Consider the following 56607-nt stretch of genomic DNA (forward strand, 5'->3'; position numbering starts at 1 on the left):
GTCGAGCAGCTGCGCGCCCTGCACGGGGCGGGCCGACTGCCGCAGCTGGCGTCCGCCGAGATCGTCCTCGTCATCGACGGGTTCGGCGCGCTGCGCGACGACTTCGACGAGCTGGACGACGCCGTCGCGGACATCCTCAAGCGGGGCGGCGGCTACGGCATCCACGTCGTCGCCGGGATGCTCCGGTGGAACGACGTGCGCATCGCGATCCAGTCCAACTTCGGCACCCGCGTGGAGCTGCGGCTCAACGACCCGGGTGAGTCGAGCGTCGACCGCAAGCTGGCCGAGACCCTCTCCCCCGACGAGCCGGGCCGCGTCCTCACCGACGGCAAGCTCTTCGCCCAGGTCGCCCTGCCTCGCACGGACGGGGTCGCGGAGACGGCGGAGCTGGGCGCGGTCCTGGAGCGCGCCGCGCGCACGGTCCGGGCCACCTGGCACGGCGAGGTCGCCCAGCCGGTACGGGTGCTGCCGCACCTGCTCGAACCGCACCTGCTGCCCGGCCGGGCGGCGGAGCCGGAGCGGGTGCCGCTGGGCCTGGACCAGTCGGCCCTGGCGCCCGTGCTGCTGGACCTGTTCGGCCACGACCAGCACCTGCTGGTGCTCGGGGACAGCGAGTGCGGCAAGTCGAATTTGCTGCGTGCGGTCGCCCAGGGTCTCACCGACCGCTACGGCGAGGACGACCTCGTCTTCGCGGTGATGGACCCCCGGCGCTCGCTGCGCGGGGTGGTCCCGGAGGAGCTGAACGGCGGTTACGCGTACAACTCCAAGCTCTGCATGGGCCTTTCGGCCGCCATCGCCTCCGAACTGGAGAAGCGGCTGCCGGACGAGAACGCCCGGCTGGAGGACCTGGAGCCGGGCAGCTGGGGCCAGGGCCCGCGCATCGTGGTCCTGGTGGACGACTACGACGTGCTGACGACGGCGGGCCAGTCGCCGCTGGCCGCGTTCCTCCCGTACATCCCGTCCGCCGTGGACATCGGCCTGCACTTCGTCCTGTCGCGGCGCGTGGCGGGGGCGGCGCGGGGAATGTACGAGCCGGTGGTGCAGAGCCTGCGGGAGTCGGGGGCCTCGGCGCTGGTGATGTCCGGCGACCGCAGCGAGGGCCAGCTCTTCCCCGGCGTGTACGCGGCCCAACAGGCGCCGGGCCGGGGAGTTTTCATCCAGCGGGGTCGCCCGAACCGGCTGACGCAGACGGTGTACGTACCGCGCTGACATGCCGCTTCGCAAAGCAGGGCCGACGGGAGCACCGGGTCACTTGCCCGGTGACCGTGACGATATGGCCGATTGCAGATTGCAGTAGCGACGCGCGGGTTGATAGACATAATGCTGGGACGGATACATCCGTTCGGGGTTTCGACGCATAGGGGGAAGCCGATGAAGTTCGACATGGGGTCCACGGTCCTGTCGACGCTGCTCAAGCACTCGCAGGGCTCCAGCACCGATCTGGGCACGCTGATCCGGCAGTTGATCGCCGCGGCGGAGCCGCTGGAGGGCAAGTTCAACGGCGCGGGCAAGATCGCGTTCGACGACTTCAAGAACCGCTCCGACGAGATCACGGCGGCGCTCAACGCCTCGCTCTCCGGCATCCTGGGCGGCCAGCAGGGCATGGACGCGGCCTTCGGCTCGGGCGAGCAGGAGCAGGGCGAGAACGCGCGCACGCAGATGGCTTCGGCCAACTTCGACGCGGCCCGCTTCGGCGGCCGCTGATCCGGCGCGACCGGCACTTTCGACGTATCCGTACATCCTGACGGGGAGACAAGAGTTATGGCGGGACACGGCGGCAACACGGACCGGCGCTCGTACGACACCGGAGCATCGACCGAGGTGCAGGGCAACCTCCAGACGGTGATCGCCCAGCTCGAACTGGTCATCACGGCCCGCGACGGCCAGGTCAAGGCCGCGATGAGCGACTTCGCGGCGGACGGCGTGGCAGACGAGTACCACGGCAAGGAACTCCGCTGGCAGGCGACCTCCCAGGAGGTCAAGAACATCATCCACCTCCTGCGCTCCACGCTGGAGAAGAACGACGGCACCGCCCACCAGACCCTGGCCCGTGCGAAGGCGGCGGTCGACAACATCGGCTGACGCTACGACTCCGGGGGGGGCGGCCGGTGACGGCTTGGGACATCAGACCGCAGGGCGTACAGGGGCAGTTGAGGCTCGTCGGCGGCCACGCCGGCGAACTGGCGAAGGCACAGGACGCGATGCTGGCGGCCCTGGAGAAGGCGGCCCGGGCGGCGGGCACGGCGGTGCCCGGCACGATGGCCCGCGAGACACCGCTGCAAGGACCGGTCGCTCCGGGGCAGCCGCACCTCACGGCACCGACGCTGGGGCCGGTCGCCGCCGCCCTGGGCGAGTACCTGAGCGGCCGGCAGCCGCAGCTGGCCGCGATGGCGGAGCGCATCGAGGCGGCGGTCCTGGGCGCGGTCACGGCGACGAGCGAATACGTCGAGGGTGACCTGGACAACGCCAAGCGGGCCCAGGACGCGGCCAGGGCCCTCCGCCTCGACGTGCTGAAGGACATCGGGGAGGGCAGGTGAGCGCCGACGAGCCGATACCCCTCGAAGGCATCCCGGTCTTCACCGGCGACCTGGCCCTGCTCGACGTCCAGGTGTCCGCGCTGACCAAGGGCGGCGAGGCCATCGAGACATCCGCCGGCGATGTGCACAGCAGCTTCGGCGGCCTCCAGGCGTTCTACCGGGCGCCCGAGGCGGACCAGCTGTTCGCCACGACCCGGCCGGTGGCGGACCGCGGGATCTCCCTCAGGTCGGATCTGGCCACGATCACCTCCGCGCTGAGCACGTACTCCCAGGACGCCGAACCGCTGATCGAGAAGCTGAAGCAGCTCAAGCGGGACGCCGGGGCCTTCCGGGTGAAGATCGCCGCGGACGACAAGTGGCGCGAGGACGGCGACCTCGTCGACGAGAACAACCGGCGGCGCGACGAGATCGCGGAGACCTGGGCGGCCTTCCAGGCGGTGGAACGGGCCTGCTACAACAAGATCGTCGCCCTGGTGGACGGCGCGCCCCTGAAGGCCGACGACGGTTCGGGCAAGGCCCACACCTACGGCTACGACGCCGAGGCGCTGAAGCACGCGGAGGGTCTGCCCTGGGGTGACCCGGTCCAGGAGTCCAAGCCCCGGTGGCAGCTCCACGAACACGCCTGGGACTTCGCCAAGGGCTTCTTCGTCGACGGCGTCTGGGGCACGATCAAGGGCCTGGGCACCCTGGTCGGCACCGACGGCTGGGACTCCGCCAAGCAGGCGTGGTCGGGCCTGGGGAAGCTCGCCACGGGCCTGGCGATCTCCGGCACACCGCTGGCCGGCCTGTACTGGGGCCTGCCGGACGACAAACTCCCCTCCTCCCTGCGTGAGTCCCGCACCGCGATGAAGGAGACCGGCAAGGCGCTGCTGGCCTGGGACCAATGGAGCGAGAACCCGTCCCGGGCGCTGGGCGCGCTGTCGTTCAACGTCGTCACGACGGTGTTCACCGGCGGTACGGGCGGCGCGGCCTCCGGCGCCGGAAAGGCGGCCGTCGCGGCGAAGGCCCTGTCCACGGCGGGCAAGGTGGGCCGGGTCGTGGACCCGATGACGTACGTCTTCAAGGGCGCGGGCATGGGCCTGACGAATCGGCGACGGCCTGGCGGCGCTCAAGGGCCTGGGGCAGCTCGACATACCCACCCTCCCCGAGGGCGCGCTCACGCTCCCGGAGGGTGCGTTCAAGCTCCCCGACGGCACCCTGCACCTGCCGGAGGGCGCGGCGGTCCCGGAGGGCGCGTTCGAGGTCCCGGCCGACTCCTACAAGCTTCCGGACGGCGCGGAGATCCCCCCGGGAGCGCTGGACCTGGGCGACGGCGTGGTCCGCCTCCCGGAGGGCGTACAGCCCCCCGCGGGCTCCCTCCGCATCCCCGAGGGTGCGCTCAAACTCCCCGAGGGCACGACGGCCCTGCCGGAGAACGTGCTCAGGGGCACGGACGAGGCCGGCAACACGGTCTACCTGGACGGCCACGGCAACCTCCTGCGCGAGGACGGCACCCTCCTCCAACACCACTCGGCGGCCCACCAGGAGGGCTGGGGGGCGCGGGCGTCGGTCCCGGAGGAGGCGCTGGTCACTGCCCACGTCGGGGAGCACGTGCCGGACGGCCATGCGCCCGGCCCCGGGCCGGGTTCCCACCCGAGTCACCATGTCTCCACCGGCAGCCACATCGATGGCACCGCTGGGCTCGGTGACGAGCAGACCGGCAGCCATGGTGCCGAACGCCGCAGCCACGGTGATGGCCACGGCGGAGGAGGGGGACAGAGCACCGGCGGCCACGACGGATCGACCGGTCCTGGTGGCTGGCACGGGTCGGCAGACGATTCCGGCCCGTTCGTGCGAGGCGGCGAGACCGAGCAAAGGATTCGTGACCGGTTGCGCCGCTCGACAGTCAAACCCGGCGATCTCGAAAACGCCCTGATCAACTTGTCACGAGACCCCGCCGGAGGGGAGATCGCCGATATCATCGCTTCGGGAAAGCTCAAGGACGCCAAGAACTTCGGCCAAGTAGTATCCACTCTGAGCCACGTCAGCAAGATGCCCGGGAGTATCGAACAAATCCGCCTGGCCAACCGTCTTTACGAGAGCGGTGTGCACGATATCTCGTTCGAGATAAAAGGTGGAATTGAAATAGCGCCCGGCCGGACAACAGGAAAAGGCACGGACTTGGATGTGATGGCCCGAGACGCGAACGGACGCATTCACGGGTACCAGTTCAAGGATGTCCAGAACCCGAAGAAGGTCATCCAAAAGGTATTTGACAACATGCAACAACTAAAATTGTCCGGCGCCGATTTCAAGACCTTCGTTGTCGACGCCAAGGGAACGTTGGCCGAGCACGAAGCCCTTCGAACGCAGCAGCGCCTCGCCGAAGCATACGGAAAATTCGATGTCCAGTTCATCATCAGACTGGAGGACGGGGTCCTGACCATCCCTCCGAGCGGGACGTTCACGCCGGAGGGAACACTGTGATCACCAGCACTCCCGTAGCCCGCTGGACATGGGGACGCGACAGTCGCCCCGGGGAGGAAATCGCCGCATGTTTCCATGACCTGACCACCGCGTGGTCCGTCCTGGTCGGGCACCGACTGGTAACTGGAAATCCCCACATCTCCGTATCCGTCTCCGAAGCCGGCCGATCGAACAGTTACCTGTTCAAGGAGAGTTTTGAGATAGGAGCACTCCGTTCCGACACCGGACAAAGGCTCACCACGCGGGTCAAGGAATACCTGCCCCCAGGGGAGATCGGGTCTGTTTACGCCAGCCTGCAGTGCCCCGGCGTGGTCGTCGACGGCGTCCATGAAATTCACGAAGAGAAGTTGTTCCTGGTCGGAAGCTCGGCTTTCCTCGACTACGTGAGCACCGAGCTCGCGACGTTCTCCGATGCATGGATGCCGTACGACCTCAAAGGTCGCGCGCAGCCGAGTAGCCATGCGGCCAACGCCGGCCGATTGTCGGCCGCCCTGCAAAGCCTGTCCGAAGAACTGAGCTCGGAGACCGACCCGGACGACCCGACCTACTTCGGCCGTCCGACCGAGACGGGGGTCGAAAACTTCCTCCAGGAGGACGGAAGACCGACCGATGTGTGGTCCAGCTTCGAAATCCCCTACCGTTACAGCGACTTCACCCACGCTCCCGGCTTCGGTCGCATCGGCTACCAGCGCACAGCGGAAGGCGAAGTCGCATACGTACCCGTGCTCGGTGAACACGGACTGCTGGGATACCTCTGGGCCTCCGACGCCGAGCACGCGGCGAGTTTCGAGCCGCGAGACGTCGGTGACGACGAGACGTACCGTACCGGCCTCCGTTGGCTGGACCACCTGCGCGCGGCCCACGACCAGGGGCTCGCACCCTCCGAAGCCCTGCGGCAACTCACCGCCCGCCTCGCGGAGGGGCACCACACCCCCGGCCACATGCGCCTCGATGCCCTCCGGGAACTGGCCGCCCGTCGCCCGTAGGGCCCCGCCCCCGCGTGCTCAGCATCACCCTGGACAGCCCCATGACCGCCGGGTAACTTTTAACCATGGCTGAGCAAGCGCTTAGCCATGCCCCAGATGACGTAGAAGACGTAGAAGTCGCAGCCACCAGGGAGGCACCCCGTGCGCCGTACGGTATTCAACGAGGACCACGAGGCGTTCCGGGAGACCATCCGGGCCTTCATCGCGGCCGAGGTCGTGCCCGTGTACGAGGAGTGGTTCGCCGCCGGGCAGGCGCCGCGCGAGTTCTACAAGCAGCTCGGTGAGCTGGGCGTCTTCGGGATCAACGTCGACGAGGAGTACGACGGCGCGGGCATCGACTCGCACAAGTACGAGGCGATCATCTACGAGGAGACCACCCGGGCCGGCGTCTCCTTCGGCGGCTCCGGCGTGCACACGCTGCTCGGGCTGCCGTACATCAAGATGCTCGCCACCGACGAGCAGAAGAAGCGCTGGCTGCCGAAGTTCGTCTCCGGCGAGGAGATGTGGGCCCTCGCGATGACCGAGCCGGGCACCGGGTCGGACGTGGCGGGCATGAAGACCACGGCGAAGCTCTCCGAGGACGGCACGCACTACGTCCTCAACGGCGCCAAGACGTTCATCACCGGTGGCGTCCACGCCGACCGCGTCATCGTCTGCGCCCGCACCTCCGCGCCGCGCGAGGACGACCGCCGCTTCGGCATCTCGCTGTTCGCCGTGGACACCAAGTCCGAGGGCTACTCCGTCGGCCGCAAGCTCGACAAGCTGGGCCTGAAGGTCTCCGACACCGCCGAGCTGGCGTTCGTGGACGTCAAGGTGCCGGCCGAGGACCTGCTCGGCGAGGAGAACAAGGGCTTCGGCTACCTCGGCACCAACCTGGCCTCCGAGCGCTGGGGCATCGCCTTCGCCGCGTACGCCCAGGCCGCCGCCGCCGTGCGGTTCGCCAAGGAGTACGTCCAGGAGCGCACCGTCTTCGGCAAGACCGTCGCCTCGTTCCAGAACACCAAGTTCGAGCTGGCCGCCTGCCAGGCCGAGGTGGACGCGGCCCAGGCCGTCGCCGACCGCGCGCTGGAGGCGCTGGACGCCGGTGAGCTGACCGCCGCCGAGGCCGCCTCCGCGAAGCTGTTCTGCACCGAGGTCGCCCACCGCGTGATCGACCGCTGCCTCCAGCTGCACGGCGGCTACGGCTTCATGAACGAGTACCCGATCGCCCGCCTGTACGCGGACAACCGCGTCAACCGCATCTACGGCGGCACCAGCGAGGTCATGAAGTCGATCATCGCCAAGTCCATGGGCCTGTAGGGACCGCGTCCACACATCCATGAGCACCGCACTCGATTCCCTGCTCGATCTGCTCGACCTGGAGCGGATCGAGCAGGACATCTTCCGGGGCGCCAGCCGCTCGGCGGTCGTGCCCCGGGTCTTCGGCGGACAGGTCGCGGCCCAGGCGCTCGTCGCCGCGGGCCGCACCGTCCCCGCCGACCTTCCCCAAGCTCTCGGCTCCGCTCGAGCAGGGGAGGCCCCACTCGCCCACTCGCTGCACGCGTACTTCCTGCGCATGGGCGACCCGGGCGCGCCGATCGTCTACACCGTGGACCGCATCCGCGACGGCCGCTCCTTCACCACCCGGAGGGTCGTCGCCGTCCAGCACGGACAGCCGATCTTCCACCTCTCCGCGTCCTTCCAGACGTACGAGGAGGGCCTGGAGCACCAGGCGGCCATGCCGTCCGCGCCGGACCCGGAGACGCTGCCCACGGCCGCCGAGATGCTGCCCCGCTACGCCGGCCGGTTCAGCGAACCGGGCATGGTGGACCGGCTGATCGAGGCGCGGGCCGCCGTCGATCTGCGGTACGTGGACGCGCCGCCGTTCGGCACGGTCGGCGTACCCCGGGAGCCCCGGTCGCAGGTGTGGTTCCGTACGCACGGCAAGCTGGCCGACGATCCGCTGCTGCACGTCTGCATGGCGACGTACGTCTCCGACATGACGCTGCTCGACTCCGTGCTCCTCGCCCACGGGCGCGGCGGCTGGGCGGTCGGGGACGTCGTCGGCGCCAGCCTGGACCACGCGATGTGGTTCCACCGGCCGTTCCGGGCCGACGAGTGGCTGCTGTACGACCAGGAGTCGCCGTCCTCGTCCGGCGGGCGCGGCCTCGGCCAGGCCCGCATCTACACCCAGGACGGCCGCCTCGCGATCACCGTCATCCAGGAGGGTGTGGTCCGGGTTCCCCGGTGACCGGCCCCCGGCCGCGCGTCGGACATGAGCGGGCCGCGCGCGGACATACTCACCGGCATGACTGACGCGAAAAGCAGTGGCGGGGGGTCCACGTTCACGGTCGTCGTCGCGGCGCTGGCCAATCTCGGCATCGCCGTGGCGAAGGCGGTCGCCGGGCTGATCAGCGGGTCGAGCGCGATGCTCTCCGAGGCGGCCCACTCCGTCGCCGACACCGTCACCGAGGTCCTGCTGCTCACCGCGCTCAAACGCAGCGAGAAGCCCGCCGACGAGGACCACCCGCTGGGGTACGGCCCCGAGCGGTACATCTGGGCGCTGCTGGCCTCCGTCGCGACCTTCGTCGGCGGCGCGGTCTTCTCGATCTACGACGGGGTGCACACCCTGCTCGCGGGCGAGGACCTGGGTTCCCCGCTGATCTCGTACCTCGTGCTCGTCGTCGCCTTCCTGCTGGAGGGCTTCTCGCTGCGGACCGGGCTCAAGCAGGTCCGCCAGGAGGCCGAGGAGCTGGGCGCGCCCGCCCGGCACTACTTCCGGCGCACCCCGGACACCGCCGTCAAGGCCGTCGTGATGGAGGACTCGGCGGCCCTGCTCGGCCTGCTGCTCGCGGCGGGCGGGCTGCTCGGCGGCCAGCTGACCGGGTCCGGGGTGTGGGACGGCATCGCCTCGCTGCTGATCGGGGCGCTGCTGGTGTACGTGGCGTGGGTGCTCGGCCGGTCCAACGTCCAGCTGCTGATCGGGCGGCCGGTGTCGCGGCCCATGCGGGACGGCATCCGGGAGGAGCTGCTCGGCGTGGACCACCTCATCTCCGTACTGGAGCTGACCACGCTCATCCAGGGACCGGACGAGATCCTGGTCGCCGCGAAGGTCGACTTCCGGGACACCGTCAGCGCCGAAGAGGTCGAAACGGCGTGCGAGCAGGCCGAGCGCCGGCTGCGGCAGCGGTACGCGTCCATCAAACGGGTGTACCTGGACCCCACCTCGGGGCGTGAGGCGCGCCGCCGGGCGCGGGCGGCGGAGGAGGAGGGGCCCTGAAGCCTCAGAGCAGCCCCGCCGCGTCCAGCAGGTAGTCCGTCATCGGGTCGTAGAAGCGCGGGTCCAGGACGTGGTCGTCCAGCGGGACCGCCACCTGGAGGGTGCCCTCGGACTCGCCGAGGAACAGCGCGGGGTCGTTGCAGTCCGCGTACCCGATGGCGTCCAGGCCGCGCTGCGCGGCGCATCCGGCCCAGCCGTGGTCGGCGACGACCAGGTCGGGCAGCGGGCGGCCCTCGCGTTCCAGGCCGTCGAGGACAGCGGCCATCGGGGCCGGGGAGTGGGTGTGCCAGAGCGTCGCGCCGCGCTCCTGGACGGCGACGTCGGCGAACTGGAAGACCATGCCCTCGTCGGCCATGAGGCCGCCCGGGATGCGTACGATCTCGCAGCCTGCCGCCCGCAGCGCCTGCGCGGTCTGGCGGTGGACGTCGAGCAGGCCGCCGGGGTGGCCGGTGGCGAAGAGGACCCGCTCGGCGCCCTCGACGGCCTTGCGGAGCCGGGCGGCGGCCCGCTCCAGCGCGTCCACCGTCAGCTCGGGGTCGATGGTGTCCTGCCCGAACCGGTGCTCCGGATCGTCGTTGACCCCGCACCGCTCGGCCATCACGGCCAGCACGTCCTGCTCGTCGCGCCACCGGTCGCCCAGCTCCAGGCCCAGCCAGTAGTGCCGGTCCCCGTTGGCCAGGCTGCGGTAGTGGGCCAGGTTGTTGTCGCGCGGGGTGGCGACGTCCCCCGCGATGCGCGTACGGACGAGGTGTTCGACGAGGGCGGCGCGGCTGGGTATCGGCATGGGGCCATTGTGCCGTGACGCGTGCCCGGCGTCCCGGGCGTCCGGGGGCCGGTCAGTCCCCGGTGGCCTCCTGCCGCTCCCCCGCCGCCGCGAACGCGCCCCGGGCCAGCCGGTGCAGCAGCGCGGCGGTCTCCGCGCGCCCCGGCAGCGCACCGGGGCTCGGGGTCTGTCCGGAGGCCCCCCGCGGCGTCGTGGCGCCTGGCACCGCCGCCTCCGGCGTTGTCGTCGGTCGCCGACGCTCCGCGTCGGCTCCCTCCTCCGCCTTGGATTCGACGGCACCGGACGCCACTCCTTCTCCCGCGCTGGGCCTCCGGACAGACCCCAGGTGCGGGGTCGAGTTCAGCAGGCCGAAGACGGCGTGGACGGCGGCGCGGGCCTCGTGTTCGGGCAGGTCCGGGTAGAGGTCGCGGACGACAGCGACCCAGACCTCGACGTACTGCCGCTGGAGCCGGCGCACCCGCTTGCGGTCGGTGTCCCGCAGGCGGTCCAGCTCCCGGTCGTGCAGGGTGATCAGGGGGCGGTCGTCGAGGGCGAAGTCGATGTGGCCCTCGATGAGCGCGTCCAGCAGGGCCTCGGGCGACCCGTCGCCGGAGGCGGCGTCCTCGGAGACCCGGAGCTCGCCGCCGGCCAGCAGCCGTTCGCTGATGCCGACGAGGAGTTCGGCGAGCATCGCGTCCTTGCCGGGGAAGTGCCGGTAGAGGCCGGGACCGCTGATGCCGACGGCGGCCCCTATCTCGTCGACGCCGACACCGTGGAAACCGCGCTCGGCGAAGAGCCGGGCGGCCTCCCGGAGGATCTGCTCGCGGCGGGTGGGGGCCGCGACGCGGGCGGCGGCATGGGTGCTCATGAGCAGCCATTCTAGACAGGCGGGTTAGCGCTCGTTAACCTGTGATCACGTTAACGCTCATTAACACGGCGGCGTTGGCGACCGATCGGAACGGCGCGGTACGGGCAAGGGGGCTCGACACGATGCAGCAGGCACCGGTGCTGACGAGCGCGGCGGATCCCGCCTCGGCGGCCTGGCAGGCCAACGAGGCGGCGCACCACGCGCTCGCCGACGAGCTGCGCAAGCGGCTCGCCACGGCCAGGCTCGGCGGAGGTGAGAGGGCCCGCGCCCGGCATGTGGCGCGCGGCAAGCTGCTGCCCAGGGAGCGGGTGGACACCCTGCTCGACCCGGGCTCGCCCTTCCTGGAGCTGGCCCCGCTGGCGGCCGAGGGGCTCTACGGAGGCGCCGCCCCGGCAGCCGGGGTGATCGCCGGCATCGGCCGGGTCAGCGGCCGGGAGTGCGTGGTCGTCGCCAACGACGCGACGGTCAAGGGCGGCACGTACTACCCGATGACCGTGAAGAAGCACCTGCGGGCCCAGGAGGTGGCGCTGGAGAACCGTCTCCCCTGCCTCTACCTGGTGGACTCGGGCGGCGCCTTCCTGCCGATGCAGGACGAGGTCTTCCCGGACCGCGAGCACTTCGGCCGGATCTTCTACAACCAGGCCCGGATGTCGGGCGCCGGCGTCCCGCAGATCGCGGCGGTCCTCGGCTCCTGCACGGCGGGCGGGGCGTACGTCCCGGCGATGAGCGACGAGGCCGTCATCGTCCGGAACCAGGGCACGATCTTCCTGGGCGGCCCGCCGCTGGTGAAGGCCGCCACCGGCGAGGTGGTCACGGCCGAGGAGCTGGGCGGCGGCGAGGTGCACTCCCGTACGTCGGGCGTCACCGACCACCTCGCCGAGGACGACGCGCACGCGCTGCGGATCGTGCGGAACATCGTGGCGACGCTGCCGGACCGGGGCGCGCTGCCCTGGTCGGTGCGGCCGGTCGAGGAGCCGAAGGTGGACCCGGCCGGGCTCTACGGCGCGGTCCCGGTCGACTCGCGTACGCCGTACGACGTGCGCGAGGTGATCGCCCGGGTGGTCGACGGCTCGCGGTTCGCCGAGTTCAAGGCGGAGTACGGCACCACGCTGATCACCGGCTTCGCGCACATCCACGGCCACCCGGTCGGGATCGTCGCCAACAACGGCATCCTGTTCTCCGAGTCCGCGCAGAAGGGCGCGCACTTCATCGAGCTGTGCGACCAGCGCGGCATCCCGCTGGTCTTCCTGCAGAACATCTCGGGCTTCATGGTCGGCCGCGACTACGAGGCCGGCGGCATCGCCAAGCACGGCGCGAAGATGGTCACCGCCGTCGCCTGCACCCGGGTGCCGAAGCTGACCGTGGTCGTCGGCGGGTCCTACGGCGCGGGCAACTACTCCATGTGCGGCCGGGCCTACAGCCCCCGGTTCCTGTGGATGTGGCCCAACGCCAAGATCTCCGTCATGGGCGGCGAGCAGGCCGCGTCCGTCCTCGCCACGGTCAAGCGCGACCAGCTGGGCGACGAGTGGAGCGCCGAGGACGAGGAAGCCTTCAAGGCCCCGATCCGCGAGCAGTACGAGACCCAGGGCAACGCGTACTACGCCACCGCCCGGCTCTGGGACGACGGGGTGATCGACCCGCTGGAGACCCGGCAGGTGCTGGGGCTCGCCCTGACCGCGTGCGCCAACGCGCCCTTGGGCGACGCCGGCTTCGGCGTCTTCCGGATGTGAGGAAGAGATGACGATGTTCGACACCGTCCTCGTCGCCAACCGCGGCGAGATCGCGGTCCGGGTCATCCGGACCCTGCGCGAGCTGGGCGTCCGCTCGGTCGCCGTCTTCAGCGACGCGGACGCCGACGCGCGGCACGTACGGGAAGCCGATACGGCGGTACGGATCGGCCCCGCGCCCGCCTCCGAGAGCTATCTGAGCGCCGACCGCCTCCTGGAGGCCGCCCGCCGCACCGGCGCGCAGGCGGTCCACCCCGGCTACGGCTTCCTCGCGGAGAACGCGGCGTTCGCCCGGGCCTGCACGGAGGCGGGGCTCGTCTTCATCGGGCCGCCCGCCGCCGCGATCTCGCTGATGGGCGACAAGATCCGGGCCAAGGAGACGGTCGCCGCGGCGGGCGTCCCCGTCGTCCCCGGCTCCTCCGGGAGCGGGCTGAGCGACGCCGAGCTGGCCCAGGCGGCGGCCGGGATCGGCATGCCCGTGCTGCTGAAGCCCTCGGCGGGCGGCGGCGGCAAGGGCATGCGGCTGGTCCGGGACGCGGCGCTGCTCGCGGACGAGATCGCGGCGGCCCGGCGCGAGGCCCGCGCCTCCTTCGGCGACGACACACTCCTGGTGGAGCGGTGGATCGACCGGCCGCGCCACATCGAGATCCAGGTCCTGGCCGACGCGCACGGCACCGTGGTGCACCTGGGCGAGCGCGAGTGCTCGCTCCAGCGCCGCCACCAGAAGATCATCGAGGAGGCCCCCTCCGTCCTGCTGGACGAGGCGACCCGGGCCGCGATGGGCGAGGCGGCCGTCCAGGCGGCCCGCTCCTGCGGATACGTCGGCGCGGGCACGGTGGAGTTCATCGTCCCGGGCGGCGACCCGTCCTCGTACTACTTCATGGAGATGAACACCCGCCTCCAGGTCGAGCACCCGGTGACCGAGCTGATCACCGGGCTCGACCTGGTGGAGTGGCAGCTGCGCGTCGCCGCCGGGGAGCCACTGCCGTACGGGCAGGACGCCATCACGCTCACCGGGCACGCCGTGGAGGCCCGGGTCTGCGCCGAGGACCCGGCCCGCGGCTTCCTGCCCTCCGGCGGCACCGTGCTCGCGCTGCACGAGCCGCAGGGCGGCGGGGTCCGCACCGACTCGGGGCTCGCCGAGGGCGGCGAGGTCGGCAGCCTGTACGACCCCATGCTGTCCAAGGTCATCGCGTACGGCCCCGACCGGGCGACCGCCCTGCGCCGGCTGCGGGTGGCCCTCGCGGACACCGTCGTCCTCGGCGTCCCGGTCAACGCGGGCTTCCTGCGCCGGCTGCTGGCCCACCCGGCCGTGGTGGCGGGCGAGCTGGACACGGGCCTGGTGGAGCGCGAGGTGGCCGCGCTGGTCCCGGAGGGCGTGCCGGAGGAGGTGTACGCGGCGGCCGCGCTCCTGCGGCAGCACACCGCGTCCGCCGCCGCCCGCCCCGCTCCCGGCGCCTGGGCCGACCCGTTCTCGGCCGGGAACGGCTGGCGGCTCGGCGGCTCCCCGGCCCGGACGGTGCTCGACTTCCACATCCCGGGCCACGATCCGGTCCAGGTGGGCCTGCGGCCGTGCGGCGGCGGGGACACGGAGCTGACGTTCGGCCATGTCGGCGAGGGCGCGAGCCCGCCCGCCCCGGAATCGGGCTCCTGCGGACCGCTGGGACCGCTGCCCGGTACGGCGGAGAAGGCCAGGACACTGTCGGCCGGTGACGGCCGGATCGCGTTCGAACTCGCCGGGGTGACCCACGTGTTCGCGTACGCGGTCTCCGCGGAGGGGCACTGGCTCGGCCGGGACGGCGACAGCTGGCACGTCCGGGACCACGACCCGGTCGAGGCGTCGCTGACCGGCGCCGCCCGTTCCGGCGCGGACACGCTCGCCGCGCCCATGCCCGGGACGGTGACCGTGGTGAAGGTGGCCGTCGGGGACGAGGTCGCCGCCGGACAGAGCCTGCTGGTGGTGGAGGCGATGAAGATGGAGCACGTCATCTCCGCGCCGCACGCCGGCACCGTGACCGAACTCGACGTGACCGCCGGGTCCACGGTGGCCATGGACCAGGTGCTCGCCGTGGTCGTGCCGGCCGCCGGTGCCGGGGAGGACGCATGACCGCCACCGCCCGCGCCCTGCCGATGACCGTGCCCGCCGAAGGGCTGCCCGCCCGGGTCCGCATCCACGAGGTCGGCGCCCGTGACGGCCTGCAGAACGAGAAGGAGGTCGTCCCGACCGAGGTGAAGGCGGAGTTCATCCGCCGGCTCGCGGTCGCCGGGCTGACCACCATCGAGGCCACCAGCTTCGTGCACCCCAAGTGGGTGCCCCAGCTCGCCGACGCCGAGCAGCTGTTCCCGATGCTCGGCGACATCGCGGACGTCGGCGACGTGGCGCTGCCGGTCCTCGTGCCGAACGAGCGGGGGCTCGACCGGGCCCTGGCACTCGGGGCTCGCGGGATCGCGGTGTTCGGCTCCGCGACGGAGACCTTCGCCGCGCGCAACCTCAACCGCACGGTGGACGAGTCGCTGGCGATGTTCGCGCCGGTGGTGGCCCGGGCCAAGGCGGAGGCGGTGCATGTGCGCGGCTATCTGTCGATGTGCTTCGGCGACCCCTGGGAGGGGGCCGTGCCGGTCGCCCAGGTCGTCCGGGTCGCGAAGGCGCTGATGGACCTCGGCTGCGACGAGCTGTCACTCGGCGACACCATCGGCGTCGCCACCCCCGGCCACGTGACCGCGCTGCTGACCGGGCTGAACGAGGCCGGGGTGGCCACCGACGTAATCGGGGTGCACTTCCACGACACGTACGGGCAGGCCCTGTCCAACACCCTCGCCGCGCTCCGGCACGGCGTGTCCACGGTGGACGCGTCGGCCGGCGGCCTCGGCGGCTGCCCGTACGCGAAGAGCGCGACCGGAAACCTCGCCACCGAGGATCTCGTGTGGATGCTCGACGGCCTCGGTATCGAAACCGGGGTCGACCTCGACGAGCTCACCGCCACCAGCGTGTGGCTCGCCGGCCACCTGGGCCGACCCAGCCCTTCCCGCACCGTCCGCGCCCTGTCCCACAAGGAGCAGTGATTCCCCGATGTCCCTGGACCACCGGCTGACCGCCGAGCACGAGGAACTCCGACGCACCGTCGAGGAGTTCGCCCATGACGTCGTCGCCCCGAAGATCGGCGACTTCTACGAGCGGCACGAGTTCCCGTACGAGATCGTGCGCGAGATGGGGCGGATGGGCCTGTTCGGGCTGCCGTTCCCGGAGGAGTACGGCGGGATGGGCGGCGACTACCTCGCGCTCGGCATCGCCCTGGAGGAGCTGGCCCGCGTCGACTCCTCGGTCGCGATCACACTGGAGGCGGGCGTCTCGCTGGGCGCGATGCCGGTCTACCGCTTCGGCACGGAGGAGCAGAAGCGGCGGTGGCTGCCGAGGCTCTGCTCGGGCGAGGCGCTGGGCGCGTTCGGCCTGACCGAGCCGGACGGCGGTTCGGACGCGGGCGGCACCCGGACGACTGCCGTGCGCGACGAGGCCGCGGGCGAGTGGGTGATCAACGGCTCCAAGTGCTTCATCACCAACTCCGGTACGGACATCACGGAGTTGGTGACGGTCACGGCGGTGACCGGCCGCAAGGAGAACGGCGCCCCGCTGATCTCCTCGATCATCGTCCCCTCCGGCACCCCCGGCTTCACGGTGGCCGCCCCCTACTCCAAGGTCGGCTGGAACGCCTCGGACACCCGTGAGCTGTCCTTCGCCGACGTGCGCGTGCCGCTGGAGAACCTGCTCGGCGAGGAGGGCCGCGGCTACGCGCAGTTCCTGCGCATCCTGGACGAGGGCCGCATCGCCATCGCGGCGCTCTCGACGGGCCTGGCGCAGGGCTGCGTGGACGAGTCGGTGAAGTACGCCGCCGAGCGGCACGCCTTCGGGAAGCCGATCGGCGCCAACCAGGCCATCCAGTTCAAGATCGCGGACATGGAGATGCGGGCGCACATGGCCCGCATCGGCTGGCGGGACGCGGCGTCCCGGCTGCTGGCCGAGGAGCCGTTCAAGAAGGAGGCGGCCATCGCCAAGCTGTACTCCTCGACGGTGGCCGTGGACAACGCCCGCGAGGCGACCCAGATCCACGGCGGCTACGGCTTCATGAACGAGTACCCGGTGGCCCGCATGTGGCGCGACTCCAAGATCCTGGAGATCGGCGAGGGCACCAGCGAGGTCCAGCGCATGCTGATCGCCCGCGAGCTGGGGCTGCAGGCCTGACCGCGTGGCACCGCTGCTCGTACCGGCCGGGGCCCCGCTGGACACATCCTGAGGTTAGGCTAACCTTCCCTCGAACGTGTCACCGGCCGGTCCCCGGCTCGTACGAAAGCGGATTCCGTCATGCGCACTGCCCGAGCGTCCCGTCCCACCCGCCGCGGCCTGCTGGCCATGGGCGGCGCCGTCGGTCTCGGCGCCGCGCTCGCGGCCTGCGGCGGCGGCGACTCGAAGGACTCGGCCGGCTCGGGCTCCAAGAGCGCCGGCTCCGGGCCGTGGAAGTTCAAGGACGACCGGGGCCGGGTCGCCGAGGCGAAGTCCGTCCCGAAGAACATCGTCGCCTTCACCGGCGTCGCCGCCGCCCTCCACGACTACGGCGTCGAGGTCAAGGCGGTCTTCGGGCCGACCAGGGCCAAGGACGGCAAGCCGGACGTGCAGGCCGGCGACCTGGACATCGGCAAGGTCGAGATCCTGGGCAACGTCTGGGGCGAGTTCAACGTCGAGAAGTACGCCGAGCTCGGCCCGGAGCTGCTGGTGACGGCGATGTGGGAGAAGGACGCCCTCTGGTACGTGCCGGACCAGTCCAAGGACAAGATCCTGAAGCTGGCCCCGAGCGTCGCCCTGTGGGCCGCCGAGACCACCATCCCGAAGGCGATCCAGCGCCATGAGGACCTGGCGGCCTCACTCGGCGCCGATGTGAGGTCCGCGAAGGTCACCGCCGCGAAGACGCGGTTCGAGAAGGCGGCGGCCCGGCTGCGCGCCGCCGCGAAGTCGAAGCCGGAGATCAAAGTCATGGTCGGCTCGGCCAGCCAGGACCTGTTCTACGTCTCGCTCGCCAAGATGTCCGCCGACACCCTGTACTTCCAGGAGCTGGGCGTGAGGTTCGTGGAGCCGAAGGTGAACGCGGCCGGCTTCTTCGAGGAGCTGAGCTGGGAGAACGTCGACAAGTACGGCGCCGACGTGATCATGATGGACAACCGCTCCTCGGCCCTCCAGCCCGAGGCGCTGACCTCCAAGCCGACCTGGGCGCAGCTGCCGGCGGTCAAGGCGGGCCAGGTCATCCCGCGTACCACCGAGCCGATCTACAGCTACGACAAGTGCGCGCCGATCCTGGAGGACCTGGCGAAGGCCATCGAGAACGCCAGGAAGGTCGCCTGACGCGACCGTTCACCGCCCCGCCGGCCGGAGACCCGGCCGGCGGGGCGGTGCCGTCTCACTTGCCGCCGGTCTCCGAAGCGGGCCACGGGACCTGGGGCGAGCGGTAGTAGTCGATGCCCTGGGCGGTGAACCGCTCCCCGAGCGCCGCCAGCCGCAGCTTGTACGTGTCCCAGTCGTGCGTCGACGCCGGTGACCAGGCCAGCTCGGCGGCGCCGGGCAGCCTCGGGAAGGCCATCGCGTCGATGTCGTCGCTGTCGGTCAGGGTCTCGGCCCAGATCGGCGCCTCCACCCCGAGCACGGAGCTCTCCGGGGCGCCGGCGAGATACGTCCCCGGGTCCCAGTCGTAACTGCGCTGGACCTCGACCGTGCCGGCCCACTTGAGGCCCAGCACGGTCTCATCGGTGTACTTCATGTCGAGGTACACGCGGTCCGCCGGCGACAGCACCAGCTTCGTGCCGTTCTTCGCGGCGTCCGCCACCTGCTGCCGGTCGGCGGCGCTGGTCTTGTCGTAGCCCCAGTACTGGGCGACGGCGCCCTTCACCGGGTGGGCGCCGGTCAGCTGGTGCCAGCCCATCACGGTCTTGCCGTACTTCCCGACGATCGCCTGGGCCCGGTCCATGATCTCCACGTAGTCCTCGCGGGTGGTGGAGTGCGCCTCGTCGCCGCCGATGTGGAAATAGCGGCCGGGCGTGAGCGCGGCCACCTCGCCGATGACGTCGTCGATGAAGTCGTACGTGACGTCCTTGCCGGCGCACAGCGTGCTGAAGCCGACCTTGATGCCGGTGTAGAGCGGCGGCGCGACGCCGTCGCAGTTCAGCTCGGCGTACGAGGCGAGCGCGGCGTTGGTGTGGCTCGGCATGTCGATCTCGGGGATCACCTCCAGATAGCGGGAGGCGGCGTACCGCACGATCTCCTTGTACTGCTCCTTGGTGTAGTAACCGCCGGGCCCGCCGCCGACCTCGGTGGAGCCGCCGTACGTGGCCAGCCTCGGCCAGGAGTCGACGGCGATGCGCCAGCCCTGGTCGTCGGAGAGGTGGATGTGGAAGGTGTTGATCTTGTACTGGGCGACCTGGTCGATGTAGCGCTTGACCTCGTCCACCGAGAAGAAGTGGCGCGCGACGTCGAGCATCGCGCCCCGGTAGGCGTAGCGCGGGGTGTCGGTGATGGAGCCGCCGGCGACCCGCCAGGGGCCCTTCTGGCGGGTGTCGCGCTCCACTCGGGCCGGAAGCAGCTGGCGCAGCGTCTGGACGCCGTGGAAGAGCCCGGCGGGCTGCCTGGCGGTGATGGTGACGTTGTGGCGCCCGGAGGTGAGCGTGTAGCCCTCGGCGCCCAGCTCCCCGGCGCGGGGGTCGAGCCTGAGCCGGATGCCGTCGGCGCCGTCCTTGGCGGTGACCGGCAGCGCGAACCCGGTGGAGGGGCGCAGCAGGCCCGCCAGGTAGTCGCCGGTCCTCCGGACCTCGCCGGAGGCGCCGAGGGCCCGGATCCTGGTGGAGCCGTTGAGCAGGTAGGGCTCGCCGCCGGGTCTGACCGAGGCGGGGGCGGGCACCACCTGGCCGAGCGGCCTGGGCGCCCACGCCAGCGCCGTCGTGCCCGCGGCGGACGCCTGTGGGACGGCGCACGCGCTGGAGACACCGGCCGCCGCGACGAGAAGCAGCGAGCCGAGGAGCCGGGGAAGAGTACGGGGAAGAGCACTGCGGCCTACCGTGTGCAGTCTCACAAGCCGGGTCCCTTTCTGGGGGTCACTCTGCTGGGTCTCCTGACCTTTCTCCGTCGCCATGCGTACCGCGCGTCTCACGGGTGGTCAAGGTGTAGACCACTTACCGGCGTTGGTCACCCAGGCGCCCTGATGGGCTTTTGCACGCAATGTGCGCATTCACCCCTTCGGCTCCGACCAGCGCCGCCCCACCCCTCCCCCGCACCTGCGGGCCGCCCGCACGAAATCCACCCAAGCCAGAAAAACGGGGCCACTACCGCCTTCCCCTGCCCGATATCGGGCAGGATTGTTGCGCTCGGCCCCCTTCCGCCGCAGTATCGACGGGTGCTCGAACGCCTCTCGTCGTACGACGACCTCATTGACCACGTGGTGCGCAGCACCACGCTGCCCCGCGGCGAAGCCGCCCGGGTGATCCTCGACGTGCTGGCGTACTTCGACGAGACGACCGAGGTGTTCGTCCGCCGCCGCCACCGCGAACTGCAGGCCGGCGGCCTGGTGAACACGGAGATCTTCGAGCGGATCGCGGCCGAACTGCCGCACCGCGCGGTCGCGCCGCCGGAGCTCTCGCTCCGTCAGCTGCGCCGCATCGTCTACGGCTGAGACCGCCTCACGGCCGGGCACCCCTTACTTGTTCGTCGATGGAGGGCAGAACGCTCTATGTGCGGAATCGTCGGTTACATCGGAAAGCGTGACGTGGCACCGCTGCTGCTGGAGGGCCTGCAGCGGCTCGAGTACCGGGGGTACGACTCCGCCGGGATCGTGATCACCGGGAAGCCCGCGGCCGGGAAGCCCGCCACGCTGAAGTCGGTCAAGGCCAAGGGCCGGGTCCGCGAGCTGGAGTCCCGGGTCCCCAAGCGCTTCGCCGGCACGACCGGCATCGCCCACACCCGCTGGGCGACCCACGGCGCCCCCAGCGACGAGAACGCCCACCCGCACCTGGACGCCGAGGGCAAGGTCGCCGTCGTCCACAACGGGATCATCGACAACGCCGCCGAGCTGCGCGCCCGGCTGACCGCCGAGGGCGTCGTCTTCCTCTCCGAGACCGACACCGAGGTGCTGGTCCACCTGATCGCCCGCTCGGACGCCGGGACCCTGGAGGAGAAGGTCCGCGAGGCCCTGCGCTCCGTCGAGGGCACCTACGGCATCGCCGTCCTGCACGCCGACTTCAACGACCGCATCGTGGTCGCCCGCAACGGCTCCCCGGTCGTCCTCGGCATCGGCGAGAAGGAGATGTTCGTCGCCTCCGACGTCGCCGCCCTGGTCGCCCACACCCGCCAGGTCGTCACCCTGGACGACGGCGAGATGGCCACCCTGAAGGCCGACGACTTCCGTACGTACACCACGGAGGGCTCGACCACGACGGCCACGCCGACCACCGTGGAGTGGGAGGCCGAGTCGTACGACATGGGCGGCCACGACACGTACATGCACAAGGAGATCTCGGAGCAGGCGGACGCCGTCGACCGGGTGCTGCGCGGCCGGATCGACGACCGGTTCTCCACGGTGCACCTGGGCGGCCTCAACCTGGACGCCCGCGAGGCGCGCGGGGTCCGCCGGATCAAGATCCTGGGCTGCGGCACCTCGTACCACGCGGGCCAGATCGGCGCCCAGCTGATCGAGGAGCTGGCCCGCATCCCCGCGGACGCCGAGCCCGCCTCCGAGTTCCGCTACCGCAACCCGGTCGTGGACCCCGACACGCTGTACGTCGCGGTCTCGCAGTCCGGTGAGACCTACGACGTGCTGGCCGCCGTCCAGGAGCTGAAGCGCAAGGGCGCCCGGGTCCTCGGTGTGGTCAACGTGGTGGGCTCGGCGATCGCCCGCGAGGCGGACGGCGGCACGTACGTGCACGCGGGCCCCGAGGTGTGCGTGGTCTCCACCAAGTGCTTCACCAACACCGTGGTCGCCTTCGCGCTGCTCGCCCTGCACCTGGGCCGCATCCGGGACCTGTCGGTCGCCGACGGCAAGCGGATCATCGAGGGCCTGCGCAGGCTGCCCGCCCAGATCAGCGAGATCCTGGAGGGCGAGGACGAGATCAAGAAGCTGGCCGCCGAGTACGCGGACGCGAAGTCGATGATGTTCATCGGCCGGGTGCGCGGCTACCCCGTGGCCCGCGAGGCCTCGCTGAAGCTCAAGGAGGTCTCGTACATCCACGCCGAGGCGTACCCCGCCTCCGAGCTGAAGCACGGCCCGCTCGCTCTGATCGAGCCCGCGATGCCGACCGTGGCGATCGTGCCGGACGACGACCTGCTGGAGAAGAACCGCGCCGCCATGGAGGAGATCAAGGCCCGCAGCGGCCGCATCCTCGCCGTGGCCCACCAGGTCCAGGAGAAGGCCGACCACACCATCGTCGTGCCGAAGAACGAGAACGAGCTGGACCCGATCCTCATGGGCATCCCGCTCCAGCTCTTCGCGTACCACACGGCACTGGCCATGGGCCGGGACATCGACAAGCCCCGCAACCTGGCCAAGTCGGTCACCGTCGAGTAGTCACGTCGCGTAGGCGGACGGCCCCGCGGTCGGTGACCGCGGGGCCGTCCGCCTACGGACCGGAATCAGCCCGGGAGCGGCCGGGAAAGACCCATGGGGCGTTTTCCACAGGCGAGTTGGCGCCACGGCGGCCGCGGGCTACGGGATGACCACGACCGGGCGCTGGGCGCGGCGGGCCAGCCGGCCGGCCACCGAGCCGAAGATCTTGCCCACCAGGCCATGGGTGGAGCCCACCACGATGGCGTCCGCCGAGTACTCCCGGCCGACCTCCTCCAGCTCGTGGCAGATGTCCCCGCCGCGCTCCACGAGCACCCAGGGCACCTCGGCGAGGTAGTCCGCGCAGGCGAGCTCCAGGCCCAGGACCTCGGTGCGGTGGTCCGGCACGTCGACGAAGACGGGGGGCTCGCAGCCCGCCCAGACCGTGGTCGGCAGCCGGTTGGCGACATGGACGATGATCAGACCGGAGCCCGTCCTGCGGGACATTCCGATCGCATAGGCGAGGGCCCGCTCGCTGGACGTCGAGCCGTCGAAGCCGACGACGACCCCATGCCGGAAGGCGGGATCGCACGGACGGCGCGCTTGTTCGGCCGCCAGCGGGTCCGACAAGGGGTCGGCTACCTGCTTGCGGTCCGCGGGTTCGGGGATTTCGTGACCGGCCATCGGTGTCTCGGCGAAGAGAGTCCTCGTGAGGAGAGCGACGTGGGAAGGTGCGTCAGCGGGCGGTGTCGTGGTGTCCGGGAATCATCTTCCCAACCCCTTACCCCCAAGGGTACGGCCCCACTCCTCCATTGCCCGCCCCGCGCACGGCGGCGTGCGGCGTTTTCCGGAGCATGCCCGAGACCGGGCCCCGATGGCAATGCCGGTTGCCCTCTACACAGACGTACCGGCCACCGCCCCGGCCCCGTGCGGCGCCCGGCGGAACCGCCCCGGAGGGGCTCGCGAGGACGGTCCGGGGGCGTCGCCCGCCAGGAGCGGAACCCACCCTTCCGGGGGAGTCGGCCGGCTCGCGGGGTCCGTCCGGAACCCATCGCACGATCCGCTCCCGGGGCGGCCGTCAGAGCGGTATTCGGCTGCCCGCCCGGACCGGCCCCCGGCCGGGCGCGCCGGCCCGCCGGCCCCTGCGAGGGGGCGCGCGGAGGCGGACGAGCGCCCTGGGTTGTGCGCCGGTAGAACGACTGATTCCCGCACACGCGACCGTACATTTTCAGCCAACTTCAGGGACCGGTCGATTCCTTGTCGAAATGGCCGATCAACCCCCTTGCCACCAGGCAGGAAGAGACCGACCGGTACGCTTCCGCCCAATGGGGACGGGCCATGAACGCCGGACGCACTTCCCTGTACGAGCCGCGGGTGAAACGCTTCGTGATCGAACGCTTCCCGCCAGGTTGCCTTGTCGACAATGAGCCGGTTGGTGAACTTGTCACGACGGCACCACGGGACGCAGTAGATTCGATCTTGGGCGTCGAAGGCCGGGGACTCGTGCACGACCGAGGGGACATGTGCAGGTGCGACAGGCCCGTAAGGACCAGGAAGACGCGAACACCGAGGGGGGCTTAGCGTCATGAGCCAGGACTCCGCCACCGCAACGGAGGCTGTAAGGAAGCTGGGCGGAAGACGACGCCGGGAAGTCGTCGCCGTCCTGCTCTTCAGCGGTGGCCCCATCTTCGAGAGCTCCATCCCGCTGTCGGTGTTCGGAATCGACCGCCAGGACGCGGGAGTTCCGCGCTACCGGTTGCTCGTGTGCGGCGGCGAAGAGGGACCGCTGCGCACCACCGGCGGACTCGAACTGACCGCGCCCTACGGGCTGGAGGCGATCAGCAGGGCCGGCACCGTCGTGGTGCCCGCCTGGCGCTCGATCACCTCTCCGCCGCCCGTGGAGGCGCTGGACGCGCTGCGCCGCGCCCATGAGGAGGGCGCCCGCATCGTCGGCCTGTGCACGGGGGCCTTCGTGCTCGCCGCCGCCGGGCTGCTGGACGGCCGCCCGGCCACCACCCACTGGATGTACGCACCGACGCTGGCCAAGCGCTATCCGTCGGTGCACGTCGACCCACGCGAACTGTTCGTGGACGACGGGGACGTGCTGACCTCCGCCGGGACGGCGGCCGGCATCGACCTGTGTCTGCACATAGTCCGCTCGGACCACGGCACGGAGGCCGCCGGGGCACTCGCCCGCCGGCTCGTCGTGCCGCCCCGGCGCAGTGGCGGTCAGGAGCGCTACCTCGACAGGTCTTTACCCGAAGAGATCGGCTCCGACCCGCTCGCCGAGGTCGTCGCCTGGGCGCTGGAGCATCTGCACGAGCAGTTCGACGTGGAGACGCTGGCCGCGCGTGCCTACATGAGCCGGCGGACCTTCGACCGGAGGTTCCGCTCGCTGACGGGCAGCGCGCCGCTCCAGTGGCTGATCACCCAGCGGGTGCTGCAGGCGCAGCGCCTCCTCGAGACGTCGGACTACTCGGTGGACGAGGTCGCGGGCCGCTGCGGCTTCCGCTCGCCGGTCGCGCTGCGCGGGCACTTCCGCCGCCAGCTCGGCTCCTCCCCCGCCGCGTACCGGGCCGCCTACCGGGCCCGCCGTCCGCAGGGCGCGGTGCCGGAGCCGGTCGTGGTGACGGAGGTGGCGGTACCCGTCCAGGGCGCCTCCCAGAGCCGCCGTACCGCCGTTCCCGGTCCGTCCGGCGCCGCACCCGTGGCGCTGGACGCGAAGGCGGGCACCGACGTCTTCGCCGGGGGACGCCCGGCCCTGCCCGGGCAGCGGAGCGCCCCGTAGGGTGGGGCCCATGAACGACCGCATGGTGTGGATCGACTGCGAGATGACCGGGCTCTCGTTGGCGGAGGACGCACTCATCGAGGTGGCCGCGCTGGTCACCGACTCGGAGCTGAACGTGCTCGGCGAAGGGGTGGACATCGTGATCCGCCCGCCGGACGCGGCGCTGGAGACCATGCCCGAGGTGGTGCGGCAGATGCACACCGCCTCGGGCCTCCTCGACGAGCTGGCCGGCGGCACCACGCTGGCCGACGCCGAGGAGCAGGTCCTCGCCTACGTGCGCGAGCACGTGAAGGAGCCCGGCAAGGCGCCCCTGTGCGGGAACTCGGTCGGCACCGACCGCGGCTTCCTGTCCCGGGACATGCCCCTCCTCGAGGGCTACCTCCACTACCGGATCGTGGACGTCTCCTCCATCAAGGAGCTGTCCCGCCGCTGGTACCCGAGGGCGTACTTCAACAGCCCGGAGAAGAACGGCAACCACCGGGCGCTCGCCGACATCCGCGACTCGATCACGGAGCTGCGGTACTACCGCGAGGCGGTCTTCGTCCCGCAGCCCGGCCCGGACTCCGAGCAGGCGAAGGCGGCGGCCGCACGGGTCTCGCAGCCCCGCGCCTGAAGGCGCTGGTCACGGCCCTCCCGGGGGCCGCGACCCCCCGCCGGGAAATGAGTGCGCGAGCACCCTCCCGGACCCTGTACACTTTTTCTCGGCCGGTCGGAAACGCCCGGGCGTGGTGGGTATAGCTCAGATGGTAGAGCACCTGGTTGTGGTCCAGGATGTCGCGGGTTCGAGTCCCGTTACTCACCCTCTCAGGGAAGCCCCTGATCTGCGGAAGCGCGGGTCAGGGGCTTCTTTTCGTGCCCGGGTCGGGCGTGGCGCTCCAGCCGCTCCGCCGAGGCGACGAACGCCGACCAGGCGGCCGGGGTGAAGGTTAGGGCCGGAAGGGTCGGGGCCTTGGAGTCGCGCAGACGCGCTCCCGGGGCGGGGCCGGGGAGCAGCGCCACCTCGACGCAGTCGGGACCCGCCGAGTCGCAGTAGCTGGACCTGGTCCAGTGCAGGGGCATGGTTCGTTCCTCCGCTCGTCGCGCGGCGTCGCTCACACGGCGCCGTAGCCGTCCGGCCGGGTGATCGGAAGCGCCGAGACCCCCAGGTCCCGGCGCATCGCCTGCCGGACCTCGTACAGGCCCTCCGAGGCGCGCTCCAGCCGTTCCCTGACGTCCTCCAGGGACTCGTCGGCCGCCTCCCCACGCTCGTGCCGGCCGAGCAGGGCGTGGATGCGGTGCAGCTGGTGCACGACACCTCCCGCGACGGTCAGCACGTCGTCGCTGATCACCATCTGCGCCTCGGCGTAGACGTCGCGCAGGCCCTGGCGGGTCTCCTCGCGCTCCCGGCCCTGTCCGGGGCGCGCCTCCCCGGCGGCGAGGGCGAAGTAGTCCTTGGACAGGACGGAGTGGAACTGGCGCAGGCGCTGGTTGAACACCGCGTAGGAGGCCCGCCGTGCGGCCAGGGCCTCGCGGCGTTCGTCCGCCAGCAACTCCTCCCGCCGCAGCCGCTCCGCACGGTCGAGCTCCACCGTCTTGGCCCGCAGGGCGCCGCGGTGCGCCATCACGCCGGACACCAGGGTGCCCGCCACCCCCACCACGGCGACGATCAGAGCGGTCAGAGAAGGGTCCACGCCTCCGAAGCTACGCGAAGTGCGCGCCGGGCAGACCGGGTTGCGGCACTTCGGCCTCACGAGGAGTCGCGGACCACCAGCTCGGTCGGCAGCACGATCTGCGCCCGGTCGGCGTTCTCGCCGGCGATCATGTCGAGCAGAACACTTGTCATCGCGCGGCCCATCTCCTCGATCGGCTGGCGCACGCTGGTGAGGGCCGGGTCCATGTGGCGGGCCACGGCCGAGTCGTCGAAGCCGATGAGGGCGACGTCGTCCGGGATGCGGCGGCCGGCCTCGCGCAGGACCTGGCGGGCGCCGGCGGCCATCACGTCGGACGCGGCGAAGACCGCGTCCACGTCGGGGCGGCGGGCGAGCAGGTCGCGCATCGCCTGGGCGCCGCCCTCCTCGGTGAAGTCGGCGGGGGCGATCAGCCGCTCGTCGGGCTCCAGGCCCGCGTCGTGAACGGCCTGGCGGTAGCCGTCCAGGCGGCTCTGGGAGGCGTAGACGTCGAGCCGGCCGGTGATCGTGGCGATGGAGCGGCGGCCACGCGAGGCAAGGTGCTCCACGGCGCCCCGGGCGCCCTCGAAGTTGTCCGAGTCGACGGAGGACAGGGACTCGGCGGCGGATCTGCGGCCGTTCATCACGGCGGGCATGCCGAGCTGTTCCAGCAGGTCGGGCAGCGGGTCGTCGGCGTGCACGGAGACCAGCAGCACGCCGTCCACGCGGTGCGCGGTGAGGTACTGCGCGAGCCGGCGGCGCTCGCGGTCGCTGCCGACGAGGGTGAGCAGCAGCTGCATCTCCGTATCGGCGAGGGCGGCGCCGACCCCGCGCACGATGTCGGAGAAGTACGGCTCCGCGAAGAAGCGGCTCTCCGACTCGGGCACGACGAGCGCGACGGCGTCCGTACGGTTGCCGGCCAGCGCGCGGGCCGCGCGGTTGGGTACGTAACCCAGCTCGGCGACGGCGGCCTCGACCGCCTCCCTGGTGTGAGCGCTGACCCGGGGCGATCCGTTGATGACGCGCGAGGCCGTGCCCCGCCCGACTCCCGCCCGCGCCGCGACCTCTTCGAGCGTGGGCCGGCCCCCGCTCCGTACTCGCGCTGCCGTCATGGCTGCCTCCCGTTCGCGGTCAATTTCTCACAGTCGGATAACCAAACCAAGTCCTGGTGTTGGTTCCCTTGACACTCTGCGGGACCGGTCGGCCGCTCCCCCGCTCCCGCTATGGGAGCGCTCCCACTCTACGCGCGTGGTCAAGCGGAACGCACAGGCCGGGCGGGCGAATGGCCGAGACCCGGCACGGGTGCCGGGTCTCGGGGGAGGCAGCGGTACGGACAGGGCGTACCGGCGGGGATCAGGCCAGGTCCTCCAGCGGCGGGAGGGCGTGGCGGCGGATCACGTCGGCGTACCAGTGGGCGCTGGCCTTCGGGATGCGGCGCTGGGTGGCGTAGTCCACGTACACCGCGCCGAACCGCTTCGAATAGCCGTACGCCCACTCGAAGTTGTCCATCAGGGACCAGAGGAAGTAGCCGCGTACGTCCGCGCCGTCGGCGACCGCGCGCTGGACGGCGTCGAGGTGGCCGTGCAGGTAGGCGATGCGCTCGGGGTCCTGGACCCGGCCCTCGGGCGAGACGTAGTCGTCGAAGGCGGCGCCGTTCTCGGTGACCATCAGCGGGATGCCGGGGTGGTCGCGGGTGACGTCCATGAGCAGGTTGTAGAGCCCGTTGGGATCGATCGACCAGTTCATGGCGGTGGTCGGCTTGCCGTCGGCGAGGTGGAAGGCGACGTGCTCCGAGCCGGGCCACGGGGAGTAGTCGCTCGCGCCGTGGCCGTCGTTGCGGGTGTCGCCGGAGCCCTCGGCGGGCGTGGAGACCAGGGTCGGCGTGTAGTAGTTGATGCCGAGGACGTCGACCGGGCGCGCGATGGCCTCCAGGTCGCCGTCCTGCACCAGCTTCGACCAGTCCACCACGTGCGCGGTGTCCGCGAGCAGGTCCTCCGGGTAGGCGCCGTGCAGCATCGGGCCGGTGAAGACCCGGTTGCCGACCGCGTCGATGCGGCGGGCGGCGTCCACGTCCTCGGGGCTCTGGGTCAGCGGGCGGACCTGGTGGAGATTGAGGGTGACCGAGGTCTGCGCGGTAGCGGGGAGTTGACCGCGCAGAACCTCGATCGCCCGGCCATGGGCGAGGTTGAGGTGGTGGGCCGCCCGCAGGGCGGAGGCGGCCTCGGTACGGCCGGGGGCGTGCACCCCGGAACCGTAGCCGAGGAAGGCCGAGCACCACGGCTCGTTGAAGGTGGTCCACGTGCCGACGCGGTCGCCGAGGGCGCCGGCCATGATCGCCGCGTAGTCCGCGAACCGCTCGGCGGTCGCGCGCTCCGGCCAGCCGCCCGCGTCCTCCAGCTCCTGGGGCAGGTCCCAGTGGTAGAGGGTGGCGACGGGCTTGATGCCGGCCTCCAGCAGCTCGTCGACCAGCTTGCGGTAGAAGTCGAGCCCGCGCTCGACGGCGGGGCCGCGGCCGGTGGGCTGGACGCGGGACCAGGAGATGGAGAAGCGGTACGCCTTCAGCCCCAGCTGCTTCATCAGCGCCACGTCGTCGCGGTAGCGGTGGTAGTGGTCGGCGGCGATGTCACCGGTGTCGCCGTTGCGCACCTTGCCGGGGGTGCGGCTGAAGGTGTCCCAGATGGACGGCGTGCGCCCGTCCTCGGCGGCGGCACCCTCGACCTGGTAGGCGGCGGTGGCCGCTCCCCAGACGAAGCCCGTCGGGAACGTGGTGGTGGCCTCGGGCACCGGCTTCGGGGCGATGTCAGGTCGTACGGCAGTCATGCGGGAGCGCTCCCAGGGGTGTGAAGGACAGGGGCGTTGACGGGGTGGGGCTACGGGGCCGTACGGTCCGCGGGGCGGGCGGGGACCGTACGGCTCCGTGACGGAGGAGCGGCGAGCGGGTGGTCAGCCCTTGACGGCGCCGGACATGATGCCGCCGACGATCTGCTTGCCGAAGATCACGAACACCACGAGCAGCGGCAGGGTGCTGATCAGCGCGCCGGCCATCACGATGCTCGTGTCGGGGGTGTACGAGGCGCTGAGCTGGCCGAGCGCCACCTGCAGGGTGGGGTTCTCCTGGCTCAGGGCGAGGTAGGGCCAGAAGAAGTCGTTCCACGCCTGGACGAAGGTGAGCATGCCGAGCACCATCATCGCGGGGCGGGCCACCGGCAGGACCACGCTCAGCACGATGCGGAAGTTGTTCGCGCCGTCGATCTTGGCGGCCTCGATCAGCTCGTAGGGCATCGCCTCGCTCAGGTACTGGCGCATGAAGAACACACCGAAGGCGCTGACCAGGGTCGGGAAGATGACCGCTTCCAGGTCCCCGCCCCAGCCGATGTCCGACATCATCATGAACAGCGGGACGACGCTGAGCTGCGGCGGGATCGTCAGGGTCAGGATGACCCCGGTCATCAGGACGTTCCGGCCGCGGAAGCGCATCTTGGCGAAGGCGTAGCCGGCCAGGGTGCAGAAGAAGAGCGTCGCCAGGGTGATGCAGCCGGACACGATGACGCTGTTGACGATCGCCTTGCCCAGGTGGGCCTGGTTCCACGCGGCGTCGAGGTTGTGGAAGAGGCGGTCGCCCGGCAGGAACGGCGGGGTGGTGGCCAGCACTTCGTCCTGGGTGTGGGACGCGGCCACGAGGGTCCAGTACAGCGGGAGCAGCGAGCCGATGCCGACGACGGCCAGGGCGATGTAGGCGAACGGGCCGCCCTTCAGCTGCTGTCCGGCACCGGGCTTGAAGCGGCTCGCACGCTTCGGTGCGCGGTGGGCGGAACGCGCCGGGAGGCCGGGCTCCGAGACTTTGGTGGGGCTGGTCATGGTCATTGGATTCTGCTCCCGGTCAGACCGCGGATTTGCGTACGAAGCGGCCGATGAGCCAGTTGACCGCGGCGATGATCAGCAGGAGGGCGAGCATCGCCCAGGCCACTGCGGCGGCCGGACCGAGGTGCCCGAGGTTCCAGCCGTAGTTGTAGAGGTAGACGCTGAGGGTCTCGTACTGATTCTCGTTGCCGCCGGTCTGGCCGAGGGTGCCGCCTTCGAGCAGCAGGGGCTCACCGAACAGCTGCATCGATCCGATGGTCGAGATGACGATCGTGAAGAGGATCGTGGGCCGCAGCGACGGGATGGTCACCTTGCGGAACTGCTGCCAGCGCGAGGCGCCGTCCAGCGAGGCCGCCTCGTACAGGTCCGACGGCACGGCCTGCATCGCGGCCAGGTAGATCAGGGTGTTGTAGCCGGTCCAGCGCCAGATCACGATGACCGAGATGGCGATCTTGGACGTCCAGTGGCCGTTGGCCCAGTTGGTGTCGCCGAGGCCGACGAAGTGCAGCGCCCAGTTGAGCAGACCGCCGTCGGCCCGGAAGACCAGGGCGAAGACGAGGGCCGCGGAGGCCACGGAGGTGGCGTACGGGGTCAGGATGATGGTGCGCCAGAAGGTGCTGGCCCGCAGCTTGTAGTTGAGCAGGTGGGCCAGGCCGAGCGCCACGAGCAGCTGCGGGACCGTCGACATCACACCGATCAGGAAGGTGTTGCTGACGGCCGTCCAGAACTCGGCGTCGTGCAGGATCTTGTCGAAGTTCTCCCAGCCGACCCACTCCATCTGGTCCATGCCGGTCATCTCGACCCGGTGCAGGGCGATCCAGCCGGTGTAGATCAGCGGGTAGAGCCCGAAGGCGCCGAAGACGAGGAAGAACGGGGCTATGTAGGCATACGGCGACGCCTTGTCGTCGAACCGCCAGAGCCGGCTGCGCCAGTTCTGCCGGCGGGCGTTCACCGGTTTGTGCTGGGAGCCGCGGGGTGGCGGCGCGTATGCGTCCCGGGCGGGAGTCGAGGTGGCCACGAGCGGGAGTCCTTCCCTGGATTTGCTTGAGTTACCCGGGTACGGGGATGGCTGGGCCGTTACGCCGCACCCCTCAGGAACACGCGGGTGCGGGCGGCCCGGAGAGGGCCGCCCGCGCCGGGCGGGTCCGGCGGATCAGGCCGGACACGCCCTGGCGAACGTCAGCCGATGACCTTGTCGATCGACTTGGTCGCGGCCTCCCACGCGTCGTCGGGCTTGGTGCCGCGCTGCTCCATGTTGTTGATCTGGGTCGAGATGGTGTCCTTGATGGCCGCGTCCTTCGGGCCGAGGATCGTCTCGGGGATCGACTTGGCCTCATCGGCGTAGATCTGGCCGATCGGGGCGTCGTTGAAGTACGGCAGGGTGGCGTTCTTCACGTCCGGCAGGTCGTACGCGCCCTTGTTGGACGGGAAGGAGCCGATCGCCTTGAAGACGGCGGCCTGCTGCTCGGGGGCGGTCAGCCACTTGACGAGCTTGGTGGCCTCGTCGACGTTCTTGCCGGCCTTCGGGACACCGAGGAAGGAGCCGCCCCAGTTGGCCGCGGTGGTGCCGGGGGCGGTGGTGATGTCCCACTTGCCCTTGTTCGCGTCACCGGCGTTCACGGAGATCTGACCGGCCATCCAGGCGGGGCAGGCCACGGTGGCCATGGTGCTCTTGCGGAGCGCGGCCTTCCACGGGTCGCTGAACTGGGCGAGGCCCTGGGTCAGCTTCTTGTCCGCGGCCTCGGCGGCCAGGTTCCAGCCCTGCTGGACGCTGGGGCTCTCCTTGTAGATCGGCTTGCCGCTCTCGTCGTAGTACTGCTTCGCGTTGGAGCTGACGACGGCGTTGAACATGGCGCTGGCGGAGTCCATGAAGTACGTGCCCGCGGGCGCCTTCTTCTTGTACTCCTCACCGAGCTTGAGGTAGTCCTCCCAGCCACCGGCTATCTTGGCGGCGACCTCCTTGCGGTCGGTCGGCAGACCGGCCTTCTTGAACAGCTCGGTGTTGTAGCAGAGCGACATCGGGCCGATGTCGGTACCCGCGCCGATCACCTTGCCGTCGGCCGTGGTGGCCTGCTTCTCCTTCCACGACACGAACTCGTTGACGTCGATGACCTTGCTCAGGTCGGCGAACTGGTCCGCCTTGGTGTCGACGAGCTCCTTGATGCGGCCGACCTCGAGACCCTGGACGTCGGCGAGGCCGCTGCCCGAGTTCAGCTGCTGGAGCAGCTTGGGGTAGTAGACCTTCTCATCGGCGGTGGTGTCTTCCTTCACCGTGATGTTCGGGTGCAGCTCGTGGTACTTGGCGAAAAGACCGGCTTCCTTGTAACCGAACTGGCCGTAGTCGGCGACGGTCAGCGTGATCTTCCCGTTCTCGCCGGAGGACTCGTTCGAGTCGGAATCGTCGCTGCTGCAGCCGGTCAGCAGCAGCGCCGAAGCGGTCAGGCCCGTGGTGGCCAGGACCGCGACTCTGCGGCTCCGGCCGGCGACGGTGCGGGTGATACGCATTCCACTACTCCTTGTTCCAGGGTGGGACTGGTTCACTGCGTGGCATACGCGCTGGTGAGTGCGGGTGCCGAATGGTTTTGGGGGGAGTACACGGGCAGTGCCGTTCACGCGAGAAATCCTCGTGTGATGTGGGAGCGCTCCCATGCGTCGATGTCGGAAGATTGCTGCCTACGGGGGGTGGGTGTCAAGAGTTGAAGACGCTTCCGTTGCGCGAGCGTGTCCTGCAAGTCACGAGACCGTGTCCGGCCGAGGGCTTGCCAAAGCGGTCCGGCGCGTTGCGGCGCGCGACGGGTTTTCGAATTCCCGCAGGTAGAGGCCGGGTTGACAGTGGATCTTGATCGGGCCCCCCGGCAAAACCAGCCGGTGCGCCGGTTTTCCGGCATCCCCCGGAAACGCACCTCCACGGACCCGGCGGTCCCGGAGAGGCCCGCCGGGAAGTGAACGGGGCGCGGCACGGAGGGGGCGCCGATGCGGACTCACGCGTTCTTTGCCCGAAGCCGGGGTCCGAATGGTGGCCGGAGGGCGGCCTCCGGCCCGGACCGCGCCGGAGGCGCCGGTGGGTGGCTCCCCGCGGGGTCGGTGACCCGCCCGGGGCGGCCCGCGCCGGACCGACCGGGAGCGGTGCTCCGCCCGGACGCGTCGGGGGGGGGCGCGGGTGGTGCGCATCGGGACGCGGGGCGGGGAAGTGGGGCGCCGAAGCCGCAGGAGCGGGCATGCCGAGTGTCCCGTGCGCTGTTAATTTGCGGCTTATGTACCCAATGACCACTCGCGCTCACCGGGGCGGTGAGGCCGGATGGGAGTCGTGCGCGACCACCCCGAACTAGCCCTCTTCCTCTGCCTCGCCCTCGGGTACTTCGTGGGCAAGCTGCGCGTCGGCCCGATCACGCTCGGCGGCATCTGCGGCACGCTGATCGTCTCGCTGCTGATCGGCACCCGGCACGTCACCGTGAACGACGACGTCAAGACGGTGTTCTTCGCGCTGTTCATCTTCTCGCTCGGCTACCTCGCCGGACCGCAGTTCTTCGCCAACCTGAACCGGCACAGCCTCCGCTTCCTCGTCCTCTGCCTGATCGAGCTGGTCTGTGTGCTCGGCATCGCCTTCGGGCTCGCCAAGGCCTTCGACCTCGATGTGGGGACCGCCTCGGGCATCCTGGCCGGCGCGGCGACGGAGTCCGCCGTGGTCGGTACGGCCACCGAGGCCATCGGCAAGCTCGACGGGCTGACGTCCTCCCAGATCACCCAGTACCAGGGACACGTCGCCACCGCGTACACCGTCTGCTATCTCTTCGGCCTGGTCACGATCGTGCTGTACACCAGCCAGATCATGCCGATGCTGTTGCGCATCAACCTCGCGGACGCCTCGCGCGAGCTGTGGGAGAAGATGCGCGGCGGCACCCGCGGGCTGGAGTCGGACGAACGCGAGGCACTGCCCGGCACGGTCGGCCGTACGTATCTGGTGACCCTGGCCGACGGGCTGAGGATCGGCGAGCTGAACGCCGTCCGGTCCGGCCGCGTCACCGTCGAGGGCGTCAAGCGGGGCAGCGTGCTCCTGGAACCGTCCCCCGAACTGAAGCTGACGCTGAGCGACCTGGTCCAGGTGGTCGGCCGACGCTCCCGGATCATCGAGGCCGGCCGCGAGATCGGCCCGGAGACACCCTCCGTGCCCGGTCTCGACGTCCCGCTGGCGACCCGGCAGGTCGCGGTGACCGAGAAGGCCACGGCGGGCTCCTCCATCGCCCGGTTGGAGCATGACCACCCCGAATTCCTCCGGGACGGCGTGTACGTCACCGACGTGCTGCGCAACGACCAGCACCTGCCCGCCTCCGCCGAGACCACCGTGCAGCGCGGTGACGTCCTGACCCTGGTCGGTGCGCGCTCCGGCCTGGACAAGCTGGTCGCGAGAATCGGCGCGGTCGTGAAGAACGACGCCACGGACTTCATCTACCTGGGTCTCGGCATCGTGGCGGGCTCGCTGCTGGGCCAGATCGTCGTGCGCTTCGGTGACATCCCGATGTCGCTCGGCACCGGCGGCGGCTGCCTGGTCTCGGGGCTGCTCTTCGGCTGGTTCCGCTCCCGGAAGCAGACCTTCGGAGCCTTTCCCCCGCAGGCCGCCAACACGCTCAAGGACCTGGGGCTCGCCGTCTTCATCGCCTGCACCGGTCTGACCGCGGGACCGCAGGCGTGGCCGCTGCTGAAGGAGTACGGCGCGCTGCTGCCCTTCGCGGGGATCGCCATGGTGCTCATCCCGGCGTCGATCTCGCTGATCGTCGGCCTGAAGCTGCTCCGCATCGAGAAGCCCATGCTGATCGGTGCCATCGCCGGCCAGCAGTGCTCGACCCCCGCGATCACCTCCATCACCCAGGTGGCGCAGAGCTCTGTACCGCTGCTCGGCTACACGATCACGTACGCGCTCTCGAACTTCCTGCTGCCCCTCACCGGGCCCATCCTGGTCGGCGTTCTGGGGGCCGGATGACCGACTTCCTGAACCGGAACATCTTCACGCCCCATCCCGAGCTGCTGGTGTTCCTGGTCGTCGCGCTGGGCTTCCTGCTCGGCAGGATCCGCTACAGGTCGATCGCGCTCGGCGCGGTGACCGGCTGCCTGATCGCCGGTCTGGTGCTGGGCGCCCGGCTCGGGGTGCAGATCAACGGCACGGTGAAGGACCTGTTCTTCATCATGTTCCTGTTCGCGCTGGGCTACCGCGTCGGTCCGCAGTTCTTCCGCGGGCTGCGCAAGGACGGGCTGCCGCAGGTCGTCAACGCGGTCGTGGTCTGTGTGAGCGGACTGCTGATCTCCTGGCTCTTCGCCGTGGTCCTCGGCTACGGTCCCGGCCTCGGCGCCGGCATGATGAGCGGGGCGCTCACCCAGTCGGCGGCCATCGGTGTGGCCCAGGACGCCATCGGAACCCTGCCCGGCCTCTCCTCCGCGCAGGTGAAGTCGGAGCAGAACCTCGTCGCGGTCGGTTACGCGGTCACCTATCCGCTCGGCACGATCCTGTGCGCGATGCTGCTGGCCAACGTGCTTCCCCGGCTCTACCGCCGGGACCTGGCGAAGGAGAGCGCTGAGCTCGCCGCCGAGCTCGACGCCCCGGACGAGGACCCGGACGCCGGCCGGGGCTACTACGAGACGGTGCTGCGCGCGTACCGCGTCGAACGTCCCGACCTCGCCGGCCGCAGCATCGCCGTGTGGGGCGCCGTCATCGTCCTCCTCAACCACTGACCAGCGGGAGCCAGCCATGCCCAAGGACACCCTCGGCCGCGCGCAGATCAAGGCGTACGCCCAGCTCAGCCCGTTCGAGCTGAAGGACAAGTTCATCAGCATCGCCCAGTCGGAACAGGGCGACAAGCCCGGCCAGAAGGGGAAGTCGACCCGCGTCATGCTGAACGCCGGCCGCGGCAACCCGAACTGGGTGGCGACCGGCCCCCGGGAGGCGTACCACGCGCTGGGCTACTTCGCGATCGAGGAGTCCCGGCGGGTCTGGACGGCCGACAACCTGGGCGGGATGCCGGAGGAGGCCGGCTGCGCCGAGCGCTTCGCGCGCTTCGCGCGTACGCATCCGGGGCTGCCCGGCGTCGAATTGCTGAAGGCGTGCGTCGACCTGGCGGTCAAACGGTTCGGCTTCGTGCCCGACGCCTTCGTCCACGAGTTGGCGGACTCCTCGATCGGCGACAACTACCCGGTCCCCGGGCGCATCCTGCCGCACGTCGAGCAGATCGTGCGCGGGTACATGTCCGACGAGATGTTCGACCACCGGCCGCCGGAGGGGCAGCACCTCAGCCTGTTCGCGACCGAGGGCGGCACCGCCGCGATGTGCTACATCTTCGACTCCCTGCTGAAGAACGGCATCCTGCGCAAGGGCGACCGGATCGCCCTCATGGTGCCGGTGTTCACCCCGTACCTGGAGATCCCCGAGCTGGACACGTACGGCTTCGATGTCGTGCACGTCGAGGCGAACCTGTTCACCGAGACCGGGGTGCGGCAGTGGCGCTACCCGCCGGAGGAGGTCGCCAAGCTGGCCGACCCCTCGGTCCGGATGGTCTGCTGCGTCAACCCCAGCAACCCGCCCTCGCTCGCCCTCTCCACGCGCGTCGCGGAGCAGATCGCACAGATCGTGGCCGAGCGGAACCCGAATCTGATCATCGTGACGGACGACGTCTACGGGACCTTCGTCGAGGGCTTCCGCTCGCTCGCCGCCGAACTGCCGCGCAACTCCCTGCTGGTGTACTCCTACTCCAAGCACTACGGCGCCACCGGCTGGCGGCTCGGTGTCATCGGGCTGCACGACGACAACGTCATCGACGACATGCTCGCCGCCCGGAGCGCCGAGGAGAAGGCGCGGCTGGACAGGCGGTACCGGTCGCTCACCCTCGAACCGGAGCGGATGCGGTTCATCGACCGGCTGGTCGCGGACTCCCGGCAGGTGGCGCTCAACCACACGGCCGGCCTCTCGCTGCCGCAGCAGGTGATGATGACCCTGTTCTCGTTGTTCGACATGCTCGACGAGGGTCAGGAGTACAAGGCCCGCATCCGCGGCATCGTGCGGCAGCGCCTCGAACTGCTGCTTGAGGGCGCGCACATGAAGATCTCCGAGGACCCGAAGCGGGCCGCGTACTACATCGAGCTGGACCTGCTGGCGGAGGCGCAACGCACGCTGGGCAAGGAGTTCGCCGACTACCTGGAGGCGAACTACGAGCCTGTGGACCCGCTGTTCCGGCTGGCCGGGCAAACCTCCGTGGTGCTGCTGAACGGTGGGGGCTTCGAGGGCCCGCAGTGGTCGGTCCGAGTCTCCCTGGCCAACCTGGACGACCTGGACTATCTGAAGATCGGGCACCATCTGCGGGTCATCTTCGACGAGTACGCGCAGGAGTGGCGGGATTCCTCGGGGGCGGCCACCGCGTGAGGGCGAGCGCCCCGGTCACGCCCCGCGCAACCGGGACAGCGTCGCTTCCAACTCCTCCTGGGCCGCGCGCGCCGCCGCCTCCGGGTCGCCCGCGACGATGGCCGTGACCAGGGCGTGGTGGCCCGTGTGGCCGTGCCGGGGGTCCTGGCGGCGCAGGCCCAGGAGGTCCACGAGGTCGATGAGGCCCTGGCGGAGGGCCGGGACGAACTCGGCGAACAGGTCGGTGAGGACCGGGTTGTGCGCGGCGGCCACGACCGCCCGGTGCACCGCGATGTCCGCGTCCACGAAGTCCGCGTCGTCGACGCCCGCGCCCGCCTCCAGCCGGGCGGTGAGCGCCGCGTCGAGGGCGGTCAGGTCCTCGTCGGTGCGGCGGCGGGCGGCGAGGCGGGCGGCCTGGACCTCGATGAGCATGCGGACCTCGTAGACGTCGGTGACCGACGCCCTGCGCAGCCGTACCGGCCAGTCCTCCGTGACGTGGTCGGCGACGACGAAGACACCGGCGCCCTGCCGGGACTGGAGGAGGCCGAGCGTCGCGAGCGTACGGACCGCCTCGCGGACCGTGGAGCGGCCCACTCCCAGCTCGCGGGCGAGGGTGGTCTCGCCCGGGAGCTTCGTGCCGACCGGCCAGTGCCCCCCGGTGATCTGCGCGCGCAGATGGCTGGTCGCCTGTTCTACGAGAGGGCTGGGGCGGAGGGGGCCGAGCGGGGACACGTCGTTCACCTGTCAGGTTGTCTGAGGGGTTGCGTTTTGGTTACTGTACCGCCCATGACGTACCGCGGTCTCCTCCTTCTCGGCTGCCGCGGCGGGGCCTGAAGCGATCGGCACCCCGCCGCGGGGTGCCGTGCTGGGCCGGTCGCATCCGGCGATGCGAGAAGAGACACCGTTCATGCCCGAGTCCATGTCCGCGGCCACGTCCGACGCCCGGTCCCCGATGCACAGCTTCCCCACCATCTGCACGCCGCGCGGCCCGGTCCCCCAGGCGGCGCCCCACTGGAACCGGCAACGCTCCAGCTCCATGCCGTCGCACCGCTACCGCTCCGCGTACGACCGGGTCGCGGTCCCGCTGACCGGGCGGAGCTGGCCGCAGGCCCGTATCGAGCGCGCCCCGCTGTGGGTCCCGGTCGACCTGCGGGACGGCAACCAGGCGCTGGCGGAACCGATGGACACCCCGCGCAAGCGGCGGATGTTCGACCTGCTGGTCGCGATGGGGTTCAAGGAGATCGAGGTCGGCTACCCGTCCGCGAGCCGCACCGACTTCGACTTCGTACGCCACCTGGCGACCAGCGGGGCCGTCCCGGACGATGTCACCGTGGTCGTCTTCACCCCCGCCAGGGCCGACCTGATCGACCGCACCTTCGAGTCCGTGGCCGGCCTGGCCCGTGTCGTCGTCCACCTCTACATCGCGACCGCCCCCGTCTGGCGCGAGGTGGTCCTGGGCCGCGACCGGGCCGAGGTGCACGGCGTGGTGCTGGACGCGGCCCGGCAGATGGACCGGCTGGCCCGGGCCAGGCCCGGCGCGGACATCCGGTTCCAGTTCTCGCCCGAGGTCTTCAACCTGACCGAGCCCGACTACGTCCTGGAGATCTGCGACAGCCTCACCGAATTGTGGGACGCCTCGCCGGACCGGCCGGTCGTCCACAACCTGCCGGCCACCGTGGAGATCGCCACGCCCAACGTGTACGCGGACCAGATCGAGTACATGCACCGCCACCTGGCCCGGCGCGACGCGGTGATCCTCTCCGTGCACCCGCACAACGACCGGGGCACGGGCGTGGCCTGCGCGGAGCTGGCGGTGCTGGCGGGCGCCCAGCGGGTGGAGGGCTGCCTGTTCGGCAACGGGGAGCGCACCGGCAACGTCGACCTGGTCAACCTGGCGCTGAACCTGCACGCCCAGGGCGTCGACCCGATGATCGACTTCTCGGACGTCGACGAGATCCGCCGCACGGTCGAGCACTGCAACCGGCTGCCGGTGCCGCCGCGCCATCCGTACGGCGGGGACCTGGTGTACACCGCGTTCTCGGGCACCCACCAGGACGCCATCAGCAAGGGCTTCGCCCGCCGCGCGGACAGCGTCTCGGAGCTGTGGGAGGTGCCGTACCTGCCGATCGACCCGGCCGATGTGGGGCGTACGTACGAGGCCGTCATCCGGGTCAACTCGCAGTCGGGCAAGGGCGGCATCGCCCATCTGCTGCGCACCGGCCACGGTGTGGACCTGCCGGCCGGGATGCGGGCGGAGTTCTCCCGTACCGTCCAGGAGGCGACCGACGACAGCGGTGCGGAGGCCACCGGGAAGGACCTGTGGAACCTGTTCGAGGCGGCGTACCTGGTGCCCGGGCGGGACGGCGGGGTCGCCCTCACCTCCTGGTCGGCGCAGACCGGCCCGGCCGGTGAGCACCGCTTCGTCTGCACCCTGCGCGTGGACGACCGGGTGGGCGACTACGAGGGGACGGGCACCGGCCCGGTCACCGCGTTCGCGGACGCGCTGGCGGCGGCCGGGGTGGCGGCGGACGTCCTGGAGCTGGTGGAGCAGGAGCCCTCGGGGCCGGCCGGGACCCGGACGGCCACGGCGTACGCGCGCTGCCGGGCGGGCGGCGAGGAGCGCTGGGGCGCGGGGCGGGACGCCTCGGGCGTGGCCGCGTCCGTGGCGGCGGTGCTGTCGGCGGTGAACCGGGCGCGGGGGTAGCGGCTCCGGTAACTGGGGTGCGTCCCCGGCCTGGAGGAAAAGGGGTGCGCCCCGGCCGGGAGGAAGGGGGGTGCTCTTCCCGGCCGGGGGCAGTGGGGCGCACACCCCGGCCGGGGGTGGGGGAAGGGGGCCGGGCCGGGGTGCGCGGGGGAAGGGATGGTCCTGCGTGCGGTCCTCGCAGGCACCCGCGTGGTCCTACTGGTAGGCGCCGAACGCCTTGGTGAAGGCGAGCGGTTCCTGTGCGATCGAGCTGCACGAGGCGTCGGCGGTGGGCTTGGCGCCGCCCGCGCACTCCTTGTCCCGGGTGCCCGACCACATCGCGAGCCGGGCGAGGCCCTTCTCCTTGGCGAAGGCCACCAGCTGGGTGGCGTCCTCGACCTCGAAGACCTCGGTGCTGACGTCGTTCACCCCGATCATCGGGGTGACGGCGACGGCCTTCCACGCCTCGGCGTCGGAGAGCCCGAGCACGCCCTTGATCTGGGCCTGGGTGGCGCTGGCCGCCTGGACGGCGTACGTGCCCATGTCGCCGCTGTAGGAGGCGCCGTAGTCCATCGCCATGATGTTGACGGCTCCGACGTCCACGCCGCTCTTCTTCGCGTCGGCGAGCAGGTCGACGCCGGGCTGGGTCAGGCCCTCGGGCATCACCGGCAGCGTGAAGGAGACGTCCAGGCCGGGGTGCGCCTTCTGGAGCTGCGCAATGGCCTGCGAGCGGCGGGTGTTGGCGGCGGTGTCGGGGAGCGCGCCGCCCTCGATGTCGAAGTCGACCTTGGTCAGCTTGTACGTGTCGACGACCTTGCCGTACGCGGCGGCGAGGTCGGCGGCCGAGGAGCAGCGCAGGGCCAGTTCGGAACCGGCGGCCCCGCCGAAGGAGACCCGGACGTCGCCGCCGGCCGCGCGCAGGGCGCCGATCTGGGAGGCGACGTGGTCGTCACCGAGGCCGGTGACCCCGCCCCAGAGCGGTGCGCAGCTGCCGCCGGAGGTGATGAAGGCGAGGTTGAACTGCTTGACGCCGGTCTTGTTCGCGGTGCCGACCAGGTCGTACGCGGGGTAGAGCGAGGTGTCCACGTACGGGGCGAAGCGGGCGCCGGTCGCGGTGGAGCCGCCGTCGTCGGTCTTCGTGGGGGTGGGTGCCGGCGTGGGGGTCGCCGTCGCGGTGGGCTTCTCGGTGGGGGTGGCCGTGGGGGACGGGGGCGCGGGCTCGGTGGGCCGGCCGCTGGGCTCGGGGGTGGCGCCGGTGTCGACAGAGCACTTCGAGCCGTCGATGAGGCAGCCGGTGGGGTCGGCTGCCGTGCCGTCGGACGCCGCGACGAAGCCGACGGTGACGGACTGCCCGGCGGCCAGCCGCTTGTTCCAGCCGGCGGGGCGGACGGTGACGTGGTTCCCGCTGACGGTGTGGTCGCCGTTCCACAGCGAGCTGAGCTTCGTGCCCGCCGGGAGGTCGAATTCCAGTGTCCAGCCGGTCTTGGCCGAGCCGGTGTCGTTGGTGACGACGTACTGGCCGGTGTAGCCACCGGTCCAGCCGCTGGTACGGGTGTACGCGGCGCCGACCGACGACGCCTGTGCCGTGCCGTTGAGGGCGAACACCGTCCCGCCGATCACCGCGGCCGCGACGACCGAGCCGATCACCTTGGTCCTGGTGCCCATCGTGCGCCGGTGCGTACTGGTGCCCATCGCGTGCCTGCCTCGTCGTACGGAAGTGGGGGATGCGGGAGCACGCTAGCGGCTGCGGAACGGGCGAATGGGGCGATCCGGGCGGGGGCCGAGGTTCTTAGGACTGCCTTAAGGAGCGCATCGGCCGCGCTAAAGGTTGGCGCGGCGCGCGGCGCGCGGGCGCCGCTGCCGGCCCACCCGGTGGCCCCGCCCGCCGCCCCGCGGGCGCTGTCCGTCGAGCCCGATCCAGACCCGGACCTCCGTACCGCCCAGCACCGAGCGGCCGATGCGCACGTCGCCGCCGGTGGACTCGGCGACCCGCCGCACGATGTCGAGCCCGAGTCCGGTCGAGCCCACCGCGTCCCGGGCCCCGCCGCGCGCCAGGGCCGCTTCGGGGTCGGCGATCCCGCCGCCCGCGTCCGAGACCAGCACGATCACCGCGTCACCGCTGTGGTGCACGTCGACCGCGAAGGCGGTGCCCTCCGGGGTGTGCCGGAAGACGTTGCCGAGCAACGCGTCGAGCGCGGCCGCCAGTTCGGGCCGGGCGACCGGGATGCGTACGGTGCGGTCCACTCCGGCGAGGCGCACCTCGCGGCCCTCGTCCTCGGCCAGGGCGGACCAGAAGGCCATCCGCTCGCGGATCACTTCGGAGGCGTCGCAGCCGGCGACGGGCCCGGCCGGCTGGGTGTGGGGGCGCTGCTCGCGGGCGGTCCGGATGATCGTGTCCACCTCGCGCTCCAGCTGTTCGACGGCCGCCCGGGTCTGCTCGGCCGCGGGGCCCTCGCCGAGCGAGGCGGTGTTCAGCCGGAGGACGGTGAGCGGGGTGCGCAGCCGGTGCGAGAGGTCGGCGGCCCGTTCGCGTTCGTTGGCGAGGAGCTGGACGACCTGGTCGGCCATGGAGTTGAACGCGACGGCGGCGGAGCGCAGTTCGTCGGGGCCCTCCTCGGGGACGCGGGTGCCCAGCCGCCCCTCCCCCAGGTCGTGGGCGGCGCCCGCGAGGCGTCGCGCCGGCTCGACCATGCGGATGCCGAGGCGGTCGGCCACGGCGACCGAGCCGACGATCAGCGCGACGCCGACGCCCGCCAGCATCAGCCAGGCGGTGGTGACGCCATGGGACACCGCGGCCTCGGGGACGAAGACCTCGACCACCGCGATGTCCCTGGGCCCCACCGCGGTCGGCTGGAGCAGCGCGGAGCCGCCGGTGACCCCGATGATCGTGGCGCGGCCCGAGAGGCGTACGGTCTCCAGCTCCTCGGGGGTGGCGCGGCCCCTGCCGATGTCGGCCGCGACGCCGTCGGGTTCGCCGGAGGCCGGGATGTGGACGGCCATCCGGCCGGCGGCGCCCGGTTCGGTGGTGAGGACGGCCTTCTCCAGCTGGGTCCGGTCCGTGGTGATGGACAGCGTGGGGCCGATCGTCGCGGCCTGCCGTTCGGCGTCGGAGAACGCGCGGTCGCGGGCCATCTCCTTGACGACGAGCCCCAGGGGCACGGCGAAGGCGATGACGACCATGGCGGTGACGGCCAGGCAGACCTTGACCAGCGCCCATCTCATGCCGGCCGCTCCGGTGCCGGGGGCTGGAGCTTCACGCCGACTCCGCGCAGGGTGTGCAGGTAGCGCGGCCGGGCCGCGGTCTCGCCCAGCTTGCGGCGCAGCCAGGAGAGGTGGACGTCGATGGTCTGGTCGTCGCCGTAGGACTGCTGCCAGACCTCGGCGAGGAGTTCCCGGCGGGGGACGACGACGCCGGGGCGCCCGGCCAGGAAGGCCAGCAGGTCGAACTCGCGGCGGGTGAGGTCGAGCGCGGTGCCGTCGAGTTCGGCCTGCCGGCGCAGCGGGTCGACGCAGAGCCCGCCGACCTGGATGACGCGCGGGGGCGGCGCCTCGCCCCCGGCGGCCCGGGCCCGGCGGAGCACGGCGGCCATCCGGGCCGACAGGTGCTCCACGGAGAAGGGTTTGGTGAGGTAGTCGTCGGCGCCGTCGTTGAGGAGCCGGACGATCTCGCTCTCGTCGTCCCGGGCGGTCGCGATGATGACGGGCACGTCGGTGATGCCGCGCAGCATCTTCAGGGCCTCGGAGCCGTCGAGATCGGGCAGCCCGAGATCGAGAATGACCACGTCGAACCGGAAGTGCGCGACTTCGCGCAGCGCTTCGAGCGCGGTGCCGACGCTCCGTACGGTGTGACCGGCCTCCGTCAGGTGCCGGATGAGGGCGGAACGTACGAACTGGTCGTCCTCGACCACGAGCACACTGGGCATGGGCGGCACCGTACGCCATCCGATCTGCCCGGGTGTCATGTCCACCTGGTTCGTGGTGCAGGATGTTGATGATGCAACGAGGTCTGGTACACGCGCTGGCGTGGTCGCTCGCCACCGGCGCGGCGGTCACGGTCTCCTGGTGGGGCGTCCACGCCGTGCTCGCGGGCACGGTGTACGACCCGCCGCGCGCGGTGCCGGTCGCGGCGCCGACCGCGGAGAGCCTGACCTCCTCGACGCACCGCCCCGCCCCCTCGGCCTCGCCGTCCCCCACGCCCCGGACCACCGCCCCGAAGCCGCCCGCGCCCCCCTCCCGCAAGCCGTCCCCGTCGCACACCCCGGCTCCCAACACCCCGCGTCCGGCGTCGGGGACGACCGCCGCGGCCGGGAAGGCGCGGAGTTACGCGACCGACGGCGGCCGGGTCGTCCTCGAGATCGGGACCGCCTCCGCGGAGCTGGTGTCGGCGACGCCGGAACCGGGCTGGTCGATGCGGGTGTGGTCCAACACGACGTGGATCCGGGTCGACTTCACCCGGGACGACGGCACGACGGTCTCCGTCTTCTGCACCTGGCACGACCACGCGCCCCAGGTGGACATCGTCGGCTCGTAGCGCGTACGGGAAAGAAGTCGCCGTACGCGGAGACTCACCTGAACGCGTCCGGGGGCGGCGGCGGTGACGGGCGGGCCTCCGCGTCGCGCACCGGGGCCGCGCCGCCGGTGAAGTCCGCGAGCGTGCGCCCGTGTTCGACGCGCCCGGGGTGCGGGTCCGTCGCCACGCGACGGGTCAGTTGGGCGAGCTCCGGCGCCGTGTCGGAGGCGAGCAGGACGGCGTTGCCGAAACGGCGGCCCCGCCAGACCGTGGGGTCGGCGGCGAGCGCGAGTGCGGGGAAGACCGTGGCGGCGGTGGCGATCTGGGCGCGCAGGTGGGCCAGCGGCGGCCCGTCCGCGAGGTTGGCGACGTAACTCCCGCCGGGCTTCAGGACCCTGCGCACCTCGGCGAGGAACTCGGTGGTGGTCAGGTGCGCCGGGGTGCGGGCGCCGCTGAAGACGTCCGCGATGACGAGGTCGGCCCAGCCGTCCTGGATCTTCCCGAGCCCGGCGCGGGCGTCGGTGGACCTGACCCGGATCCTGGCCTGCGGGTCCAGCGGCAGTTCGCGGCGGACCAGCTGCACGAGCGCCGCGTCGACCTCGATGACCTGCTGGGTGGACCGGGGCCGGGTGGCGGCGATGTACCGGGCGAGCGTGAAGGCCCCGCCGCCCAGGTGCACCACGTGCAGCGGCTGCCCGGCGGGGGCGACGAGGTCCGCGATGTGGCCGATGCGGCGCTGGTACTCGAAGGAGAGGTACGTGGGGTCGTCCAGGTCGACGTGCGACTGCGGCGCCCCGTCGATCGTCAGCGTCCAGGCACGCCGGCGCTCCCGGTCGGGCACGAGTTCGGCGAGTCCGCCGTCCACGGGCTCGGAGACGTTGCCCACGGGGGCCCCGCGACCCGCGCGCCCCTTGCGGTCGGCCGCTCCTCGACGTGCCACTGCTTCTCGCCCCTGCCCACTGCTCACCGTGTCCGGGACGGGCCGATCCGCGCAGCCCGCCGTCCGGCCATTATCGGTGCGACGGCGGCGGCCGGCTCAGCGGCAGTTGTCGGCCGCCTCGATCAGCCGGGCCGCCTGGTCGAGCGCGACGCGCAGCACGGCCGGGTCGGTGACCGGGGTGTCCGCGGCGGGCGGCAGCAGCCAGCCGCTGCCGGAGACCGGCGGCTCGGCGGGGATGCGCAGCCCCCGGCCGTCGGTCCGCGTACAGGCGCTGCCCGGTACGTCCCAGCCCTGCGCGGTGCCCGGCGGCACCAGGAACCCGAGGGTGTCGCAGGCGCCGTCGTGGATGACCGGTCCCACGACGTCCGGCGCCGCACCCCGGCGCAGGATGTCCACGGCCTCCAGGCCCTGCCGGGCGGGCACGGTCACCAGATCACAGGGTTCACCGGCGGCCGCCGTACCGCCGTCCGCCAGGTCGGTGTGCAACAAGGGACCTCTCCTCTCATCGCCGGGGCCGGAGCCGCGCTCCGTACTCCCTCTCCGTGAGGACCAACGCGCCGACCGCGTCAAGGGCTACGGTGCGACACCGCCGCAAAGGGTGGCAGTTCATGGCGGATCGCGGCCGGGATGCCCGTTTCATCCGGAAACAGTGTGTGTGCGCCCCGTCACGGACGGTACGTTCTTGCTCCGCCGGGACACCGGAAACAGCGCCCGGCTCGCACCGAGAGGGCCATGCCATGGTGTCGACACGGGCAGTTCCCAACCTCGCCTTCCGGCGGCTGCGCGGCCCGCGCTCCGCCGGGGAGTTCGCTGCCGCGGTACGCAGGTCCGCTCGCGAGATCGGCGAGCAGGTCGCGTGCGACGCCCGGTACATCGGACGCGTGGAGTCCGGCGAGATCCGCTGTCCCAACTACGCGTACGAGCGGGTCTTCCTGCACATGTTCCCCGGGACGACCCTGGAGGACCTCGGCTTCTCGCCCCGCGCTTCCGTACGCGGGCGGGCGGCCAGGCCCGCCGCGGACGTCCCGCCCCCGACTGCCCCGCCGCCGGAGCCCGGCGGCGACGACGAGGAGAGCGACGTGCTGCGTCGCGTGTTCATGACGAGCGGCACCACCGCGGTGGCGGCCGTCTCCCTGGGGCTGGGCCTCGGCGGCCCGGCCGCCGCCCTGCCCCTGCAACGCCGGGTCGGCGACACGGAGGTGAGCGCCGTCGAGCGGGCGGTGCGGCAGATCCGGGTGCTGGACGACCGCCACGGCGGCGACTGGCTCTACCGGCGCGCCTCGCAGCCCCTGCGGACGGCGTACGCGCTGCTCGACGCGGGCACCGTGAGCCGGCGCTCCACGGCGGACCGGCTGCACTCCGGCGCCGGTGAGCTGGCCATCTCCGTGGGCTGGCTGGCCCATGACTCGGGCCGCTTCGAGGACGCCCGTTCGCATTACGCGGAGGCGCTGGCCACCGCGCGGGTCGCCGGTGACCCGGCGCTGGAGGCGCACGCGTTCTGCAACGTGTCGTTCCTCGCCCGCGACACGGGGCGGCCGCGTGAGGCGGTGCGGGCTGCGGAGGCCGGGCAGCGGGCCGCCGAGCCGCTGGGCTCGCCCCGGCTGCGGGCGCTGCTGGCGCTGCGGGAGGCGGGGGGCCGGGCGGGGCTCGGGGACCGCACGGGCTGCGAGCGGGCGCTCGGCCGGGCGCACTCCGCGTTCTCCCGGGGGGCGTCGGAGGCGGACCCGGAGTGGATGAGCTTCTTCCGCGAGGCGGAGCTGGAGATGCTGGAGGCCCAGTGCTGGGCCGCGCTCGGCGACTGGTCCCGGGCCGCGGGCCACGCGGAGCGGGCGGTGCGGCTCCAGGACCCCCGCTTCACCCGCAACCTCGCGCTGTACCGCGCCGAGCTCACCTGGGACCTGGCCCGCGGGGGCCGCCCCGAGGAGGCGGCGTCGGCCGGCCACGCGGTCCTGGACCTCCTGGAGGACGTCCGGTCGTCGCGCATCCGGGCGATACTGGCCGACACGGTGGGGGCCCTGGGGCCCCGCTCCGAAGCGCCTGCGGAGGTCCGGGACTTCCTGGACCGTTACGCGCCCAGCGCGTCCGGCGTATGAGGGCGGAGCCGCTCAGCCCGGCCGACCCAGAGCCCGTCCGGCGTCTGACGGGCTGAAATCCGCGCCCCGCACCCCGCAGGGGGCGGCTCACCGCTCAAGGTGCCCCGTGTCGTTCCACTTCTGGATCGCCGGGGCGCCGTACGCCCAGCCCAGGACGGACAGCGACGTCGGGGCCAGCCAGATGCGCGCGCCGAAGGAGATGTCCTCGCCCAGCCACCGCGCGCCGAGCGCCCGCAGGATGTGGCCGTGGGCGAAGACCAGGACGTCCCGGTCGGCGGACCGCGCCCACTCCACGATCTCGTCGGCCCGGGCGGCCACCTCGGCGGTGCTCTCGCCCTCCGGCACCCCGTCACGCCAGATGAACCAGTCCGGACGGCCCGCCTTGATCTCGGCCGGCGTCATCCCCTCGTACGCCCCGTAGTCCCACTCCATCAGCGCGTCCCACGGCTCGGCGCGGTCGCCGAAGCCCGCGAGCTCGCAGGTCTCGGCGGCCCGGACGAGCGGGCTGGTGCGCACCTCCAGGCCGCGCAGGTCCGTCCACGGCGCCCGGTGCAGCCGCTCGCCGAGCAGCTTGGCCCCCTCGCGTCCGGCGTCGAGCAGCGGAATGTCCGTCCTGCCGGTGTGCCTGCCGTTGAGGGACCATTCCGTCTGCCCGTGCCGGGCGAGCAGGATGCGCGGTGCCATAAGAGGGTTCTCCCTGAAAATGCTGGGACCGCAGAGCCGTGCCCACGCGAAGGCGTGGGACCCGGAACGCGGAATCCGAGACCTTGTCCCCATCATCCCGTACGTGCCGTCGAGGCAACCGGGAGGGCCGCGGCGGCGTCCCACTGAGCGCAGAGGAAACAGAGCACCTGGGGGGCGCCGACCGCACCCCCGGGGGAATCGCGCCCGACGCGCACCGTACGGTTGAACGCCCGCAGTCGGCCGCATGAAAACGTGATGGAGAAGTTCCGGATGCCGCACGCCACCACCGCGCCCGCTCCGCGCCACCGGCCCCGCTGGTGGACCGAGCTGCCGCTCCTGGCCCTGGTGTACGCGGCGTACTCCGGCGGCCGCCTCCTCGTACGCGGTGACGTGTCCACGGCCGTCGACCACGGCCTGAGCATCCTGCGCCTGGAGAAGGCGCTGTACCTGAACGCGGAGCACCCGCTCAACCGCCTCTTCACGGCCCACGCCTCCATAGGCGTGCCTTCGGACTTCGCGTACGCCTCCCTGCACTACGTGGTCACCCCGGCCGTCCTGATCTGGATGTTCCGGCGCCACTCGGCCGCGTACCGCCGGGCCCGCACCTGGCTGATGACCTCCACGATGCTCGGCCTGATCGGTTTCACGCTGATGCCGACGTGCCCGCCGCGGCTGCTGGACGCGAAGCACGGGTTCGTGGACACGATGGCGCAGTACAGCTCGTACGGCTGGTGGGGTACGGAGGCGAGCGCGCCGCGCGGCATGGGCGGGATGACCAACCAGTACGCGGCGATGCCCAGCCTGCACGTCGGCTGGGCGCTGTGGTGCGGCATCCTGCTGTGGCGGCACGCCAAGCACCCGGCGCTGCGCGCCGCGGGCGTCGCGTACCCGCTGGTCACCACGTTCGTCGTGATGGGCACCGCCAACCACTACCTGCTCGACGCGGTCGCCGGCTGCGCCGTGATGGGCGTCGGGGCGCTGCTGGCCCGGCCCGTGATGCGCCTCGCCGACCGGGTCAGGGCGGCGGTCCTGCCCCGCTTCTCGCGGGCTTCCGCGGCGACGGGGTCCCCGGATGTCAGTGCCGGGTGCGAGACTTCGGCGGGTGAGCGAATCCCCGGCCAGCGGACCTCCTCCGCAGAACCATCCGACGCGGCAGCAGCGGCCGGCCCGCCTGCCCGGGCCGACGGCGCCGACCTGGCCGGACGGTCCCCCGACGGGGACCCTGCGGCAGCGACTCGCTGAGCTGAGAGGCCCGGCGGTCGCCCCGCGCCCGCTGGACGCCCGCGCGCTCGCGGCCCTCGCCGCCAACCCGGGCTGCAAGCGCCGCGCCCTGCTCGACGGGGCCGGGGTCGACAAGGGCGCGCTCGCCTCCGCGCTGGGCTCACCGGCCCCGTTCGGCCAGTCCCAGTTCGCCTTCATGCGGGGCAACGCCTTCGAGGCCCGGGTCAAGGCCGACGGCGGCACGGAGCTGATGCGCCTGCTCCACGAGCGGCTCGGCGGCTCCGGTGAACCGCCGCGCGAGGTCGCGACGCCCGATCTGGCCGCCGCCGGGCCCGAGGGCCGCGCGGCCAGGACCGCGCTCGCGCTGCGGGAGGCGACGGCGGCGGGCGGCTGGGCGCTGCTCGGCCATCCGATGCTGGCCCTGGAGGTGGCGGGCTCCCCCGCCTATCTGGAGCCGGACGCGGTCGTGGTGCACCCGGACGGCACCTGGACCGTGGTCGAGATCAAGTCGTTCCCCATGATCGACGGCTCGGCGGACGCCGCGAAGGTGGGCGCGGCGGCCCGCCAGTCCGCGGTGTACGTGCTGGCGCTCGAACGGGTCGCGGAGGTCACGGACGGGTCCCGGGTGGGGCACCGGGTGCTGCTGGTGTGCCCGAAGGACTTCTCGAACCTGCCGGCCGCCTCCGTCGTGGACGTACGCAAGCAGCGCGCCGTCACCCGCCGCCAGCTGACCCGGCTCACCCGCGTCGAGGAGATCGCGGCGGCCCTCCCCGAGGGCGCCTCCTTCGACCCGGAGCGCTCCCCCGAGGACCTGGAGTCGGCGGTCGAGTCGGTCGCCGCGGCCTACGCGCCGGAGTGCCTGTCCGCCTGCGAGCTGGCGTTCCACTGCCGGGCCCGGGCGCGCGCGGAGGGGGCCGTGGAGGCGCTGGGGCGCGGGGTGCGGTCCGAACTGGGCGGCCTGACGACGGTCGCCGGGGTGCTGGCGGCGGCCGCGGGCAAGGAGGGCGATCCGGCCGATCCGGCGGTCGCCGCCCTGCGCCGCGCGGCGGCCCTGCGCGCCGAGGCACTGGAGGGGCAAGCCGTATGTCGCTGATCACCACGCTGGCCCGGCTGGAGGCCGTGGAGAGCGGCCGGGCGCGGCCGACGGCCACCGTGCGCCACCGCCGGCTGGCCGGCCGGCCGCTCGTGCTGGTGCCGCTGACCACGGCGGGCGAGGCGGGCGCCCCGCTCGGCGCGCTCGTCGGCACGGACCGGGAGGCGCCCCGGCTGCTGGCCGTCGCCCAGCCGCGCGACCGGGACCTGCGGTTCGCGTTCCTCGCCGAGCTGGCCGAGTCGGTCCTGCCGCACATCGAGGCGTACGCGGACGTCGTCGAGCCCGCCGAGCGCAACGAGACGGATCCGGCGACCGGGAAGCGGGTCAAGGTCGAGACGGAGCTGTGCGTGGACGCGGCGCAGATCGTCGTCCCGAGCCGGGCGGGCATCGAGTTCGTCCGGCTGCTCGGCCGCTCCATGCGCTTCCGGCGGACCGCCGAGGACGACCCGGACACGCCGTATCCGGCGCCCGCCCGGGTCCCGCTGCTCGGCCGCTGGCTGACGCACTACGGGGAGCGGGCCCGGGTCCCCGGCTCGTCCCTGCTGCTGGCCTGCACCGATCTCCTGAACCGGCACTGGGCGACCGGCCAGTCGAGCCTGGAGGACCAGCATCTGGGGGCCCTGCTCGCCTGGATCGACCCGCCCGCCGGCGAGTCCGGTGCGGAGGCGGCACTCCGGGCCGAGCTGGCCCGGGACGCGGCGGGGCAGCTGCTGTGCCCGCCGGCCGGCCCGGCGACCGACCCGGACTTCGACAACCGGCTGCTGGCCCCGGCGATCGAGAAGTACGACCGGGCGCGCGCCTCGTTCGCGGCGGCCGAGGACGGGCTCGCGGCCGATGCCCGGCTGGCCGAGCTGTCCGGGGCCGAGCGCGAGATCCGGGCACTGCTCGCCGGGGTGCTGCTGCCGACCTGGGACGCGGTGTGGCGGGGCCTGGACCTGCTGCGGGAGCTGCCCGAGGGATCCAGGACCGAGGACCGCTGGACCCGGGACCGCTGGTCGTTCACCGCCCACCGCGACCGGGTGCGCTCCGGGGAGCCGCCCCAGCCGCGCCGGGACGACGCGGTCACGGCCGCCCGCAAGCTGGCCGCCCGGGAGACGGCGCAGGCGCAGCTGGAGGCCCAGGAGGCGCTGGACGATCCGCTCGTCCTGGCGGGCCGGCGGCTCGCCGGGGAGGCGTTCATCGGTGAGGTGAGCGCGGTGGAGATGGCGTACAGCGAGTCGAAGCGGCCCTCGCCGCGCCCGCTGGTCACGGTCCGCACCGAGGAGCGGCCGCAGCTGGGCGCGGGGGTGAAGGTCTACCGCTCGCTGGACGGCAAGCCGCAGACCGCCGAGTTCGTGGCGTACGGCCCGGCGGCCGACGAGGACGGCGAGGGCGGCGCGCTCTCGCTGGTGCTGCGGATCACGGACCGGATGGGGCGCGGCAGGGAGCCGGCCCCGGGGTCGGTCCCGGAGCCGGGCGACCGGATCGCCTGGACCTTGTTCGAGCACGACCAGCGCGGCGGGCCGCAGCTGCCGGACGCGGAGGAGACGCCGTGGACCCACGGCGGTCCGCCGGGCGGCCTCGAAGCGGCCGAGCTGCCTGATCCCGTGACCCCGGAGGACCTCCTGTGACGGCCGTATTCGACCCGGGCGCGGCGGCGGGCCTGGCCACCGCGAGGATCCTGGACGACACGCTGAACGGCACGGCCCGGGGGGTCGTCGTGGACTCCCCGCCGGGTGCCGGCAAGTCGACGCTGGTGGTGCGCGCGGCGCTGGAGCTGGCCGCGGCGGGCCGTCCGCTGATGGTGGTCGCCCAGACGAACGCCCAGGTGGACGACCTGGTGGTGCGGCTCGCGGAGAAGGACCCCGGGCTGCCGGTGGGCCGGCTGCACAGCAGCGACTCCGATCCGTACGACAAGGTGCTCGACGGCCTGGCGCATGTGCGCACGTCGGCGAAGGCGGCGGATCTGGCCGGGCTCGACGTGGTCATCTCGACGGCGGCGAAGTGGGCCCACGTGAAGAACGTGGAGCCCTGGGGGCACGCGATCGTGGACGAGGCGTACCAGATGCGCTCGGACGCGCTGCTCGCCGTGGCCGGGCTCTTCGAGCGGGCGCTGTTCGTGGGCGACCCGGGCCAGCTGGACCCGTTCTCGATCGTCGGCGCCGACCAGTGGGCGGGGCTGAGCTACGACCCCTCGGCCAGCGCGGTGAGCACGCTGCTCGCGCACAATCCGGAGCTGCCGCAGCACCGGCTTCCGGTCTCCTGGCGGCTCCCGGCGTCGGCGGCGCCCCTGGTGTCGGACGCGTTCTACCCGTACACCCCGTTCCGCAGCGGCACGGACCACGGGGACCGGCGGCTGTCCTTCGGGGTGGCGTCGGACGGGTCGGCGGCGGACCGGGTGCTGGACGAGGCGGCGGAGTCGGGCTGGGGGCTGCTCGAACTGCCGGCCCGGCACACCCCGCGCACCGACCCGGAGGCGGTGCGGGCGGTCGCCCTGGTGGTGCGGCGGCTGCTGGACCGGGGCGGCGCGGCCACCAGCGAGCGGGCGCCGGACCCGGCCCCGGTGACGGCGGACCGGGTGGCGGTCGGCACGGCCCACCGCGACCAGGCGGCGGCGGTGCGCGCGGCGCTCGCGGAGCTGGGCGTGACGGGGGTCGCGGTGGACACGGCGAACCGGCTCCAGGGCCGCGAGTTCGACGTGACGGTGGTGCTGCACCCGCTGTCGGGACGGCCGGACGCCACCGCGTTCCACCTGGAGACGGGCCGCCTGTGCGTCCTGGCGTCCCGGCACCGGCACGCGTGTGTCGTGGTCTGCCGGGAGGGCGTCGCGGACCTGCTGGACGAGCATCCGTCGACGGAGCCGGTGCAGCTGGGCGTCACGGTGAAGTTCCCGGACGGCTGGGAGGCGAACCACGCGGTGCTGGCGCATCTGGCGGAACACCGGGTGCGCTGGAGTTGTTGAGTGCGCCGGGGGCGGGGCCGGGCAGGCGCACGCCCCGGTGTCAGGACGTAGGCGCCCTTGCGACCGACTGGACAATGAAGGGTGGCCGTCCGTGCCGCCCCAGGAGGAAGACCACATGGCACAACCCGAGCAAGGCGAGCAGCGGCGGCTGCGCCCCGCACCCCTGCTCTTCGAGCCGGCGGCGGCCCTCGCGGACCCGGAGCACTTCTTCGACCTGGAGTCGATGGACGATCCGAAGGAGCTGCTGGGCCGGGCGACGGAGCTGGCGCTGGCGTTCCGTGCCGCGACCGACCGCGCGGTGGAGTTCCAGGCGATAGCGGCGGCCCAGCTGGCCGACCCGCGCCGGTTCGACCGGCTCACGACCGCGGACATCGCGCGGCGCGCGGAGTGGACCGAGGACTACGCGAAGAAGATGGTCGAGTTCGGCCGCACCCTGCTGAACACCCCGCAGCCGTAGGTACGGGCCCCCGGGTACCACCACCGGCATATGCCCGGGCGAACCATACTCCCCGCGCTGTTGCCCTGTCCCGGTTTCCGGCAACTCTCGGAATCCGGTCGATCACTGCGGGTAGACCTGTGCACATGACCGCATGGCTGCCCGACGAAACGACCCTGCACCACGGCGACGGACCCTGCCTCCGCGCCGACGAGGCCGACCTCTTCTCCGCGCTGCGCGAGCCCGCGCGGAACCAGACGGCCCAGATCACGGCGGCCGGTGCCGCGTGGCTGGCCGGGGCGACGGCGTACCCGCGCAGCGCCCTGGCCCAGTGGGAGTCGCGCCCGACGGCGCCCGGGGTCCTGCCGTGCGGCACGGCGTTCGACGTGGTGAACGTACCCACGCTGTTCGGGCGCCGGATGCTGGAACACCTGTGGGCGGACGGCCCGGGCTCCGGTCCGGTCGCCTCGCACCGGGGCCGGATGCTGCTCTTCGCGTCCCCGGGCACCGCCCAGCGGCTGCCGTCACTGCTCGACTGGGAGGAGTGGGGCGGCGGCCCGCAGAGCCGGAACGGCGGCGGTACGAAGGTGCCCCCGCTGCTCTGCCACGGCACCGGGGACGCGGTGACGGTCCCGCCTCTGACCTGCGGCGAGACGTACACGGGGCCCCGCTGGCTGGTGGCCCCGGACACCCGGACCCCGTGGCTTCCAGGGCCGGACGTGCTGCTGTGGGCGTGCGTCCGGGTGGCCCGTTCGGCGCCCGCCCCGACGCCCCGGATTTCGATTTTTCCTCTCACCGATCCGAGTGCTAAGGTCTACGACGTCAGCAGGCGCCGCTAGCTCAGTTGGTTAGAGCAGCTGACTCTTAATCAGCGGGTCCGGGGTTCGAGTCCCTGGCGGCGCACCGACGGAAGAAGCCCCTCGCGGAAGCGGGGGGCTTCTTCGTCGTCCGGTGCCGGCCCGGTCAGGACCCGGTGGTGATGCGGACCGTGTACGCGCCCGAGGGCGTGCGGTCGGCGACCTCGACCGTGGCGTGCGCGTCGGGCACGGAGTACGTCTCGCCGACGCGCAGCGGCGCGTCCGCGAGCGGCGGGTAGACCGAGCGTTCCCAGCAGGCGTCGCTGTCCGGATGCGTGTCGAGCACCTCGACCGGGCCACCGCCGGACGGGGTCTCGTTGCGCACCCGGTAGAGCAGGACGCCCTCGGCGCAGGTCGAGAGGTCGTTGCCGGTGGAGCCGCGCGCCTCGACGGCCACCGCGCTGCCCTCGCCGGTCCTGATCACGGCGAGCCGGGTGCCGAGCGAGGCGCCGGGCACGGGCACGTCGGCCATCGGTTCGAGGGTGACGACGCGGTCGCTCTGGACGCAGACCACCTGCCGGTCGTCCAGCCAGCCCAGCTTCCATTTGTGCCAGCCGAAGAGGTCCGGCGCCAGGCCGAACTGGCTGCCCATGACATCCCAGTCACCGACGTGGGTGTCCCAGTCGCCCTTGCCGTCGGCGGGCCGGTGGTAGAGGTCGGGGAGGTCGAAGACGTGTCCGGTCTCGTGAGCCAGCACGTTGTGGTCCGGCGGGTGCTGCTCGAAGACGGTGACGACGCGCCTGATGTCCGTACCGTCGGCGTGCAGCGGCCGGTCGAAGTTGACGACCTTGGTGGCGTCCGAGTCGACACCGGGGGCGTCCGGGTCCGCGACGAGGTAGACGATGTCGTATCGCGAGAAGTCGATCCGCTCGTCGGCCACGCGGATCGCGTCGCGCAGATAGGCGCTGCGCCGGTCGCTGGCCCAGTCGCGCTGTATGCCGTACCAGGTCGAGGGCTTCGGCATCCGGATCCACTCCCGCTGCGGGTGCGGGCGCAGCGTGAACTTCCCGTACGAGGCGCGCCGGAAGAACTGCGTGGTGGCGGGGAAGTAGTCCGAGGCGAGTTCGGCGGGGGTGGTGGCCGGCTCGGCGTCCGGGAACGAGAGGAAGACCATCACCGCGTCCAGGGCGTGGTCGGGGCGCGGGTAGGCGCCGTTCCAGCGGTCGACGCCGAGGGAGTGGTGCGCGGGCGTCCGGGGCAGCGCGCAGGGGGTGGCGTCCCCGGTGGCGGCGGCAGCGGGCCCGGCGACGAGGGAGGTGGCGGCGAGCGCCAGCAGCGAGACCAGCCCGGCGGCCAGC

General features: G+C 72.0%; 49 protein-coding genes, 2 tRNA genes and 1 pseudogene (2 of these 52 only partly in view). 33 read left to right on the forward strand and 19 right to left on the reverse strand.

Annotated features, from left to right (window positions below):
• The 10 genes from eccCa to ACLQ2N_RS09350 all read left to right on the forward strand — a co-directional run.
• A protein-coding gene (gene eccCa / locus ACLQ2N_RS09305) for a type VII secretion protein EccCa (protein ID WP_425810936.1) crosses the window boundary here: on the forward strand, nt 1-1209 show its end. 2802 nt of this gene lie to the left of the window's left edge; the window shows 1209 of its 4011 coding nt (coding positions 2803-4011); the start codon falls outside the window, past its left edge; the stop codon is at nt 1207-1209.
• 162 nt (nt 1210-1371) lie between these two features.
• Nucleotides 1372-1704 carry a hypothetical protein gene (locus ACLQ2N_RS09310; RefSeq protein ID WP_073965103.1) on the forward strand — a complete coding sequence of 111 codons (333 nt, stop codon included), beginning with the start codon at nt 1372-1374 and terminating at the stop codon, nt 1702-1704.
• 57 nt (nt 1705-1761) lie between these two features.
• A complete protein-coding gene (locus ACLQ2N_RS09315; protein WP_361024524.1) occupies nt 1762-2082 on the forward strand; it encodes a pore-forming ESAT-6 family protein in 321 nt (106 codons plus the stop codon).
• Between the two features lie 26 nt (nt 2083-2108).
• The gene (locus tag ACLQ2N_RS09320; protein ID WP_425810938.1) at nt 2109-2537 is read left to right on the forward strand and encodes a DUF6507 family protein; all 429 of its coding nucleotides are present in this window, start codon (nt 2109-2111) and stop codon (nt 2535-2537) included.
• Nucleotides 2534-4225: a hypothetical protein gene (locus tag ACLQ2N_RS09325; protein ID WP_425810940.1), complete on the forward strand. Its 1692-nt coding sequence runs from the start codon at nt 2534-2536 to the stop codon at nt 4223-4225. The genes ACLQ2N_RS09320 and ACLQ2N_RS09325 overlap by 4 nt, the downstream gene beginning before the upstream one ends.
• A complete protein-coding gene (locus ACLQ2N_RS09330) occupies nt 4128-5003 on the forward strand; it encodes a hypothetical protein (protein ID WP_425810942.1) in 876 nt (291 codons plus the stop codon). The genes ACLQ2N_RS09325 and ACLQ2N_RS09330 overlap by 98 nt, the downstream gene beginning before the upstream one ends.
• Nucleotides 5000-5989 (forward strand): hypothetical protein, encoded by a 990-nt coding sequence (locus ACLQ2N_RS09335; protein WP_425810944.1) that lies wholly within the window; start codon nt 5000-5002, stop codon nt 5987-5989. The genes ACLQ2N_RS09330 and ACLQ2N_RS09335 overlap by 4 nt, the downstream gene beginning before the upstream one ends.
• 141 nt (nt 5990-6130) lie before the next feature.
• Nucleotides 6131-7288 (forward strand): acyl-CoA dehydrogenase family protein, encoded by a 1158-nt coding sequence (locus ACLQ2N_RS09340; protein WP_425810946.1) that lies wholly within the window; start codon nt 6131-6133, stop codon nt 7286-7288.
• 19 nt (nt 7289-7307) lie between these two features.
• Entirely contained in the window at nt 7308-8219 is a 912-nt protein-coding gene (locus ACLQ2N_RS09345) for an acyl-CoA thioesterase (protein WP_425810948.1), read from the forward strand.
• A gap of 57 nt (nt 8220-8276) precedes the next feature.
• Nucleotides 8277-9248 (forward strand): cation diffusion facilitator family transporter, encoded by a 972-nt coding sequence (locus ACLQ2N_RS09350; protein WP_425810950.1) that lies wholly within the window; start codon nt 8277-8279, stop codon nt 9246-9248.
• Between the two features lie 4 nt (nt 9249-9252).
• Here ACLQ2N_RS09350 and ACLQ2N_RS09355 read toward each other — a convergent pair whose 3' ends face one another.
• Together ACLQ2N_RS09355 and ACLQ2N_RS09360 are read right to left on the reverse strand one after the other, a co-directional pair.
• Entirely contained in the window at nt 9253-10032 is a 780-nt protein-coding gene (locus tag ACLQ2N_RS09355; RefSeq protein WP_425810952.1) for a phosphatase, read from the reverse strand.
• A gap of 52 nt (nt 10033-10084) precedes the next feature.
• Nucleotides 10085-10879, reverse strand: coding sequence for a TetR/AcrR family transcriptional regulator (locus tag ACLQ2N_RS09360; protein ID WP_425810954.1), 795 nt, complete (start codon nt 10877-10879; stop codon nt 10085-10087).
• 122 nt (nt 10880-11001) lie between these two features.
• Here ACLQ2N_RS09360 and ACLQ2N_RS09365 point away from each other — a divergent pair, with 122 nt between their 5' ends.
• The 5 genes from ACLQ2N_RS09365 to ACLQ2N_RS09385 all read left to right on the forward strand — a co-directional run bounded on the left by ACLQ2N_RS09365 (nt 11002) and on the right by ACLQ2N_RS09385 (nt 17995).
• Nucleotides 11002-12609: a carboxyl transferase domain-containing protein gene (locus ACLQ2N_RS09365; protein WP_425810956.1), complete on the forward strand. Its 1608-nt coding sequence runs from the start codon at nt 11002-11004 to the stop codon at nt 12607-12609.
• A gap of 7 nt (nt 12610-12616) precedes the next feature.
• Complete coding sequence (locus ACLQ2N_RS09370; protein ID WP_425810958.1) at nt 12617-14713, forward strand: acetyl/propionyl/methylcrotonyl-CoA carboxylase subunit alpha; 2097 nt, start codon at nt 12617-12619, stop codon at nt 14711-14713.
• Nucleotides 14710-15669: a hydroxymethylglutaryl-CoA lyase gene (locus ACLQ2N_RS09375; protein ID WP_425810960.1), complete on the forward strand. Its 960-nt coding sequence runs from the start codon at nt 14710-14712 to the stop codon at nt 15667-15669. Before ACLQ2N_RS09370 ends, ACLQ2N_RS09375 begins: the two co-directional genes overlap by 4 nt.
• Nucleotides 15670-15676: 7 nt before the next feature.
• Nucleotides 15677-16843, forward strand: a complete 1167-nt coding sequence (locus ACLQ2N_RS09380) for an acyl-CoA dehydrogenase family protein (protein ID WP_425810962.1) — start codon at nt 15677-15679, stop codon at nt 16841-16843.
• Nucleotides 16844-17011: 168 nt separating this feature from the next.
• Nucleotides 17012-17995, forward strand: a complete 984-nt coding sequence (locus ACLQ2N_RS09385) for an ABC transporter substrate-binding protein (protein ID WP_425811330.1) — start codon at nt 17012-17014, stop codon at nt 17993-17995.
• Between the two features lie 55 nt (nt 17996-18050).
• Here the strand turns inward: ACLQ2N_RS09385 and ACLQ2N_RS09390 are convergent, their stop codons facing one another.
• Nucleotides 18051-19712, reverse strand: a complete 1662-nt coding sequence (locus tag ACLQ2N_RS09390) for a beta-N-acetylhexosaminidase (RefSeq protein ID WP_425810964.1) — start codon at nt 19710-19712, stop codon at nt 18051-18053.
• A 321-nt stretch (nt 19713-20033) separates the two neighbouring features.
• On the opposite strand from ACLQ2N_RS09390, the gene ACLQ2N_RS09395 reads away from it, so the two are divergent.
• Together ACLQ2N_RS09395 and glmS are read left to right on the forward strand one after the other, a co-directional pair.
• Entirely contained in the window at nt 20034-20309 is a 276-nt protein-coding gene (locus ACLQ2N_RS09395; protein WP_018105728.1) for a hypothetical protein, read from the forward strand.
• A 57-nt stretch (nt 20310-20366) separates the two neighbouring features.
• Nucleotides 20367-22196 (forward strand): glutamine--fructose-6-phosphate transaminase (isomerizing), encoded by a 1830-nt coding sequence (gene glmS, locus ACLQ2N_RS09400; protein ID WP_425810967.1) that lies wholly within the window; start codon nt 20367-20369, stop codon nt 22194-22196.
• Nucleotides 22197-22334: 138 nt separating this feature from the next.
• On the opposite strand, the gene ACLQ2N_RS09405 is transcribed toward glmS, so the two are convergent.
• The gene (locus ACLQ2N_RS09405; RefSeq protein WP_018105726.1) at nt 22335-22856 is read right to left on the reverse strand and encodes a universal stress protein; all 522 of its coding nucleotides are present in this window, start codon (nt 22854-22856) and stop codon (nt 22335-22337) included.
• Between the two features lie 901 nt (nt 22857-23757).
• Here ACLQ2N_RS09405 and ACLQ2N_RS09410 point away from each other — a divergent pair.
• The 3 genes from ACLQ2N_RS09410 to ACLQ2N_RS09420 all read left to right on the forward strand — a co-directional run bounded on the left by ACLQ2N_RS09410 (nt 23758) and on the right by ACLQ2N_RS09420 (nt 25761).
• The gene (locus tag ACLQ2N_RS09410; protein WP_425810969.1) at nt 23758-24960 is read left to right on the forward strand and encodes a helix-turn-helix domain-containing protein; all 1203 of its coding nucleotides are present in this window, start codon (nt 23758-23760) and stop codon (nt 24958-24960) included.
• A 10-nt stretch (nt 24961-24970) separates the two neighbouring features.
• Nucleotides 24971-25573, forward strand: a complete 603-nt coding sequence (gene orn, locus ACLQ2N_RS09415; protein WP_425810971.1) for an oligoribonuclease — start codon at nt 24971-24973, stop codon at nt 25571-25573.
• Nucleotides 25574-25688: 115 nt separating this feature from the next.
• Nucleotides 25689-25761: transfer RNA gene (locus ACLQ2N_RS09420), tRNA-His, on the forward strand.
• Between the two features lie 3 nt (nt 25762-25764).
• On the opposite strand, the gene ACLQ2N_RS09425 is transcribed toward ACLQ2N_RS09420, so the two are convergent.
• The 7 genes from ACLQ2N_RS09425 to ACLQ2N_RS09455 form a co-directional block, all read right to left on the reverse strand.
• The gene (locus ACLQ2N_RS09425; protein WP_425810973.1) at nt 25765-26019 is read right to left on the reverse strand and encodes a DUF397 domain-containing protein; all 255 of its coding nucleotides are present in this window, start codon (nt 26017-26019) and stop codon (nt 25765-25767) included.
• A 32-nt stretch (nt 26020-26051) separates the two neighbouring features.
• Nucleotides 26052-26630, reverse strand: a complete 579-nt coding sequence (locus ACLQ2N_RS09430; RefSeq protein WP_425810975.1) for a hypothetical protein — start codon at nt 26628-26630, stop codon at nt 26052-26054.
• A gap of 56 nt (nt 26631-26686) precedes the next feature.
• Nucleotides 26687-27718, reverse strand: coding sequence for a LacI family DNA-binding transcriptional regulator (locus ACLQ2N_RS09435; RefSeq protein ID WP_425810977.1), 1032 nt, complete (start codon nt 27716-27718; stop codon nt 26687-26689).
• 241 nt (nt 27719-27959) lie between these two features.
• Entirely contained in the window at nt 27960-29426 is a 1467-nt protein-coding gene (locus tag ACLQ2N_RS09440; RefSeq protein ID WP_425810979.1) for a GH1 family beta-glucosidase, read from the reverse strand.
• Nucleotides 29427-29549: 123 nt separating this feature from the next.
• Nucleotides 29550-30470, reverse strand: a complete 921-nt coding sequence (locus tag ACLQ2N_RS09445; RefSeq protein ID WP_425810981.1) for a carbohydrate ABC transporter permease — start codon at nt 30468-30470, stop codon at nt 29550-29552.
• 16 nt (nt 30471-30486) lie between these two features.
• Nucleotides 30487-31485 (reverse strand): carbohydrate ABC transporter permease, encoded by a 999-nt coding sequence (locus ACLQ2N_RS09450; protein ID WP_425810983.1) that lies wholly within the window; start codon nt 31483-31485, stop codon nt 30487-30489.
• Between the two features lie 161 nt (nt 31486-31646).
• Complete coding sequence (locus ACLQ2N_RS09455; RefSeq protein WP_425810985.1) at nt 31647-32972, reverse strand: extracellular solute-binding protein; 1326 nt, start codon at nt 32970-32972, stop codon at nt 31647-31649.
• Nucleotides 32973-33765: 793 nt separating this feature from the next.
• Here ACLQ2N_RS09455 and aspT point away from each other — a divergent pair.
• The 3 genes and pseudogenes from aspT (at nt 33766) to ACLQ2N_RS09470 (ending at nt 37872) form a co-directional block, all read left to right on the forward strand.
• Entirely contained in the window at nt 33766-35445 is a 1680-nt protein-coding gene (gene aspT / locus ACLQ2N_RS09460) for an aspartate-alanine antiporter (protein WP_425810987.1), read from the forward strand.
• Nucleotides 35442-36155 (forward strand): annotated as a pseudogene (locus ACLQ2N_RS09465) (aspartate-alanine antiporter); the annotation flags it as partial. The gene aspT and the pseudogene ACLQ2N_RS09465, both read left to right, overlap by 4 nt.
• Before the next feature lie 52 nt (nt 36156-36207).
• A complete protein-coding gene (locus tag ACLQ2N_RS09470) occupies nt 36208-37872 on the forward strand; it encodes a bifunctional aspartate transaminase/aspartate 4-decarboxylase (protein WP_425810989.1) in 1665 nt (554 codons plus the stop codon).
• A 15-nt stretch (nt 37873-37887) separates the two neighbouring features.
• Here the strand turns inward: ACLQ2N_RS09470 and ACLQ2N_RS09475 are convergent, their stop codons facing one another.
• On the reverse strand, nt 37888-38583 hold the full coding sequence (locus ACLQ2N_RS09475) for a FadR/GntR family transcriptional regulator (protein WP_425811332.1): 696 nt from the start codon (nt 38581-38583) through the stop codon (nt 37888-37890).
• A gap of 175 nt (nt 38584-38758) precedes the next feature.
• On the opposite strand from ACLQ2N_RS09475, the gene ACLQ2N_RS09480 reads away from it, so the two are divergent.
• Nucleotides 38759-40555 carry a 2-isopropylmalate synthase gene (locus ACLQ2N_RS09480; RefSeq protein ID WP_425811333.1) on the forward strand — a complete coding sequence of 599 codons (1797 nt, stop codon included), beginning with the start codon at nt 38759-38761 and terminating at the stop codon, nt 40553-40555.
• Nucleotides 40556-40750: 195 nt separating this feature from the next.
• Here ACLQ2N_RS09480 and ACLQ2N_RS09485 read toward each other — a convergent pair whose 3' ends face one another.
• The 3 genes from ACLQ2N_RS09485 to ACLQ2N_RS09495 form a co-directional block, all read right to left on the reverse strand.
• The gene (locus ACLQ2N_RS09485; RefSeq protein ID WP_425810991.1) at nt 40751-42226 is read right to left on the reverse strand and encodes a cellulose binding domain-containing protein; all 1476 of its coding nucleotides are present in this window, start codon (nt 42224-42226) and stop codon (nt 40751-40753) included.
• Nucleotides 42227-42355: 129 nt separating this feature from the next.
• Complete coding sequence (locus tag ACLQ2N_RS09490; protein WP_425810993.1) at nt 42356-43756, reverse strand: ATP-binding protein; 1401 nt, start codon at nt 43754-43756, stop codon at nt 42356-42358.
• On the reverse strand, nt 43753-44457 hold the full coding sequence (locus tag ACLQ2N_RS09495; protein ID WP_425810995.1) for a response regulator transcription factor: 705 nt from the start codon (nt 44455-44457) through the stop codon (nt 43753-43755). Before ACLQ2N_RS09495 ends, ACLQ2N_RS09490 begins: the two co-directional genes overlap by 4 nt.
• A 68-nt stretch (nt 44458-44525) precedes the next feature.
• Between ACLQ2N_RS09495 and ACLQ2N_RS09500 the strand changes: the two genes are divergently transcribed.
• Nucleotides 44526-45065, forward strand: coding sequence for a hypothetical protein (locus ACLQ2N_RS09500; RefSeq protein ID WP_425810997.1), 540 nt, complete (start codon nt 44526-44528; stop codon nt 45063-45065).
• A 34-nt stretch (nt 45066-45099) separates the two neighbouring features.
• Here ACLQ2N_RS09500 and ACLQ2N_RS09505 read toward each other — a convergent pair whose 3' ends face one another.
• Together ACLQ2N_RS09505 and ACLQ2N_RS09510 are read right to left on the reverse strand one after the other, a co-directional pair.
• Nucleotides 45100-45930, reverse strand: coding sequence for a spermidine synthase (locus tag ACLQ2N_RS09505; protein WP_425811335.1), 831 nt, complete (start codon nt 45928-45930; stop codon nt 45100-45102).
• Nucleotides 45931-46080: 150 nt separating this feature from the next.
• Complete coding sequence (locus ACLQ2N_RS09510) at nt 46081-46470, reverse strand: hypothetical protein (protein WP_425811337.1); 390 nt, start codon at nt 46468-46470, stop codon at nt 46081-46083.
• A 251-nt stretch (nt 46471-46721) separates the two neighbouring features.
• On the opposite strand from ACLQ2N_RS09510, the gene ACLQ2N_RS09515 reads away from it, so the two are divergent.
• On the forward strand, nt 46722-48077 hold the full coding sequence (locus tag ACLQ2N_RS09515; RefSeq protein WP_425810999.1) for a tetratricopeptide repeat protein: 1356 nt from the start codon (nt 46722-46724) through the stop codon (nt 48075-48077).
• A gap of 87 nt (nt 48078-48164) precedes the next feature.
• On the opposite strand, the gene ACLQ2N_RS09520 is transcribed toward ACLQ2N_RS09515, so the two are convergent.
• Nucleotides 48165-48761 (reverse strand): histidine phosphatase family protein, encoded by a 597-nt coding sequence (locus ACLQ2N_RS09520; RefSeq protein WP_425811001.1) that lies wholly within the window; start codon nt 48759-48761, stop codon nt 48165-48167.
• 270 nt (nt 48762-49031) lie between these two features.
• Here ACLQ2N_RS09520 and ACLQ2N_RS09525 point away from each other — a divergent pair, with 270 nt between their 5' ends.
• The 7 genes from ACLQ2N_RS09525 (at nt 49032) to ACLQ2N_RS09555 (ending at nt 55355) form a co-directional block, all read left to right on the forward strand.
• On the forward strand, nt 49032-50003 hold the full coding sequence (locus ACLQ2N_RS09525) for a phosphatase PAP2 family protein (RefSeq protein ID WP_425811339.1): 972 nt from the start codon (nt 49032-49034) through the stop codon (nt 50001-50003).
• Nucleotide 50004: 1 nt separating this feature from the next.
• The gene (locus tag ACLQ2N_RS09530) at nt 50005-51075 is read left to right on the forward strand and encodes a hypothetical protein (protein ID WP_425811341.1); all 1071 of its coding nucleotides are present in this window, start codon (nt 50005-50007) and stop codon (nt 51073-51075) included.
• Complete coding sequence (locus ACLQ2N_RS09535; protein WP_425811003.1) at nt 51066-52685, forward strand: hypothetical protein; 1620 nt, start codon at nt 51066-51068, stop codon at nt 52683-52685. The genes ACLQ2N_RS09530 and ACLQ2N_RS09535 overlap by 10 nt, the downstream gene beginning before the upstream one ends.
• Nucleotides 52682-54016 carry an AAA domain-containing protein gene (locus ACLQ2N_RS09540; protein ID WP_425811005.1) on the forward strand — a complete coding sequence of 445 codons (1335 nt, stop codon included), beginning with the start codon at nt 52682-52684 and terminating at the stop codon, nt 54014-54016. Before ACLQ2N_RS09535 ends, ACLQ2N_RS09540 begins: the two co-directional genes overlap by 4 nt.
• Nucleotides 54017-54131: 115 nt before the next feature.
• Nucleotides 54132-54473 (forward strand): hypothetical protein, encoded by a 342-nt coding sequence (locus tag ACLQ2N_RS09545; RefSeq protein ID WP_425811007.1) that lies wholly within the window; start codon nt 54132-54134, stop codon nt 54471-54473.
• 125 nt (nt 54474-54598) lie between these two features.
• A complete protein-coding gene (locus ACLQ2N_RS09550) occupies nt 54599-55291 on the forward strand; it encodes a bifunctional DNA primase/polymerase (protein ID WP_425811009.1) in 693 nt (230 codons plus the stop codon).
• Nucleotides 55282-55355 (forward strand) — tRNA-Lys (locus tag ACLQ2N_RS09555). Before ACLQ2N_RS09550 ends, ACLQ2N_RS09555 begins: the two co-directional genes overlap by 10 nt.
• 60 nt (nt 55356-55415) lie before the next feature.
• Here ACLQ2N_RS09555 and ACLQ2N_RS09560 read toward each other — a convergent pair.
• Nucleotides 55416-56607 carry the 3' portion of a M6 family metalloprotease domain-containing protein gene (locus tag ACLQ2N_RS09560; RefSeq protein WP_425811011.1) on the reverse strand. It continues 23 nt past the right edge of the window, so only the last 1192 of its 1215 coding nucleotides appear in the window; the start codon falls outside the window, past its right edge; its stop codon occupies nt 55416-55418.

Origin of the sequence: Streptomyces sp. DT224, assembly GCF_049844595.1 — a bacterium.
GTDB lineage: Bacteria > Actinomycetota > Actinomycetes > Streptomycetales > Streptomycetaceae > Streptomyces.

Bases quoted from the DNA above. Each gene is read 5' to 3' on its own strand.
- ACLQ2N_RS09470 (WP_425810989.1), top strand. From the start codon at position 36,208: ATGCCCAAGGACACCCTCGGCCGCGCGCAGATCAAGGCGTACGCCCAG.
- ACLQ2N_RS09350 (WP_425810950.1), top strand. From the start codon at position 8,277: ATGACTGACGCGAAAAGCAGTGGCGGGGGGTCCACGTTCACGGTCGTC.
- glmS (WP_425810967.1), top strand. From the start codon at position 20,367: ATGTGCGGAATCGTCGGTTACATCGGAAAGCGTGACGTGGCACCGCTG.
- ACLQ2N_RS09490 (WP_425810993.1), bottom strand. From the start codon at position 43,756: ATGAGATGGGCGCTGGTCAAGGTCTGCCTGGCCGTCACCGCCATGGTC.
- ACLQ2N_RS09360 (WP_425810954.1), bottom strand. From the start codon at position 10,879: ATGAGCACCCATGCCGCCGCCCGCGTCGCGGCCCCCACCCGCCGCGAG.
- ACLQ2N_RS09535 (WP_425811003.1), top strand. From the start codon at position 51,066: ATGTCGCTGATCACCACGCTGGCCCGGCTGGAGGCCGTGGAGAGCGGC.
- ACLQ2N_RS09550 (WP_425811009.1), top strand. From the start codon at position 54,599: ATGACCGCATGGCTGCCCGACGAAACGACCCTGCACCACGGCGACGGA.
- ACLQ2N_RS09480 (WP_425811333.1), top strand. From the start codon at position 38,759: ATGCCCGAGTCCATGTCCGCGGCCACGTCCGACGCCCGGTCCCCGATG.
- ACLQ2N_RS09500 (WP_425810997.1), top strand. From the start codon at position 44,526: ATGATGCAACGAGGTCTGGTACACGCGCTGGCGTGGTCGCTCGCCACC.
- orn (WP_425810971.1), top strand. From the start codon at position 24,971: ATGAACGACCGCATGGTGTGGATCGACTGCGAGATGACCGGGCTCTCG.
- ACLQ2N_RS09435 (WP_425810977.1), bottom strand. From the start codon at position 27,718: ATGACGGCAGCGCGAGTACGGAGCGGGGGCCGGCCCACGCTCGAAGAG.
- ACLQ2N_RS09485 (WP_425810991.1), bottom strand. From the start codon at position 42,226: ATGGGCACCAGTACGCACCGGCGCACGATGGGCACCAGGACCAAGGTG.
- ACLQ2N_RS09495 (WP_425810995.1), bottom strand. From the start codon at position 44,457: ATGCCCAGTGTGCTCGTGGTCGAGGACGACCAGTTCGTACGTTCCGCC.
- ACLQ2N_RS09520 (WP_425811001.1), bottom strand. From the start codon at position 48,761: ATGGCACCGCGCATCCTGCTCGCCCGGCACGGGCAGACGGAATGGTCC.
- ACLQ2N_RS09455 (WP_425810985.1), bottom strand. From the start codon at position 32,972: ATGCGTATCACCCGCACCGTCGCCGGCCGGAGCCGCAGAGTCGCGGTC.
- aspT (WP_425810987.1), top strand. From the start codon at position 33,766: ATGGGAGTCGTGCGCGACCACCCCGAACTAGCCCTCTTCCTCTGCCTC.
- ACLQ2N_RS09525 (WP_425811339.1), top strand. From the start codon at position 49,032: ATGCCGCACGCCACCACCGCGCCCGCTCCGCGCCACCGGCCCCGCTGG.
- ACLQ2N_RS09345 (WP_425810948.1), top strand. From the start codon at position 7,308: ATGAGCACCGCACTCGATTCCCTGCTCGATCTGCTCGACCTGGAGCGG.
- ACLQ2N_RS09405 (WP_018105726.1), bottom strand. From the start codon at position 22,856: ATGGCCGGTCACGAAATCCCCGAACCCGCGGACCGCAAGCAGGTAGCC.
- ACLQ2N_RS09310 (WP_073965103.1), top strand. From the start codon at position 1,372: ATGAAGTTCGACATGGGGTCCACGGTCCTGTCGACGCTGCTCAAGCAC.
- ACLQ2N_RS09410 (WP_425810969.1), top strand. From the start codon at position 23,758: ATGAGCCAGGACTCCGCCACCGCAACGGAGGCTGTAAGGAAGCTGGGC.
- ACLQ2N_RS09445 (WP_425810981.1), bottom strand. From the start codon at position 30,470: ATGACCATGACCAGCCCCACCAAAGTCTCGGAGCCCGGCCTCCCGGCG.
- ACLQ2N_RS09545 (WP_425811007.1), top strand. From the start codon at position 54,132: ATGGCACAACCCGAGCAAGGCGAGCAGCGGCGGCTGCGCCCCGCACCC.
- ACLQ2N_RS09355 (WP_425810952.1), bottom strand. From the start codon at position 10,032: ATGCCGATACCCAGCCGCGCCGCCCTCGTCGAACACCTCGTCCGTACG.
- ACLQ2N_RS09365 (WP_425810956.1), top strand. From the start codon at position 11,002: ATGCAGCAGGCACCGGTGCTGACGAGCGCGGCGGATCCCGCCTCGGCG.
- ACLQ2N_RS09370 (WP_425810958.1), top strand. From the start codon at position 12,617: ATGACGATGTTCGACACCGTCCTCGTCGCCAACCGCGGCGAGATCGCG.
- ACLQ2N_RS09440 (WP_425810979.1), bottom strand. From the start codon at position 29,426: ATGACTGCCGTACGACCTGACATCGCCCCGAAGCCGGTGCCCGAGGCC.
- ACLQ2N_RS09385 (WP_425811330.1), top strand. From the start codon at position 17,012: ATGGGCGGCGCCGTCGGTCTCGGCGCCGCGCTCGCGGCCTGCGGCGGC.
- ACLQ2N_RS09515 (WP_425810999.1), top strand. From the start codon at position 46,722: ATGGTGTCGACACGGGCAGTTCCCAACCTCGCCTTCCGGCGGCTGCGC.
- ACLQ2N_RS09425 (WP_425810973.1), bottom strand. From the start codon at position 26,019: ATGCCCCTGCACTGGACCAGGTCCAGCTACTGCGACTCGGCGGGTCCC.
- ACLQ2N_RS09375 (WP_425810960.1), top strand. From the start codon at position 14,710: ATGACCGCCACCGCCCGCGCCCTGCCGATGACCGTGCCCGCCGAAGGG.
- ACLQ2N_RS09380 (WP_425810962.1), top strand. From the start codon at position 15,677: ATGTCCCTGGACCACCGGCTGACCGCCGAGCACGAGGAACTCCGACGC.
- ACLQ2N_RS09315 (WP_361024524.1), top strand. From the start codon at position 1,762: ATGGCGGGACACGGCGGCAACACGGACCGGCGCTCGTACGACACCGGA.